Source organism: Acetobacter pomorum (genome assembly GCF_002738225.1).
Taxonomy (GTDB): domain Bacteria; phylum Pseudomonadota; class Alphaproteobacteria; order Acetobacterales; family Acetobacteraceae; genus Acetobacter; species Acetobacter pomorum.
The window spans coordinates 1-57,671 of record NZ_PEBQ01000030.1; the positions used below are offsets into that span (position 1 = coordinate 1).

At 53.3% G+C, this 57,671-nt stretch carries 52 protein-coding genes, 1 other RNA gene and 1 pseudogene (1 of these 54 running past the window's edge); 33 read left to right on the plus strand and 21 right to left on the minus strand.

Translation table 11 applies throughout. From position 1 onward, the window contains the following. Positions 1–69 precede the first annotated feature (69 nt). A pseudogene (locus tag CSR02_RS02115) lies at positions 70–942 on the plus strand (MFS transporter); the annotation flags it as partial. A gap of 98 nt (positions 943–1,040) precedes the next feature. Here CSR02_RS02115 and accC read toward each other — a convergent pair. The 3 genes from accC to aroQ are packed head-to-tail and all read right to left on the minus strand — an operon-like array spanning position 1,041 to position 3,309. Beyond that, entirely contained in the window at positions 1,041–2,384 is a 1,344-nt protein-coding gene (gene accC / locus CSR02_RS02120) for an acetyl-CoA carboxylase biotin carboxylase subunit (RefSeq protein ID WP_042787920.1), read from the minus strand. Continuing rightward, the gene (locus CSR02_RS02125) at positions 2,384–2,857 is read right to left on the minus strand and encodes an acetyl-CoA carboxylase biotin carboxyl carrier protein (protein ID WP_099540401.1); all 474 of its coding nucleotides are present in this window, start codon (positions 2,855–2,857) and stop codon (positions 2,384–2,386) included. The genes accC and CSR02_RS02125 overlap by 1 nt, the downstream gene beginning before the upstream one ends. Continuing rightward, positions 2,857–3,309: a type II 3-dehydroquinate dehydratase gene (gene aroQ / locus CSR02_RS02130; RefSeq protein ID WP_003626846.1), complete on the minus strand. Its 453-nt coding sequence runs from the start codon at positions 3,307–3,309 to the stop codon at positions 2,857–2,859. Before aroQ ends, CSR02_RS02125 begins: the two co-directional genes overlap by 1 nt. Before the next feature lie 260 nt (positions 3,310–3,569). On the opposite strand from aroQ, the gene CSR02_RS02135 reads away from it, so the two are divergent. Next, positions 3,570–4,163, plus strand: a complete 594-nt coding sequence (locus CSR02_RS02135) for a septal ring lytic transglycosylase RlpA family protein (RefSeq protein ID WP_099540402.1) — start codon at positions 3,570–3,572, stop codon at positions 4,161–4,163. Between the two features lie 93 nt (positions 4,164–4,256). Here CSR02_RS02135 and CSR02_RS02140 read toward each other — a convergent pair whose 3' ends face one another. Then, entirely contained in the window at positions 4,257–5,237 is a 981-nt protein-coding gene (locus CSR02_RS02140; RefSeq protein WP_244176720.1) for a YihY/virulence factor BrkB family protein, read from the minus strand. Positions 5,238–5,504: 267 nt separating this feature from the next. Between CSR02_RS02140 and CSR02_RS02145 the strand changes: the two genes are divergently transcribed. Both CSR02_RS02145 and CSR02_RS02150 read left to right on the plus strand, forming a co-directional pair. Beyond that, a complete protein-coding gene (locus CSR02_RS02145; protein ID WP_183172654.1) occupies positions 5,505–6,818 on the plus strand; it encodes a type III PLP-dependent enzyme in 1,314 nt (437 codons plus the stop codon). A 116-nt stretch (positions 6,819–6,934) separates the two neighbouring features. Next, positions 6,935–7,654: a YfdX family protein gene (locus CSR02_RS02150; protein WP_244176721.1), complete on the plus strand. Its 720-nt coding sequence runs from the start codon at positions 6,935–6,937 to the stop codon at positions 7,652–7,654. A gap of 72 nt (positions 7,655–7,726) precedes the next feature. Here CSR02_RS02150 and ccmB read toward each other — a convergent pair whose 3' ends face one another. After that, positions 7,727–8,395 carry a heme exporter protein CcmB gene (gene ccmB, locus CSR02_RS02155; protein WP_042787927.1) on the minus strand — a complete coding sequence of 223 codons (669 nt, stop codon included), beginning with the start codon at positions 8,393–8,395 and terminating at the stop codon, positions 7,727–7,729. After that, positions 8,392–9,135 (minus strand): heme ABC exporter ATP-binding protein CcmA, encoded by a 744-nt coding sequence (ccmA, locus tag CSR02_RS02160; protein ID WP_099540406.1) that lies wholly within the window; start codon positions 9,133–9,135, stop codon positions 8,392–8,394. The genes ccmB and ccmA overlap by 4 nt, the downstream gene beginning before the upstream one ends. Before the next feature lie 190 nt (positions 9,136–9,325). Between ccmA and acnA the strand changes: the two genes are divergently transcribed. The 4 genes from acnA (at position 9,326) to CSR02_RS02180 (ending at position 15,527) form a co-directional block, all read left to right on the plus strand. Further along, positions 9,326–12,019: an aconitate hydratase AcnA gene (gene acnA, locus CSR02_RS02165; RefSeq protein WP_042787929.1), complete on the plus strand. Its 2,694-nt coding sequence runs from the start codon at positions 9,326–9,328 to the stop codon at positions 12,017–12,019. A 64-nt stretch (positions 12,020–12,083) separates the two neighbouring features. After that, positions 12,084–12,845 (plus strand): amino acid ABC transporter ATP-binding protein, encoded by a 762-nt coding sequence (locus tag CSR02_RS02170; RefSeq protein ID WP_099540407.1) that lies wholly within the window; start codon positions 12,084–12,086, stop codon positions 12,843–12,845. Beyond that, positions 12,842–14,401 carry an ABC transporter substrate-binding protein/permease gene (locus CSR02_RS02175; RefSeq protein WP_099540408.1) on the plus strand — a complete coding sequence of 520 codons (1,560 nt, stop codon included), beginning with the start codon at positions 12,842–12,844 and terminating at the stop codon, positions 14,399–14,401. The genes CSR02_RS02170 and CSR02_RS02175 overlap by 4 nt, the downstream gene beginning before the upstream one ends. Before the next feature lie 211 nt (positions 14,402–14,612). Then, the gene (locus CSR02_RS02180) at positions 14,613–15,527 is read left to right on the plus strand and encodes a LysR family transcriptional regulator (protein WP_042787933.1); all 915 of its coding nucleotides are present in this window, start codon (positions 14,613–14,615) and stop codon (positions 15,525–15,527) included. 39 nt (positions 15,528–15,566) lie between these two features. On the opposite strand, the gene CSR02_RS02185 is transcribed toward CSR02_RS02180, so the two are convergent. Genes CSR02_RS02185 through CSR02_RS02195 form a run of 3 tightly spaced genes read right to left on the minus strand, consistent with a single transcriptional unit; the run spans position 15,567 to position 18,448 of the window. Continuing rightward, positions 15,567–16,535, minus strand: coding sequence for a hypothetical protein (locus tag CSR02_RS02185; RefSeq protein WP_099540409.1), 969 nt, complete (start codon positions 16,533–16,535; stop codon positions 15,567–15,569). A 42-nt stretch (positions 16,536–16,577) separates the two neighbouring features. Further along, positions 16,578–17,861 (minus strand): AAA family ATPase, encoded by a 1,284-nt coding sequence (locus CSR02_RS02190; RefSeq protein ID WP_099540410.1) that lies wholly within the window; start codon positions 17,859–17,861, stop codon positions 16,578–16,580. Further along, entirely contained in the window at positions 17,858–18,448 is a 591-nt protein-coding gene (locus CSR02_RS02195; RefSeq protein ID WP_099540411.1) for a hypothetical protein, read from the minus strand. The genes CSR02_RS02190 and CSR02_RS02195 overlap by 4 nt, the downstream gene beginning before the upstream one ends. A gap of 233 nt (positions 18,449–18,681) precedes the next feature. Between CSR02_RS02195 and rimP the strand changes: the two genes are divergently transcribed. From rimP to rbfA, 5 genes are read left to right on the plus strand one after another with little or no spacing between them, the layout of a single operon-like run. Next, the gene (rimP, locus tag CSR02_RS02200) at positions 18,682–19,287 is read left to right on the plus strand and encodes a ribosome maturation factor RimP (protein WP_042787937.1); all 606 of its coding nucleotides are present in this window, start codon (positions 18,682–18,684) and stop codon (positions 19,285–19,287) included. 30 nt (positions 19,288–19,317) lie between these two features. Continuing rightward, complete coding sequence (nusA, locus tag CSR02_RS02205) at positions 19,318–20,862, plus strand: transcription termination factor NusA (RefSeq protein WP_099540412.1); 1,545 nt, start codon at positions 19,318–19,320, stop codon at positions 20,860–20,862. A 14-nt stretch (positions 20,863–20,876) separates the two neighbouring features. After that, a complete protein-coding gene (locus CSR02_RS02210; protein WP_099540413.1) occupies positions 20,877–21,527 on the plus strand; it encodes an RNA-binding protein in 651 nt (216 codons plus the stop codon). After that, positions 21,524–24,193, plus strand: a complete 2,670-nt coding sequence (infB, locus tag CSR02_RS02215; RefSeq protein WP_099540414.1) for a translation initiation factor IF-2 — start codon at positions 21,524–21,526, stop codon at positions 24,191–24,193. The genes CSR02_RS02210 and infB overlap by 4 nt, the downstream gene beginning before the upstream one ends. Continuing rightward, on the plus strand, positions 24,190–24,654 hold the full coding sequence (gene rbfA, locus CSR02_RS02220; RefSeq protein ID WP_099540415.1) for a 30S ribosome-binding factor RbfA: 465 nt from the start codon (positions 24,190–24,192) through the stop codon (positions 24,652–24,654). Before infB ends, rbfA begins: the two co-directional genes overlap by 4 nt. Before the next feature lie 4 nt (positions 24,655–24,658). Here rbfA and CSR02_RS02225 read toward each other — a convergent pair whose 3' ends face one another. Then, positions 24,659–25,111 (minus strand): Lrp/AsnC family transcriptional regulator, encoded by a 453-nt coding sequence (locus CSR02_RS02225; protein ID WP_099540416.1) that lies wholly within the window; start codon positions 25,109–25,111, stop codon positions 24,659–24,661. Between the two features lie 128 nt (positions 25,112–25,239). Between CSR02_RS02225 and alr the strand changes: the two genes are divergently transcribed. From alr to CSR02_RS02245, 3 genes are all read left to right on the plus strand, one after another. Then, on the plus strand, positions 25,240–26,385 hold the full coding sequence (gene alr / locus CSR02_RS02230) for an alanine racemase (protein ID WP_099540417.1): 1,146 nt from the start codon (positions 25,240–25,242) through the stop codon (positions 26,383–26,385). A 29-nt stretch (positions 26,386–26,414) separates the two neighbouring features. After that, on the plus strand, positions 26,415–27,674 hold the full coding sequence (locus tag CSR02_RS02235; protein WP_099540418.1) for a D-amino acid dehydrogenase: 1,260 nt from the start codon (positions 26,415–26,417) through the stop codon (positions 27,672–27,674). Positions 27,675–27,900: 226 nt separating this feature from the next. After that, positions 27,901–29,433: a glucoamylase family protein gene (locus tag CSR02_RS02245; RefSeq protein ID WP_099540420.1), complete on the plus strand. Its 1,533-nt coding sequence runs from the start codon at positions 27,901–27,903 to the stop codon at positions 29,431–29,433. Positions 29,434–29,488: 55 nt separating this feature from the next. Here the strand turns inward: CSR02_RS02245 and CSR02_RS02250 are convergent, their stop codons facing one another. The 4 genes from CSR02_RS02250 to ssrA all read right to left on the minus strand — a co-directional run bounded on the left by CSR02_RS02250 (position 29,489) and on the right by ssrA (position 32,677). Beyond that, entirely contained in the window at positions 29,489–29,881 is a 393-nt protein-coding gene (locus CSR02_RS02250) for a VOC family protein (RefSeq protein WP_042787951.1), read from the minus strand. A 60-nt stretch (positions 29,882–29,941) separates the two neighbouring features. Further along, a complete protein-coding gene (locus tag CSR02_RS02255; RefSeq protein ID WP_099540421.1) occupies positions 29,942–31,594 on the minus strand; it encodes a fumarate hydratase in 1,653 nt (550 codons plus the stop codon). Positions 31,595–31,640: 46 nt separating this feature from the next. Then, entirely contained in the window at positions 31,641–32,180 is a 540-nt protein-coding gene (locus CSR02_RS02260; RefSeq protein ID WP_042787954.1) for an SspB family protein, read from the minus strand. A 170-nt stretch (positions 32,181–32,350) separates the two neighbouring features. Next, positions 32,351–32,677: a transfer-messenger RNA gene (ssrA, locus tag CSR02_RS02265) on the minus strand. A 111-nt stretch (positions 32,678–32,788) separates the two neighbouring features. Here ssrA and thyX point away from each other — a divergent pair. From thyX to CSR02_RS02280, 3 genes are all read left to right on the plus strand, one after another. Then, the gene (gene thyX / locus CSR02_RS02270; RefSeq protein WP_042787955.1) at positions 32,789–33,697 is read left to right on the plus strand and encodes an FAD-dependent thymidylate synthase; all 909 of its coding nucleotides are present in this window, start codon (positions 32,789–32,791) and stop codon (positions 33,695–33,697) included. A gap of 19 nt (positions 33,698–33,716) precedes the next feature. Then, positions 33,717–33,995, plus strand: a complete 279-nt coding sequence (locus tag CSR02_RS02275) for a hypothetical protein (RefSeq protein WP_042787957.1) — start codon at positions 33,717–33,719, stop codon at positions 33,993–33,995. Positions 33,996–34,125: 130 nt separating this feature from the next. Continuing rightward, on the plus strand, positions 34,126–34,407 hold the full coding sequence (locus CSR02_RS02280) for a hypothetical protein (protein WP_042787959.1): 282 nt from the start codon (positions 34,126–34,128) through the stop codon (positions 34,405–34,407). 80 nt (positions 34,408–34,487) lie between these two features. Here CSR02_RS02280 and CSR02_RS02285 read toward each other — a convergent pair whose 3' ends face one another. After that, a complete protein-coding gene (locus CSR02_RS02285; RefSeq protein WP_099540502.1) occupies positions 34,488–35,591 on the minus strand; it encodes an Mrp/NBP35 family ATP-binding protein in 1,104 nt (367 codons plus the stop codon). Between the two features lie 207 nt (positions 35,592–35,798). Between CSR02_RS02285 and CSR02_RS02290 the strand changes: the two genes are divergently transcribed. From CSR02_RS02290 to CSR02_RS02310, 5 genes are all read left to right on the plus strand, one after another. After that, positions 35,799–36,965 carry an OpgC family protein gene (locus CSR02_RS02290; protein WP_099540503.1) on the plus strand — a complete coding sequence of 389 codons (1,167 nt, stop codon included), beginning with the start codon at positions 35,799–35,801 and terminating at the stop codon, positions 36,963–36,965. Positions 36,966–37,005: 40 nt separating this feature from the next. Further along, entirely contained in the window at positions 37,006–37,641 is a 636-nt protein-coding gene (locus tag CSR02_RS02295; RefSeq protein ID WP_099540422.1) for an SGNH/GDSL hydrolase family protein, read from the plus strand. Between the two features lie 131 nt (positions 37,642–37,772). Continuing rightward, positions 37,773–39,305, plus strand: coding sequence for a DegQ family serine endoprotease (locus CSR02_RS02300; protein WP_099540423.1), 1,533 nt, complete (start codon positions 37,773–37,775; stop codon positions 39,303–39,305). After that, the gene (locus tag CSR02_RS02305; protein WP_099540424.1) at positions 39,306–40,334 is read left to right on the plus strand and encodes an FUSC family protein; all 1,029 of its coding nucleotides are present in this window, start codon (positions 39,306–39,308) and stop codon (positions 40,332–40,334) included. It begins immediately after the preceding gene. A gap of 582 nt (positions 40,335–40,916) precedes the next feature. Next, the gene (locus tag CSR02_RS02310; protein WP_099540425.1) at positions 40,917–41,615 is read left to right on the plus strand and encodes a hypothetical protein; all 699 of its coding nucleotides are present in this window, start codon (positions 40,917–40,919) and stop codon (positions 41,613–41,615) included. A gap of 125 nt (positions 41,616–41,740) precedes the next feature. Here the strand turns inward: CSR02_RS02310 and ilvD are convergent, their stop codons facing one another. Further along, the gene (ilvD, locus tag CSR02_RS02315) at positions 41,741–43,609 is read right to left on the minus strand and encodes a dihydroxy-acid dehydratase (RefSeq protein WP_099540426.1); all 1,869 of its coding nucleotides are present in this window, start codon (positions 43,607–43,609) and stop codon (positions 41,741–41,743) included. Positions 43,610–43,873: 264 nt separating this feature from the next. Here ilvD and pstC point away from each other — a divergent pair, with 264 nt between their 5' ends. The 4 genes from pstC to phoU are packed head-to-tail and all read left to right on the plus strand — an operon-like array spanning position 43,874 to position 47,242. Continuing rightward, complete coding sequence (pstC, locus tag CSR02_RS02320) at positions 43,874–44,803, plus strand: phosphate ABC transporter permease subunit PstC (RefSeq protein WP_099540427.1); 930 nt, start codon at positions 43,874–43,876, stop codon at positions 44,801–44,803. A gap of 2 nt (positions 44,804–44,805) precedes the next feature. Continuing rightward, positions 44,806–45,681, plus strand: coding sequence for a phosphate ABC transporter permease PstA (pstA, locus tag CSR02_RS02325; RefSeq protein ID WP_099540428.1), 876 nt, complete (start codon positions 44,806–44,808; stop codon positions 45,679–45,681). After that, positions 45,678–46,508, plus strand: coding sequence for a phosphate ABC transporter ATP-binding protein PstB (gene pstB, locus CSR02_RS02330; RefSeq protein WP_099540429.1), 831 nt, complete (start codon positions 45,678–45,680; stop codon positions 46,506–46,508). The genes pstA and pstB overlap by 4 nt, the downstream gene beginning before the upstream one ends. Before the next feature lie 17 nt (positions 46,509–46,525). Then, a complete protein-coding gene (gene phoU / locus CSR02_RS02335) occupies positions 46,526–47,242 on the plus strand; it encodes a phosphate signaling complex protein PhoU (RefSeq protein WP_042787968.1) in 717 nt (238 codons plus the stop codon). Positions 47,243–47,269: 27 nt separating this feature from the next. On the opposite strand, the gene CSR02_RS02340 is transcribed toward phoU, so the two are convergent. Both CSR02_RS02340 and CSR02_RS02345 read right to left on the minus strand, forming a co-directional pair. Beyond that, complete coding sequence (locus CSR02_RS02340) at positions 47,270–48,142, minus strand: SDR family oxidoreductase (protein WP_099540430.1); 873 nt, start codon at positions 48,140–48,142, stop codon at positions 47,270–47,272. After that, a complete protein-coding gene (locus CSR02_RS02345; protein WP_042787970.1) occupies positions 48,142–49,473 on the minus strand; it encodes a hypothetical protein in 1,332 nt (443 codons plus the stop codon). The genes CSR02_RS02340 and CSR02_RS02345 overlap by 1 nt, the downstream gene beginning before the upstream one ends. A gap of 207 nt (positions 49,474–49,680) precedes the next feature. Between CSR02_RS02345 and rplM the strand changes: the two genes are divergently transcribed. Together rplM and rpsI are read left to right on the plus strand one after the other, a co-directional pair. After that, complete coding sequence (gene rplM, locus CSR02_RS02350) at positions 49,681–50,157, plus strand: 50S ribosomal protein L13 (RefSeq protein ID WP_006115057.1); 477 nt, start codon at positions 49,681–49,683, stop codon at positions 50,155–50,157. 5 nt (positions 50,158–50,162) lie between these two features. Beyond that, positions 50,163–50,651, plus strand: coding sequence for a 30S ribosomal protein S9 (rpsI, locus tag CSR02_RS02355; RefSeq protein WP_042787971.1), 489 nt, complete (start codon positions 50,163–50,165; stop codon positions 50,649–50,651). Positions 50,652–50,717: 66 nt separating this feature from the next. Here rpsI and CSR02_RS02360 read toward each other — a convergent pair whose 3' ends face one another. Next, positions 50,718–52,310 (minus strand): S10 family peptidase, encoded by a 1,593-nt coding sequence (locus CSR02_RS02360; RefSeq protein WP_099540504.1) that lies wholly within the window; start codon positions 52,308–52,310, stop codon positions 50,718–50,720. A gap of 156 nt (positions 52,311–52,466) precedes the next feature. Between CSR02_RS02360 and CSR02_RS02365 the strand changes: the two genes are divergently transcribed. Then, positions 52,467–53,054, plus strand: coding sequence for a hypothetical protein (locus CSR02_RS02365; protein WP_099540431.1), 588 nt, complete (start codon positions 52,467–52,469; stop codon positions 53,052–53,054). Between the two features lie 58 nt (positions 53,055–53,112). Here CSR02_RS02365 and CSR02_RS02370 read toward each other — a convergent pair whose 3' ends face one another. Further along, positions 53,113–54,864, minus strand: coding sequence for a DEAD/DEAH box helicase (locus CSR02_RS02370; protein WP_099540432.1), 1,752 nt, complete (start codon positions 54,862–54,864; stop codon positions 53,113–53,115). A 121-nt stretch (positions 54,865–54,985) separates the two neighbouring features. After that, positions 54,986–57,046, minus strand: a complete 2,061-nt coding sequence (locus CSR02_RS02375) for a hypothetical protein (protein ID WP_099540433.1) — start codon at positions 57,044–57,046, stop codon at positions 54,986–54,988. Between the two features lie 46 nt (positions 57,047–57,092). Here CSR02_RS02375 and CSR02_RS02380 point away from each other — a divergent pair, with 46 nt between their 5' ends. Together CSR02_RS02380 and dapF are read left to right on the plus strand one after the other, a co-directional pair. After that, positions 57,093–57,494 (plus strand): VOC family protein, encoded by a 402-nt coding sequence (locus tag CSR02_RS02380; protein ID WP_099540434.1) that lies wholly within the window; start codon positions 57,093–57,095, stop codon positions 57,492–57,494. Positions 57,495–57,599: 105 nt separating this feature from the next. Continuing rightward, on the plus strand, positions 57,600–57,671 hold the beginning of the coding sequence (gene dapF, locus CSR02_RS02385; protein WP_042787976.1) for a diaminopimelate epimerase. 741 nt of this gene lie beyond the right edge of the window; 72 of the gene's 813 nt are visible here — the first part of the coding sequence; the start codon lies at positions 57,600–57,602; the stop codon falls past the right edge of the window.

Below are 57,671 nucleotides of genomic sequence, written 5' to 3' on the forward strand. Positions count from 1 at the left end.
TTCTTTTGTGCAAAACAGACTTTTTCATAATCTAACCCGATGTACAACCCTTCTGTGAGATTTCCGCGTCGTTGGGCCGCAGAAAATGAGGGCCTGGAATCGGCGGTGGAACAGCTTGGGCGTGTGCGTTCTTCCCGTAAGGTTATTCAGCGCGAGATTAACGAAATCCATGCCAATGTTGTGAATCTGGATGAGGATGAACGCGGTTGGAAAGGCTTGATGTTGCCTTGGGTGCGCCCGGCGCTGATAGCTGCATTGGGGATTGCGTTTTTCACCCAGGCGGGCGGGCTGGAAATGATGATCTACTATACCCCTACCTTTTTGTCTGGCGCTGGGTTTGGCAGTTCATCAGCTTTGCTGACCAGTCTGGGTATTGCGCTTGTTTACCTCATTATGACACTGCTTGGCTGCCTGTTTGTAGATAAAATTGGCCGCCGTCGTCTGGTGCTCATTATGGGGCCGGGGTCTGTTGTCAGTCTTGTAGGGCTGGGCATTGTTTTTGCCATGCATCCGGCACAGGGAAGTGTGGGAAGCTGGCTGATTGTGGTCTTCCTGCTGCTGTTTATGCTGTTTAACTCTGGCGGTATTCAGGTTGTGGGTTGGTTGCTGGGGGCAGAGCTGTTTCCGCTGCCTATGCGTGCTGCGGCAACCAGTGTGCATGCTGCCATGTTGTGGGGAGCTGATCTGCTGGTTACATCCACGGCCCTTACATTGGTGCAGACTGTTTCTTTAGGTGGCACCATGTGGATTTACGCAGGCGTTAACCTTGCTTCTGTTCTGTTTGTTTATTTCTGCGTGCCAGAAACGGCTGGGGCCACATTGGAAGATATTGAAACAGCTTTGCGCCGTGGCGAATTTCGCCCACGCGTGGGGCAAGACCCGCGTATTCGGTCTTATGATGAGGAAGAAGAGGAAGCTGTTGGGGTTATGCCAAGCGCCTGATTGGCAAGCATAACCTTTCAAGCATAAAAAACCCGGTGCATCCTGTTGAGATGCGACCGGGTTTTTTGTGAGGAATCAGAAACCTGCTAAACCGCAGTTTAATGCGGCTTTGCGGTAAACTGTTCTAACCAATGAATGGTATAATCACCCTTCTGGAATTCAGGATCTTCCAGAATGCGGCGATGAAGCGGAATAACGGTTTTAATGCCTTCCACCACAAATTCATCCAACGCGCGCTGCATGCGGGCAATGGCCTGCTCACGCGTGGGGGCGTGCACAATCAGCTTGGCAATCATGCTGTCGTAAAAAGGTGGCACGCGGTAACCGGTGTAAAGAGCGCTATCCACGCGCACACCCAAACCACCGGGTGGGTGGTAAACGGCAACCGTGCCGGGGCAGGGGGTGAAGCTGTCCGGGTCTTCTGCATTGATACGGCATTCAATGGCATGGCCAGAAAATGAAATATCTTTTTGCGTATAACCAAGCTGCTCACCAGCCGCCAGACGGATCTGCTCACGCACCAGGTCCACATCACAAACCATCTCGGTCACCGGATGTTCCACCTGAAGGCGCGTGTTCATTTCAATAAAGCAGAACTGTCCATCCTGGTACAAAAATTCCAGCGTGCCCGCGTTACGATACCCCATTTTAGAGAGCGCCTGCGTGGCTGTCTGGCCAATGGCATCGCGCTGCTCTGGCGTAAGGGCTGGGGAACCGGCTTCTTCCAGAAGTTTTTGGTGGCGGCGCTGGAGGGAACAGTCACGTTCCCCAAAGTGAACCACGTTGCCATAATTGTCCCCCAGAATCTGGAGTTCAATATGGCGGGGCCGGTCCATGTATTTTTCCAGATAAACGGCATCGTTGCCAAAAGCAGCGCGTGCTTCGGCGCGGGCCATTTTCCAAGCGTCTTCCAGATCATCAGCCGTTTGGGCCACCTTCATGCCGCGGCCCCCACCACCTGCGGCGGCTTTGATCAACACCGGATACCCCACTTTGTCTGCAACTTCGCGGGCTTCTTCCAGGCTGGTCAGTTCACCATCAGAGCCAGGCACCAATGGCACACCCAGCATCTGCATGGTGGTTTTGGCGGTAATCTTGTCACCCATCATGCGGATATGCTCCGCCGTGGGGCCAATAAAGGTCAGGCCATGTGCTTCCACCGTTTCGGCAAAATCAGCATTTTCTGAAAGAAAACCATAGCCGGGGTGAATGGCTTCCGCCCCTGTAATGGTGGCAGCAGAAAGAATGGCTGCCACATTCAGGTAGGAATCGCGCGAAGCTGGCGGCCCGATACATACGGCTTCATCTGCCAGCCGCACATGCATGGCGTCTTCATCCGCAGTGGAGTGTACCGCTACGGTCTTGATCCCTAGCTCCCGGCAGGCGCGCAGGATACGAAGGGCAATTTCGCCTCGGTTGGCGATAAGGATCTTGGAAAACATTACTCAATAATAGCAAGCGGCTGGCCGTATTCCACCGGATCACCCGAAGCCACCAGCAGGGCCTTGAGCGTACCACCTTTGGGAGCCTTGATCTGGTTGAAGGTTTTCATGGCTTCAATCAGCATCAGTGTTTGGCCGGCGGTTACAATCTGGCCTTCACTTGCAAAAGGAGGAGAGGACGGATCAGGTGTCAGGTAAGCCACACCCACCATCGGGCTGTTTACAGCGCCCGGATGGCGGGAGAGATCTGCCGGAGCAGCAGGTGCTGCGGCTTCCGCCGAGGCAGCTGCAGGTGCCGGAGCCGGAGCGGCAACGGCCTGAGGTGCCGGGGCCACAGCCTGCACAGGGGCGGGCATGCGGGCAACACGAATACGGCTGTCCTTTTCCGATACTTCAATTTCAGTCAGGCCGGTTTCGGCCAGAATGTCAGCCAGAGCCCGAATGGCCTCCGCATCCACGAGCAATCCGCTCATCAGTCATCCTCATTCAGAATAAGATCGGTCATTGCCTGCAATGCCAGAGAATACCCCGCCACGCCTAGCCCACAGATAACGCCTGTAGCAGCGCGAGAGACATAGGAATGATGGCGGAATGGCTCGCGGCGGTGAATATTGGAGATATGAACCTCTATAACAGGCAGGTCTGTTGTCAGCAGGGCGTCCAGCAGTGCGATAGACGTATGTGTATAGCCTGCCGGGTTGATGATGATGCCCTGTGCCCGTTTGCGGCAATCCTGCACCCAGGAGATCAGCTCGCCTTCAATGTTGGTCTGGCGGAAGTCTATGGCCAGTCCAAGTTTTTCGGCTGTTTGCAGGCAAAGCTGTTCCACATCGTCCAGCGTGGCCCGCCCGTATATTTCGGGTTGCCGCTGGCCGAGCATATTTAGGTTGGGGCCGTTTAACACAGCAATAAGAGGTCTTTCCATAACAGGAAGGGGCCGTAGCACGATGCCGCTTTGTATCCAAGAGAAGAGGCGGAATGGGATGCAGGAAAATGCAGTCTAGCAAAGATGGGGCCGGTGCAGTTAAGCGCTTTAAGGCCATATTTTTGTCACGATAAGCGTGTTGAACATAAGTGACTATAAAACTGTATTTGCACCCGTAATACGGAAAAAGATTGCTTTTACAGTATGAACACGGTCTTTTGGCAGACAGAATGATGTCAGAAAATGGAGTAAAAAGGCGGATGTCAGCCCTGCGCCGGGCACTTCTTGGAAGTGTGTTTGTTATGTCTTCTCTTTTGTCGGCTTCTGCTGCTCAGGCTGCAGAAGCAGGGCAGGGTGGCACGGCATGGGCGGATTCTGTCCGTCGGGCCTTGGCTGGGCGTAGCGCACAGACAGTTGCCACAGCGGATTCTGACCCAAAACAGGCACACCGCATTTTTCAGAAGGGCGTGGCCAGTTGGTATGGAGGGCGTTTTCATAGTCGGCGCACCTCTTCTGGCGCACGGTTTGATGTTGCCAGACTGACAGCAGCACACCCTACAGCACCGCTTGGCAGCAAGCTGCGTGTTGTATCTGAGGATACAGGGCGTTCAGTGGTGGTAACGGTGAATGATCGTGGGCCATATAGCCGTGGCCGCATTATTGATGTTTCCAAGGCAGCTGCGGCGGAATTGGGAATGTTAAACAGTGGCATTGCCCATGTGCGTGTAGAGCCAGCTCCGGTTGAGGTGGCATCTGCCCCAGATGATGGCGGTCTGGCAGACAGCACACTTTCCATGCAAAATACGGCCCCGCATACAGGCCATGCTCTGCATAAAGCCCGCCATCGGCGTTAAAAGCGTATCAATCTGTTTTTACAGAAATTGGAAGCGGAATTAAAAAGGGGCCTTCCCATTGGAAAGCCCCTTATTTTGTAAGGTCTGTGGCGATCAGACTTCTAAAGGTTGCCGGGTAATGCCGCGGGCGTAACTTTCCATTTCGGCATTCAGTTCGGCACCCATCAGCACAACCCATGCCGTTACAAAAAACCACATCATGATGGCAATAAAAGCCCCCAGTGGCCCATAGGTGGCGCTGTAGCTGGCAATATGCGCGACGTAATAAGAAAACCCTAAAGAGGCTGCAATCCACGTGAGGGTAGAGCATATGGCGCCAGGCAGAACCCAGCGCCATTGGGTGGAGATGTGCCGGTTGGGGCCAAACCTGTACAGCGCAGAAAGTGCCAGCGTTTCAAAAGTAAACATCACGACAGGACCACTCCACCGTGCCATGAACTCAATGGAGCCGGGAGGGGTGGGAATGTGTAGCCATGCAGGCAGGTTGAGCAGCAATGGCATCGCAACCATAAGGGCCAAAGTGAGCACTGCGCCCAGAATGCCGCAAAGAGTCAGCGCGAAGGCTGTAATCTGAAAGACAAAGAAATTACGGTTTTCACGCGTATTATAGGCGATGTTCAAGGCTGAAATAATGGATCGCGTTGCTGCAGAGGCCGACCACAGGGCCACGCTGACCGAAATAATCAGGTTGAATGTGAGAGAGGACGGCGGCTCTGCCACAAGTGTTTGCACCCGATCATAAATCAGGTTGAAAGCGTTGGGGGGCAGCAGGCTGCGCAAGGCTTCCATCTGGGGTGCTACGGTCTGCACATCAAAAGCCAACCCGTAGATGGAGATCAGGGAGCTGATAGCCGGAAAAAGGGAAAGCGTGGTATAAAATGCGCAGCCGGCGGCAACCAGCGTGGTGGGGCCGGAAATAAGGCTTTTAACCGTACGCTGTAAAATAATCTTCCAGTCTTTCCGTCCCAGAGCAGAAGGCCAGGAAAAATTGGGCTGCACATTTTCATGAAGCGTGTGGGAGTGGGAATCCGGGTGCACAGATGGGCGCGTATCGGGCTGACAGATAACCTGCATCGGGATTGGAGCGTCCTTCGTTAAGGTAAACGGCACCTTCTGCGGCACCAGCGATAAATTAAGACACACCATAAATCAGGTATGGTGCGCGGTAAAAAGCATGCATTCCTGTAGGAACAAGGGTTTAGCTTTGCGTGCTTTTACCAGAAACAAGCATAAAATGCTGTGTATTAAGCTTGCCTTGTCTTATCGGGCCTAGGGGGCAAGTGCCATATTTTTTTATTTTTTGTGTGGTTTTGACTTGCACTTGTTGCGCTTTGGCCTCATATGCACGCCCCTACGCAGCAACGCACGTGCCACTGGCCCTCTGAGGTTACGCAACGACGTCAAGCGTTCTGGCAATCGGGATGTTTTGTGCATCTGCCTTTGGTCGCTGGTCCGTTAGACCGTTTCGCAACGTCCTTCTCCGCACAATTCAGGCGGAGGAGCCTGATCTGGGGGAGTGGGGATATGAATCCCAAAATCACCCGTTTTTTCGCCGAGCAAAAGCCGGCAACGCCTTGTCTTGTTCTTGATGTGGATGCTGTAGCAGACCGCTACTGCGCATTAGGCAAGGCTTTGCCGCAGGCTCGAATCTATTATGCCGTCAAGGCAAACCCGGCGCAGCCTATTCTGCGGCGTCTGGTTGAGCTTGGCTCCTGTTTTGATGCCGCCTCGTGGGAGGAGGTCTCTCTCTGCCTGCAGGCAGGTGCCAACCCGGATTCCATCTCTTTTGGCAATACGGTCAAAAAGGTTTCTGCCATCCGTGCCGCATATGCGGCTGGTGTGCGCATGTTTGTTTTTGATTGCCGGGAAGAACTGGAAAAGCTGGCCGAACATGCACCGGGCAGCCGGGTTTACTGCCGCCTTCTGGTAGATAACTACGGCGCGGAATGGCCGCTGTCCCGCAAATTTGGCACCACGGTGGAATCCGCCAAGGAACTGATGCTGGCTGCCAGAGAAATGGGGCTGGACCCGTATGGTCTTTCCTTCCATGTGGGTAGCCAGCAGCTTTCTGCAGAAGCTTATGAGGTTGCCATTGCCCGTGCGGCTGCGCTGTTTACAGATTTAAGCGCAGCCGGGCTGGATTTGCGCATGGTGAATCTGGGAGGCGGTTTTCCGATCCGTTACCGTGATGATGTGCCAGAGATTGATCACTTCACCACAGCCATTTTCCGGGCCATGACTGAGTATTTTGGCAACGCGTTGCCAGAAATGCTGGTGGAACCCGGACGCTTTATTGTGGGTGAAGCCGGTGTTGTACGCTCAGAAGTGGTGCTGGTTAGCGCACGTGGGCGCAAGGATGGTTTGCGCTGGGTCTATCTGGATATAGGGCGGTTTGGCGGCTTGGCGGAAACAGAAAATGAATCTATCCGCTACGCGATTCGTACCAGTCGGGATGGGTCTCCTACAGGGCGTGTGGCGTTGGCCGGGCCAACCTGTGATGGTGCGGATATCATGTATGAGAAAACGCACTATGAGCTGCCGCTGGACTTGGCAGCAGGGGAGCAGGTTGATCTGCTGGGAGCGGGTGCCTATGTCTCTACTTATTGTGCCACAGGGTTTAATGGCTTTGCGCCGTTAACCGAGCATTATATCTGATCCGATGTGAGGGCAGGCCTGCCTTGTGTTTGTCTGCCTTTGCTTTCGTGCTTTCTCGCTCAACAATCAGAACGCAAACAAGGCCATGATGGATGGCGTTCAGAAAGGGAGAGATCATGAAAAAAACGGGTATGCTGTTGGGCGCTCTACTGGCAGCAACAACGGCTGTTGCGCCAGCATGGGCACAGCAGCAGGCGGCCGCTACAGCCGCTGTGCCAGCAACAAATGCAGCAACGGCTGCGGCAACGCAGGACTTTGGCCGCCTTTCTGATGATGGGAACACGGCGTTTGAAGAACTGATGCTGGCACGTCGCGCCATTTTTGATGGTGACCTGAAAGGGGCTAAAACCCTGATTACAAGTGCACAGCAGGCGCTGGACCGGGCGCGGGCTGACAACACAGCTTTCCAGAAGGCCGAAGCTGAACTGATGCCAGCCAAAACAAAGCAGGCCCAGACAGCACAGAAAGGCGCAGGCAGCACCACACCTGTTGCTTGGCTGCCTATTGATGGCGAACTGGTACTGGATGAAACGGTTGAACCTACAACAGAAAAAAGTGCAGCTGTTGCAGCAGCAAATCGTCACCTGCGCGCGGGTGACCCGGATCGTGCTTCTGAAGTGCTGAAGGTTTCTGGCGTGGATGCAGATTACGTGATTGCTGCCGTGCCGCTGGAACAGACACGGCAGGACGTAAACCGTGCTGCCCAGTTTATTAAAAATGATCCGTACAAAGCCAGCGAAGCCCTGCGTGATGCGGAAAATTCCGTACGTTATGCTTCGGTTGATATTCAGGCTGTCAGCCATCAGCAGGCAGGATCAGGCAATACGTCTAAATAATTTTGCCTGAGGAATCTGCTGTTATGATGCCCTGAAGGAATCATAACAGCAGATTATAAAAACAATCTCCCCTTATTCAGCGGCGGCTCTCAGACCAGCACCTGCTGCCAATGGGCAAAGAGGAAGAGCTCCAGCCACAAAAGCCGCCAGAAGTTCCAGATCTGGTTGCCAAGGCAAGCCGGTGGAAGCAGCATCAATGGCTGCAGCCCCAAAAATCAGCGCGGGTGTGGCAAGTGGGAGCGTAAGAAGCGGAAGCAATACCCCGCCGCGTCGCGCACCCAGCACAATGGATGCACCCATCCCCCCAATAAGAGACAGCACAACAGACCCAAGGAAAAGCCCAGCTAAAAGCACAGGCAGGGCAGATGCTGGCAAACCCAGCATGGTTGCTAAGGGCACAGCCGCTAAAAGCAAGGGAATACCAGTGGTTAACCAATGTGCGGTTATTTTGGCCAGAGCCACAAGAGCGGCCGGGACACCCAGAAGCAACAGTTGATCAAGCGATCCATCTTCTAGTTCTGCACCAAATAACCGATCTAGTGGCAAAAGAGCAGCCAACAGGGCACATACCCAGATAATACCCGGTGCCATATGGCGCAGCAGTTCTGGAGAAGGGCCAAGTGCCAGCGGAAACAAGGTAGCCGTTACAATAAAAAAGAGGATGGCTCCCATTGTATCTGCCCCATGACGGAGGGCGAGGCGGAGGTCACGCCCAACAATGGCCCAGAACAATCCGATCATGCGTCTTCTTCCTGCTGGTAGAAGGTATCGGCAGCCGAATCGCCCGCACCCGGCAATGCAAGGGGCTGCACGTTTGTGAGAGGCAAGGGCACATGTGTGGTGGCAATAACAAGCCCACCCTGTTGACGATGTGCAGCAAGGGCATGCCCTAAAAGGGTAATGGCGTTGGCATCCAACCCAAGGCTGGGCTCATCCAGTAACCATAAAGGTGCATTGGCCAATAAAACGCGCGCAAGGGCTGTACGGCGTTTCTGCCCGGCAGAAAGTAGGCGGGCGGGTAAATTGGCAAGGGGCAGCAGGTCCATGGCTTCAAGAGCTGCCTGCATATCGCCTTGCCCGGCCCGTGCAAAAAGAGCGAGGTTTTCTGTTACGGTCAGGCCCGGCTTGAGTGCATCCTGATGCCCCAGATAAGCCACTTGGCTGGCATGAAGAGCACGATCGGCAAAAACCGATTCGCCATGCCAGAGCAACTGGCCAGAATCGGGTTTGCGCAAGCCGGCCAGAACACGCAGCAAAGTGGACTTTCCTGCACCGTTGGGGCCAGTCAGCAGCATGGCATCTCCAGCTTTCATCTGAAAGCTGATACCGTCCAGAACCAGCCTTTCTCCACGGAAGACACAGAGATCCTCGGCATAAAGTGCTGGAAATGCACCAGCTTCTGGCCCAAGGGCGGCTTGCCCAGCAGGGAAAGGACTGTCAGCGATAACACTTCTCCTTATTGTTACCGTGCAAGGCCGCAAAAGCCGGGGTGCTCGCGTTCTCGTGGTCGCTCCCCGCCTTGTGCCTTTTCCAACTGCCGGTATGTTCTAGGCCCAACGGGATATCAAGCCGGTTGCCCGGCAGATCTGGCAGGCACTCGGCGCCGAATGGTATTTTACGGTGTCCTGAACGCATCACCAGCCATCGGCTGTGATCGGGGAGAGAGCGATTATGAAAACGGTTGGGCACGATAAGCTAAAAACAGGCCGCACCCTTGAGGTGGATGGCAAGACCTACCACTATTTTTCCATTCCCGAAGCGGCAAAGACCATTGGCGACGTAAGCCGCCTTCCGGTTTCGCTGAAGGTTCTTTTGGAAAACATTCTGCGGTTTGAAGACGGGCGCTCCTACAATGTGGATGACGCCAAGGCCATTGCAGGCTGGTTGCCAAAGGGCAGCAGCAGCAAGGAAGTGCCTTTTAAACCTTCACGTATTCTAATGCAGGACTTCACCGGTGTTCCGGGTGTGGTGGATCTTGCAGCCATGCGTGACGGGATTGTGAGCCTGAAGGGTGACCCCCAGAAGGTGAACCCAATGGTTCCGGTCAATCTGGTGATCGACCATTCCGTGATGGTGGACTATGCAGGCACAAAAGATGCGCTGCAGGAAAACATTACGCTGGAATTTGAACGCAACGCAGAACGTTATGCCTTCCTGCGCTGGGGCCAGGTGGCGTTTGAAAACTTCTCCGTTGTGCCGCCAGATACAGGCATCTGCCATCAGGTGAACCTGGAATACATTGCCCAGGTGGCATGGACCGCCAATGTGGGCGGCAAGGAATACGTTTACCCGGATTCCCTGTATGGCACAGACAGCCACACCACCATGATCAACGGTCTGGGCGTGTTGGGCTGGGGTGTGGGTGGTATTGAGGCTGAGGCCGCAATGCTGGGCCAGCCCATTGCCATGCTTATTCCCGATGTGATCGGCTTTAAGCTGACAGGCAAGCTGCCAGAAGGCGCAACAGCCACCGATCTGGTGCTGACAGTGACCCAGATGCTGCGCAAAAAAGGCGTGGTGGGCAAGTTTGTTGAATTCTTTGGCCCGGCACTTGATCATCTGCCCGTGGCTGACCGTGCAACCATTGCCAACATGGCTCCGGAATATGGTGCAACTTGCGGGTTCTTCCCGGTTGATGCGCTTACGCTGGACTTCCTGCGTCAGACCGGCCGTGATGAACATCGCATCAAGCTGGTTGAAGAATATCTGCGCGCGCAGGGCATGTTCCGCACGCACGAAACGCCAGAACCTGTCTTTACGGATGTTCTGGAACTGGATCTCAGCACGGTTGTACCTTCTCTGGCAGGGCCCAAGCGTCCGCAGGATCGCGTGGAGCTGAAAAGCGCCAAAACCGCGTTTGAAAAAGAACTCACCAGCTCTCTGGGTGTGGCCGCTAACGATGCCGATAAAAAGGTGCCGGTTGCCGGAACCAACTATGATCTGGGGCAGGGCGATATTGTTATTGCCGCTATTACCTCCTGCACCAACACATCCAACCCGGCTGTGCTGATTGCGGCTGGTCTGGTGGCACGCAAGGCGCGCGCTCTGGGCCTTACGCCTAAGCCATGGGTGAAAACCTCTCTGGCTCCGGGGTCTCAGGTTGTTACGGATTACCTGAACCGCTCTGGCCTGACGACGGATCTGGATGCCATGGGCTTCAATACCGTTGGGTATGGTTGCACCACCTGTATCGGTAACTCCGGTCCGCTGCCTTCTCACATTGTAGACGCGATTGAAAACAACGACCTGGTTGCTGTTTCTGTCCTGTCTGGCAACCGTAACTTTGAAGGCCGTATTTCCCCCAACGTTCGGGCCAACTATCTGGCAAGCCCGCCGCTGGTGGTGGCATATTCCCTTCTTGGCACCATGCGTAAGGATATTACGACGGAACCGCTGGGCACATCCAAGGATGGCAAGCCGGTTTACCTGAAGGATATCTGGCCGACCAACAAGGAAATTGCTGACCTTATTGCTTCCGCCATCAGCCGTGACGAGTTTATCAACCGTTACAAGAACGTGTCCAAAGGCACGAAGGAATGGCAGGGTCTGAAGGTTGCTACGGGTTCGGAAACCTATAAGTGGGATCCGAAATCCACCTACGTGCAGGATCCGCCGTACTTCAAGCATATGGATATTGAACCCAAAGCTCCGGGCAATATCGAAGGTGCGCGTATTCTGGCCCTGCTGGGTGACAACATCACGACCGACCATATCTCTCCGGCAGGTTCCATCAAGAAGGATTCCCCGGCTGGTCGTTACCTGATGGAACACGGGGTTGAACCCAAAGACTTCAACTCTTATGGCTCCCGCCGTGGGAATGACCGCGTGATGGTGCGTGGTACTTTTGCCAACATCCGTATCAAAAACGAAATGCTGCCTGGTACGGAAGGTGGGTATTCCAAGCACTTCCCGGATGGGAAGGAAGGCGCCATTTACGATGTGGCCATGGAATATAAAAAGGACCATGTGCCGCTGGTTGTGATTGGTGGCAAGGAATACGGCATGGGCTCTTCCCGTGACTGGGCTGCAAAAGGCACCCTGTTGCTGGGCGTAAAGGCCGTTATTGCTGAAAGCTTTGAGCGTATTCACCGTTCCAACCTTGTGGGCATGGGCGTTCTGCCGCTGGTGTTCAAGGATGGCACAACCCGCAAGACCCTTGGTCTGAAGGGTGATGAGGTGATCAGCATCAAAGGTGTTGATAAACTGACGCCGCGCATGGATGTAATTATGACAATTACAAGAAATGACGGCTCCACGCAGGAAGTACCACTGCTTTGCCGTGTCGATACTCTGGACGAAGTCGAGTATTATAGGCATGGTGGCATTCTTCAGTACGTCTTGCGAGGGATGACGAAAGCTGCCTGAGAACCAATTCGTTCAAGGTGAACGTCAAGATGCCGACCCGGTACGCACCGGGTCGGCGTTTTCTGTGGAAGACCCAGTCGTTTTGAGTGCGGAACATCTGCACAAAAATTTCGGCGAGGGGGATGTCCTGTGTGGTGTATCCATGCAGGTGCGAAAGGGTGAGCTGGTTTCTATTATCGGCCCATCCGGTTGCGGAAAATCCACTTTTTTACGGTGTTTGAATTTTCTGGAAATTCCCGATAGCGGTAAGGTTACCGCCATGGGGGTAACCATAGAGCGCAAAGATGCCGTCTGGCGTCGGGCGGATGAGCATATGGCTCATAAGCTGCGCACCCATGTGGGTATGGTGTTCCAGAGCTTTAATCTTTTTCCTCATCTTACAGTGTTGGACAACGTTCTGCTGGCTCCTCGCGTGGTGAAGGGTGAGGGCGGAGAAGTGGAGCGTGCCGAGGCTATGGCTCTGCTGGAAAAAGTAGGGTTGGCCCGTGTTGCACAGCGTTACCCTGTTTCGCTTTCTGGTGGGCAGCAGCAACGTGCCGCCATTGCGCGCGCCTTGGCCATGCGGCCAGAAATTATGCTGTATGACGAACCCACATCAGCGCTTGATCCGATAGTTGCGGAAGAAGTGCTGGGGGTTATGCGCACCCTTGATGATGAGGGCATGACGCAGATTATCGTCACGCATGACATGCGCTTTGCCCAAGTGGCATCGGATACCATTGTCTACATGGATGGCGGCCATATTGTTGAATCCGGCCCGCCGGAGGTTCTGTGTGTGAACCCGGCCCATGAACAGACACGCCGCTTTTTGAGGACACTTCTGTGAAACAGAACGCACAGTATTGCCCGCCACGTTTGTGGGGTTTGTTTCTGCGCTGTGTCTGTATGCTGCTGGCTGTAAGCTGGTTGGGCGCTGGCGCGCACGTGGCACACGCACAGGAAGAAAAGCCGATCCGCTGGGCTGCGGATGCATCATCGGATGTGCCCTATACGTTTCATGATCTGAAAGATCAGGACAAGCTGACCGGGTTTGAATATGACCTGATGCAGGAACTGGGCAAGCACATGGGTGTGCCGCTGCAGTTCGTGCAGAATGACTGGGATGGTCTTATCCCCGGCTTGCAGCGTGGCCTGTATGAGATGGTCATCTGTGGCATTGAAATGACAGATGAGCACGCTGAAGGTATTGATTTTTCAGATCCATATTACATCACATCCGAACGTATTGTGGTGCGGCGCAATGGCCCGCAACTCAAAACGCTTGCAGATCTGAATGGCCACGCCATTGGCACAATCAAGGATACGCAGGCTGAACGTATTCTGACCGAGAATGCCAAGGTTCAACTTCGGACGTATGATGAAGAAACTGATGCGTTCATGGATCTGGCCAATGGTCGCACAGATGCCATTCTGATTGATGGTCCAATTGCCAAATATTACGGTGATACCAACCCAGCCCTACAGGTGGTGGGTGAACCCATTGGCCGTGTGGAATATGGCATTGCCTTTGCCAAAGGGCAGAATGCAGCCCTACGCACCAAGGTGAACGCTGCATTGGCAACCATGCAGCATGATGGCACGCTGCATCGTGTTTTGCTGCGGTGGGACTTGTGGACGCCAGAAATGGCCCAGCTGACCAATGACCATACGACGCTTAATGTCACACCTGCGGCATGGAATGCGTATGTGGCAGAATTGGAAGGCAAAGGTGGCTGGCGCGTTAAGCTGGAACGCTACATGGGTTTTCTGCCACAATTGGCAAAGGCTGCATGGTTAACCTTGCTGGTTTCCCTGTGTGCGATGGTGTTGGCTGTTGGTGCAGGTTTGGCTTTGGCATTGCTGCGCTTGTATGGCCCCAAACCACTACAATGGTTGGCGACAACCTATGTGGAAGTGGTGCGTGGCACGCCATTGCTGATTCAGGTTCTGTTCATTTTCTATGGCCTGCCTGAATTTGGCATCAGCCTGACGCCTTTTCTGGCTGGTGTTGTCAGTTTGGGCATGAACTATGCGGCATATGAGGCTGAAAACTATCGTGCGGGTTTGCAGTCGGTTGCGCATGGGCAAATGGAAGCCGCACTGGCATTGAACATGACGCACACACAGGCGCTGCGTTATGTTGTGGTGCCACAGGCCTTCCGGCTGGTTATGCCTGTTATGACCAATGACTTTATTTCGTTGTTGAAAGATTCTTCACTGGTCAGTGTCATCACGCTTACGGAATTGACCCAGACCTATATCCGTCTGTCCTCTTCCTATTTCGATTATTTCGGAACAGGGTTGATGGTTGGTGCAGCTTACTTGTTGCTGGGGCTGCCCTTTGTGCGTCTGGCACGCATGGCAGAAAAAAAACTGGCGCAACCCCATATGCGGCGCCGGTAATACCTGTTTGGGATATCTGTTCCGCCATGCAAGGCAAATGCAAGTGCATCTGTCACATGGCGGAATAGAGCCTGACGGATGTTGTGCCCTCTGCCAGCTTGTTCCAAAATTACTGATAAATCAGGAACACGCGCAACATTAGATACACCTCTTGCTGGTAAGAGGTTGTAATGTAATGTCCGTGTGTTCGCAGGAACAGTGCTGGACTTCAATGGATCTTCTTTCCGCGCTTCACAGCTTTGTTCGCGTTGCGGCTACAGGCTCTTTTTCTGCCGTCTCGCGTGAGACAGGTGTTAGTCAGCCCACAATTTCACGCCATATTGCGCTGCTGGAGGCGCATTACGGTACAACCCTTTTTGCGCGCACCACACGCAGCCTTACCATGACGGAAGATGGCAGAAGCCTGCTTCCGCATGCCTATGAAGTACTGGAAATTCTGGAAACAGCAGAAACAGTGCTGGGGCGTCGCCGTGCGTCTGTTTCTGGGTTGGTGCGTTTAGGTGTGACCACTGCTTTTGGATTGTGTCTGACCCGGCGGATAGGGGAGCTACTGGATAGGCATCCTGATCTGGCCATTGAGGTGGTTATGCGCGATGCGTTTGGGGATCTGGTAGAAGAGGGGCTGGATCTGGCCGTACGCGTAGGAGATATTGCTGAAGGATCTCTTATCGCCCGTAAATTGGGCATTGTGCGTAAATGGCTGGTGGCAGCCCCTACCTGCTTGGCCCGATGTGGCACGCCTGCACACCCGCGTGACCTGCCAGAATATCCCGGAGTTGTATATAATTACGGTTCCAGCAGGTTGGACTGGAATTTTGAACGCGATGGTGAGGAAAGTGTGATTGCACCCTCTGCCGTGTTCCGTGCCAACAGTAGTGAAGCCGTGCTGTATGCCGTGGAATCCGGGTTGGGGATCGGTCTGCTACCAGAATTTCAGGTGCGCGATGCTGTTGCCAGTGGTCGGCTTACCCGGTTGTTTGCTGACTGGAAAATACCTTCTCTGCCATTTTATGCCGTACATACTGGCCCGCGTACGTTACCTTTGCGCACCCGAACAGTGCTGGATTTTCTGATAGAGGTTTCTGCAGACCTGCTGCGTGAAGGCAAACTTCATCAGGCTGTATAATGAGATGCGTGATGAAGCGGAAAATGGCCTGATAGCTTTTCAGCCGTGAAATGCAGGATCTGCCGAGACATTTGCGGGAAGTGGGGTATCCGGTAGTTTGCTGTCAAACCCCTTGCGTAAATAAGGTGCCCAACCCCGTAGCCATGCGTTAGTGTGGCGCACAAAGTCAGACACGGCTGCCGAATCGGACATCCCTGCGCGAGACCAGTTTTCTGGTGCACCAGGCACGGTTTTGCTGCCGGGTTCTGCCGGGCTGGTGAGCAGGTGAATGCTCATGAAATCCACACCGGGACCGGATTTGCTTTTTTCAATCCGGTTCCACCCTGCATCCACCAGAACAGGCGGTAAATCAAACCCCATGCCTGTCAGACGTTGCACTGCGGGAGGAATAAACATGGGGCTGCCAAGCAGGGCTTGCAGCGCTGGGTTGGATGTCAGGAAAACATTGTTCACCACCCGTATGGGAGATGTCATCCAGCATTCTGTATGCGTGCCATCCTGCGGCAGGGCTTCTGACATAAAGTTAAAGTTGCTGTGGCATTCATCCTGCACAAGCTGGGTGTCTGTAATTGGCAGAGATTGTGTTGTGGCCTGTGCAACCAACAGCCCGGTGACAATGCCTTGCTCAGAGCGCACATAAAGGGATGTTAGAATTTCCCCGTGCGCAACATCATCCTGATAATTGAGCAAAGGATGCCACTTGCCAGCAGGCAAGGGAAGTTGGCGGCCAGCAAAGGAAAGTGTGCCTTCAAATTGTGCATCCATAGGTGGCGCAGAAACAGTGCGCCGGTCTTCATCAGGATGAAGTGCATCTTCAGACGAATCCGCAGAAGATGCACCTGTCGGCAACATATGGCTGATTTTGGATGTAAGCTTTGCATAGGCCGGAAGGCGTGATGTGAGCCACGGCGCGGGAAACATCACGGAAAACACACTGCATGCGCCAGCGGTAAAGAGCGCAACACGCCAAACGGGAGCGCGTTGCCACAATCGGGTAAAAGCAGACATGCAGAACAGCCTTGTGCCGGAATAATAAACAGAAAGGGCCGTTTATGGAATCAGACGCGCATGAATGCTAACGCCTTCATCCGTGCGGTTATCCGCTACTTTTGCAACCACTGCGCCATCGTCTTCCTTCACCAACCGCACCATATTGGCACCTTGTTGGCGGGCCACAATAAGAGATTCACTGATCATATCTTCAATCGAGCGTACCAGATCGCGGGCAGATGCAGCATCGCCCATCCGGCTCTGGCGGCGCATCACATCCATCAGCAAGGTGGCGTCAATACCGCCTGTCTCCACTTTCAGCCCATAGCTTTCAATCATGGTTTCAATTTCCAGCGCGGCCACACGGGCAATATCCAGCCCCTGAAGCGGACGGAAGATGAAAATGCGATCCAACCGGTTCAGAACTTCCGGGGCAAATCCGGCCTGCCGCAACGCTTCTACCGATTCGGCACGCATACGGTCTGGATCATCATGCAGGCGGTCGGCAATTTCTGTCAGCGCATCTGTGGCGATATTGGATGTCAGCACAAAAATGGCACGCACGGTAGAAATCTGCTGCCCGGTAGAGGCTTCGGTAATGTGCCCGTCATTCCATGCGGTCAGAAATTTCTTGAAGACATCTGGATGTGCTTTTTCAATTTCATCCAGCAGTACAACGGCATCCGGCTTTTCTTTCAGGCCGCCGGTGAGTTTCCCGTAAGTGTCTGAGCCGACATACCCTTTGGGGGAGCCAAAAAGCTGGGTTGCAGCGTGGGGGCTGCTCATCTGCGTCATATCAAAATGCAGCAGGGGCCGTTCAAGCTGACGGGCAAGCTGCTTGGCCAGATAGGTTTTGCCTGTGCCCGGAGGGCCCGCCAGCAGAAAAATACCTACCGGTTTGCCGCGGACCTGCAGGGCAAGGCGGCGGCGGAGCTGCACAGCCACATCTTCACATACCTGGTCCTGCCCAATCACGCGGGCGCGCAGGTTAGCTGCCAGTTCTTCCGCATCAATGGTGGTTTCACGCTGCTCGCGCGCCATCATTTCTTCCAATGCGGCGCGATTGGTCAGTCTGGCAAGTACGTCCATGATGAATCCCCGTCGGCGTAAAAGCCCTTTGCGCGCCAGTTTTTCGGCGCGTGTTTCAAACAGCAGTCCAGCCACTGTAAGTATAATGCCACTTGCAGCCAAAATCGGCCATGCTGGCGCGCACCACTGCAAAACATGCGTGATGGAATGTAGGGAAAGATGCAGGCTGAGGGCGATCTGGATACTGGCAAGCACCAGAAAGATCACCATCATCAACGGCATCAGCCGGTTTAGGGCGGGCAGCAGTCCCTTCATTGTGCAATCACCGTTAGTGGCAGAATATCCCCTTTATACATAATCGGCAGTGTTTGTGGGCCAAATACAGTTATGGCACCGCTGCCAATGCCAGATGGTCCAGGGTCTGATGCCGGTATAATATCAACATTCCCGCTAATGGTAATAGGTAGAATAACTGTTTGCGGGGTGGGGGATAGATGTACTGTATGGTGCCATGGCCCGCAGATAAGCGTAATGGTGCCGCCGGCGCCTGTGGCATCGTACACGGGCATGGCCACCAAGCGTATATCCCGCCGTTTCACACCGGCCAGAATATCTGCCTGCTCTTGTTCCGTATAATCAGATTTGGCGAGGGTCTGGGCTGCTTTTTGTGAGGCAATTAACGTAAGGGGAATCGCCATACGGTTGGCGCTGTTATTGTGGTCTTCTGTATTGTTTTCTGCTGCGGGCGTGTTTGAATTTTCATGCCCGCCTCCCATAAAATGGGCACCGGCTCCGGCCATGATAACGCATGTGGCCAGCCCGATCAGAGCCATACGCACGCCAGAAGGTTTTTCTGCGGCTTGCGGTTGGGGCTTCCATGCGGGTTCTGGCTCTTTGTGCATCGTGAAAGGTCAGCCCTTGCAGTGTGTGGAATGGCAAATATGTCGCAATACCGTTAATAAAAGCACGTCCGGCGCGCCCTGCAATGCGCAATTTGCATCCAGCCCATAAAATTGTTTTTTATAAAGGGTAAAGATATGCATGGCGGGCAGCAGTTTTATTCTGCCCTTGCGGTTTTGTGTGGTATCCCTTACATATCATACCATCCTTCTCAATTTGTTTTACGTTTCGGGGGGTGGCCTTGACGGCCGCCTTTTTTGCATTGGATACAGATCTTTCTGCCCACTCTGGCTTAGAAGCCCGCGTTGCTGCGCTGATAGCCCCTGCCGTTGAGGATATGGGTTATGAGATTGTGCGTGTTGCTGTGCTGGGGCGTGAGCGCCCTACCGTGCAGATCATGGCAGATCGCAAGGATGGTTCCCTGATCAATGTAGAAGATTGTGAACGGATCAGCCATGCGGTTGGTGCCGTTTTGGATGTTGAAGATCCCATTCCGGGGGCATGGACGCTGGAAGTTTCCTCTGCCGGAATAGATCGGCCTCTAACCCGTGCGAAGGACTGGAACCGCTTTGCCGGGCACCAGGCCAAGGCAGAAGTTCTGCTGCCGGTAAATGGGCGCCGCCGTTTTTCCGGTACGGTTCTGGGGTCTGATGGAACTGTTGCGCGGATGCGTCTGGATGATGGCACGGAAGTTGCCTTGCCGCTGGAAGAACTCCGGCGTGCACGGTTGGTGCTGACAGATGCTCTGATTGAAGCTAGTGCCCGTATGGTGCAATCTGCGCCCGGCACTGATCCCGCCCAGAAGAATGACAACGATTCTTCCGGGCCCAAGGTGCATTGATAAAGCTGCCTGTTTTGGAGAGCTGAGAGTATGGATACCTCTGTTTCCCGTCCTGAACTTTTACTGGTTGCAGACGCTGTCTCGCGCGAGAAAGGTATTGAGCGTGAAGAAGTGCTGGAAGCCATGGAACAGGCGATCCAGAAAGCCGGACGCGACAAATATGGGCACGAAAAGGACATTCGTGCCACCATCGACCGCAAGACAGGTGATGTGCGTCTGTCACGCTGGACGGAAGTGGTGGACGAAGTGGAAAATGAAGATACGCAGATTGCGCTCTCCATTGCCCGCAAGTTCCGCCCTGAAATTCAGGCAGGCGAATATCTGATTGATCCGCTGCCCCCGATTGATTTTGGCCGTATTGCCGCGCAAACCGCCAAACAGGTGATTGTGCAGCGTGTGCGTGAATATGAACGCAAGCGCCAGTATAACGAATTCAAGGACCGCGTCGGCGAAATCGTAAATGGTACCGTCAAGCGGACCGAATACGGCAACCTGCTGGTGGAAATTGGTTCGGCGGAAGCGTTGTTGCGGCGTGATGAGTTGATCCCGCGTGAAACGTTCCGTAACTCAGACCGTGTGCGCGCCTACATCTATGATGTGCGTGATGAGCCCCGCGGCCCGCAGATTTTTCTTTCTCGTACGCATCCGGCCTTTTTGGCCAAGTTGTTTGCGCAGGAAGTGCCAGAAATTTATGATGGCATTATCGAAATTAAAGCCGTTGCGCGTGACCCAGGTTCCCGTGCAAAAATGGCCGTCATTTCCCGTGATGCGTCTATTGATCCGGTTGGGGCCTGCGTAGGTATGCGCGGCTCTCGCGTGCAGGCGGTTGTGGCTGAATTGCAGGGCGAAAAAATTGATATCATCCCATGGAGCCCGCAGGCCGCTACTTTTGTGGTGAATGCACTGGCTCCGGCTGAAGTCAGCAAAGTGGTGATGGATGAAGAAGCCGGCCGCGTAGAAGTGGTTGTGCCAGATGAACAGCTTTCTCTGGCTATTGGCCGTCGTGGGCAGAATGTCCGCTTGGCTAGCCAGTTGACCCGTTGGGATATTGATATTCTGACAGAAGCAGAAGAATCCGAACGTAGGCAGGAAGAGTTCCGTCGTCGCACAGCGCTGTTTGTTGAGGCGCTGGATGTGGATGACGTGATTGCCGGTTTGTTGGTGACAGAAGGTTTCCATTCCGTCGAAGAACTGGCTTTTGCAGATCCGGATGAGCTGATCGGTATTGAAGGGTTTGACGAGTCGGTTGTTCAGGAACTGGTTCAGCGGGCCGAAGCCTACCTTGTTCAGCAGGAAGAAAAGCTGGATGATCGGCGGAAAGAGCTGGGTGTTGTGGACGAGATTGCCGATATGGGCGTGTTTACAAACCAGATGCTTGTGACATTGGGTGAAAAAGGTGTAAAAACCTTAGACGACCTTGCTGATCTGGCCGGTGATGAACTGGTTGAGATCTTGGGTGCTGAAGCCATTGAGGAAGAAGCCGCCAATGAAATCATCATGGCAGCACGTGCTCATTGGTTTGAGGATGAAAATCAGCAGTCTTCTGATACCAAGGAAGGTGAGGCCAGCGCCTGAGGCCTGATATAATAATGGGTGGTGATTTCTTGCCAGAGACAGAAGAGAAAGGCAGCCTTCGGAGGTGCGCGGTAACGCGTGAGGAAGGCGAACCTTCTTTGATGGTTCGGTTTGTGATTTCACCATCTGGTGAGGTGGTGCCTGATCTGGATGCACGTCTGCCGGGGCGGGGAATATGGTTGAGCCCCCGCCGGGATGTGATAGAACAGGCACGTGTGCGGGGCGTTTTTTCACGTGCTGCACGCCAGCAGGTGAAAGTGCCGGAAGATTTGGTGGCCCGTGTTGAAGCAGGGCTGCTCCGGCGGATGAGCGAACTTGTGGGGCTGGCTCGTAGGGCTGGTCAGGCTACAAGTGGATTTATGAAGGTGCGGGAATGGCTGGTGCAGCGTAAGGCGGCCATTGTTGTTCATGCGCTGGATGGAAGCAGGGAAGAACGTGAACGGCTGGTTTCCGGCCAACGTGATATTCCTGTTGTTGAGGCGTTGTCATCCGAAGATCTGGCAAAGATTTTTGGGCGGGAACGAGTGGTGAACGTAGCGCTTTCAGCCGGTGGGCTGGCACAGCGCTTACGTTGTGAGAATAAGCGTTTTACGGGGGTTGCTGAAGGCGGCCCTCGCATGCCCCGGACCTTTCCGGCGCATGGGTGTGAACAGGCGGGTCAATGAGCGAAGGCAAGGATCAGGATCAGGGTAAGGGGCGTTTGTCCCTTCGGCCGGCAGGGCGTTCGGAGGTCGGACGGACGGTTGATGCCGGGTCCGTGCGGCAAAGTTTCAGTCATGGCCGCTCCAAGGTTGTGCAGGTTGAAGTGCGCAAAAAACGTGGTGCCGGGCCGGGTGGTTCTGGTGGACGTGCCGGTGGAGCGCGCGGTGGCGGTCGTACGCTAACAGCCGCTGAACTGGCCATGCGTCAGCGTGTGCTGGCGGAACAGAAGAAAGCTGCGCAGGAAGCTGCGCGGCGTGAAGCCGAACAGCGTGAAGCTGAAAAAATCCGTATTCTTTCGGCTGCTGAAGAAGCACGCCGTAAGGAAGAGGAAGACAAGCGCGCGGCTGAAGAGGCTGAAGCTGCAAAAGCAGCGGCTGAAGAGAACGAGCGCAAGTCGCGCATTGAGTCCATTCAGCCTATTGCTGTGAAGGAACCAGTGGTTTCGGCTGTGCCCATTCCCGGTGAAGTCACACTGGCACCGCCTGTTGGACGCCTGCGCCCATTGGCTGAGCGTGCCATTATGCCAGCCAAACCGCTCAAGCCAGCGCCCACACGCTCTCAGCCTGCTGAGGCTAAGGAAAAAGAGCCAGCAGCCGCACAAACACTGCGTTTGCGTGGTGGCCGCGGGATGGAAAGCGATGATGAGCCACGCCGTGGTGCTTCTCGCAAGACACCGGCTGGCAACCATCGTAAAAGTGGTGGCGGGCGCAAGTCCGATGTTGGCGGTGGCCGTCGCGCTGGACGGATTGACGTGCAAGCCGCGATTGAAGGTGATGATGACAAGACGCGTTCACTGGCGTCTGTCCGCCGTCAGCGTGAACGTGAGCGCCGTCAGGCTGAGCTGGAACGCTTGCGTTCCGATCAGGTGAAAGTGGTGCGTGATGTGGTTCTGCCGGAAAACATTACCGTGCAGGAACTGGCAAACCGTATGGCCGCCCGTCAGGGTGAAGTTATCAAAGCGCTGATGAAAATGGGCGTGATGGCAACGGTGACCCAGACGATTGATGCAGATACGGCTGAACTGATTGTTGAAGAATTCGGCCACCGCGTGCGCCGTGTTTCTGAAGCAGACGTTGAATTGGGTATTGAAGGTGTGGAAGACGCACCGGAAGATCTGCGTCCGCGTCCGCCAGTTGTTACCATCATGGGCCATGTTGACCATGGTAAGACATCCTTGCTGGATGCTTTGCGCACAACAGATGTTGCAGGTGGGGAAGCCGGCGGTATTACCCAGCATATTGGGGCGTATCAGGTTACTCTGCCTTCCGGTTCCAAGATTACATTCCTGGATACTCCGGGCCATGAAGCCTTTACGGCTATGCGTGCTCGTGGTGCTTCCATTACGGATGTGGTGGTGCTGGTTGTGGCGGCTGATGATGGTGTGATGCCGCAGACGGTTGAAGCCATTAAACACGCCAAGGCTGCAAACGTGCCGATGATTGTTGCTATCAACAAGATCGACAAGCCGGGTGCCAAGCCGGATCGGGTGCGGCAGGAACTTCTGAGCCACGAAATTGTGGTGGAATCCATGGGCGGTGACGTTCAGGATATTGAAGTGTCTGCATTGAAGCGCACCGGACTGGATAAGCTGGAAGAAGCCATTCTTCTGCAGGCAGAAATTCTGGAACTGAAGGCTAACCCGGATCGGGCTGCTGAAGGTGCCGTTATTGAAAGCCGTCTGGACCGTGGCCGCGGTTCTGTTGCTTCTGTGCTCGTGCAAAAAGGCACGCTGCATAAAGGTGATATTGTAGTTGCTGGCACCGAATGGGGCCGGGTGCGTGCTCTGCTGGATGATCGTGGCCGTCAGGTTACGGATGCAGGGCCTTCCATGCCGGTTGAAGTGCTGGGTCTCTCTGGTGTGCCATCTGCGGGTGCGCCGTTCGTGGTGGTTGAAAATGAAAACCGCGCACGTGAGATTTCCGAGTTCCGTCAGCGTAAGCTGAAAGAGCATCAGGTTGCTGGTCAGGTGGCTGCTCGTGGCACGCTGGATCAGATGCTGGCCCGTATTCAGGCGGGTGATCAGAAAGAAGTTTCTGTTCTGATCAAGGCAGATGTTCAGGGTTCTGCGGAAGCGATCCAGACAACCGTTCTCAAGCTGGCAAATGAGGAAGTGGGCGTTCGCGTTCTCAATGCTTCTGTGGGTCAGATTACGGAAAGTGACGTGCAGCTTGGCAAGGCATCAGATGCAATTATTATTGCATTTAATGTGCGTGCCACAGCACAGGCCCGCCAGTTGGCACAGCGCGAAGGTGTTGATATCCGCTACTATTCCATCATCTATCAGGTTGCTGATGATGTGGAACAGCTTGTGCGCGGTAAGCAGGCACCCAAGCATCGTGAAAAGTTCCTTGGTTATGCCGAAATCCGCCGTGTGTTCGAAATCAGCAAGGTGGGCAAGGTAGCCGGTTGTTACGTTACGGAAGGCGTTGTGAAACGCGGTTGTGGCGTGCGTCTGCTGCGTGATGGTGTGGTGGTTCATGAAGGTGAACTTAGCCAGCTGAAGCGCTTTAAGGACGATGTGAAGGAAGTCAGCAAGGGTTACGAATGTGGCCTTTCCTTTGCAGGTTATAATGATCTGCGCGAAGGCGACGTGGTGGAATGCTTTGAAAGTGAGCTGGTTCCAGCATGAGCCGCAAGAACGGATCAGGCAGTAAGGTAGCAGGACCGGCGGGGTATCTCGCCGGTCTTGCTCCATCTGGCCCTTCCCAGCGTCAGTTGCGGGTGGGGGAAGAAGTGCGGCGCGTACTGGCCGAGCTGTTTGCCCGCACCACATTTCGCGATCCAGATCTGGTGGATGTTTCCCTTACGGTTACGGAAGTCCGTCTTTCTCCAGATTTTCGGCATGCAACGGTTTTTATTACCCGTTTGGGTCGGAGCGATGTTTCCGAGCTTTTGCCGGCCTTAAAGCGGGTGGCGCCGTGGTTAAGAACTCAGCTTGCACATAAAATACGTGCACGTACTGTGCCTGAACTGCATTTTCAGCCAGATACAGCACTAGATACCGCTATGCATATGGATACCTTGCTGCGCTCTCCAGAAGTGCAGCGTGATCTGAATGCATCTTCCAAAGATGAAGAGTCGGAAGACTAGCTTTTCAGCTACATTTGCCCTGTTGCACAACTGGGCGAATGGCAAAATTGCTTTGAATACGCACAACACCCGGCATGCGGGATAATTCCTCTTTATGGATACGTTCGTAATCCTGCATGTCCCGTGCTTCTACACGTAAAAGATAATCAGCATCACCTGTCATCAGGTAACATTCCTTAACATCCGCACATTCTTTAATACGGCTTTCAAAACGGCGCAGGCATTCTTCTGTCTGCTTTTCCAGGGTAATCTGCACAATAATCGTCGCGACAACTGTGCTTTTCTGCCGGGCAATAACGGCCCGATACCCCTGTATGGTGCCCTGTTGTTCAAGCATGCGCACACGCCGCAGGCAGGCAGATGGGGAAAGTCCCACTTTTTCAGCCAGTTCAGCATTGCTGAGGCGGCCATTATGTTCAAGGTGCCGTAAAATAGCTTCGGTGACGCGGTCTGGCATAATCTGTCTTTTGTGGGCTGATATTGAAATTTTATTCTAAAATACAGGAAAAATGATATGTTCTGCAACACACTGGCAGGATATCTTACTGAATCTCTGCTAAAATTTTGGAATCGAAACAAATAAGGGTGGCGGTTGTGAATACTGTTTCGTCCTCAGCGAGAACAATGTGGCCAGCATCGCGCGCAGGGGCTGTGTTGACGATAAATCTTTCCGCTATTGCCGAAAATTACCGCTATCTTGTGAACAAACTGGGCAAAACAGTTTGCGCCGCAGTAGTTAAGGCCGATGCTTATGGGCTTGGGATTGCACAGGTGGCGCCCGTTTTGGAACAGGTTGGCGCAAAACATTTTTTTGTCGCACATGTGGATGAAGGGCTAGCCCTTAGGCCATATCTTTCACCCCACACATCAGTAACTGTGTTGCATGGTCCGCGGCCGGATGCTGCTGAGGTTTGCGTACGCAATAATTTGCGGCCAGTTTTAAACAGCCTGAAACAGGTGGCTGTTTTGCGGGATCTGGCAGCCAAAATGGATAAGCCGCTGGATGTGGCCATTCAACTGGATACGGGTATGTCTCGTTTTGGCCTTTCAGAGGCTGATATCCATAAACTGATGGCCACTCCTGAACTTTTGGAGGGGTTATCTGTCAGTCTGGTTATGAGTCATCTGGCCTGTGCAGATACGCCAGAAAATGCAGCCAATGCCATGCAGCGTGAACGGTTTGAGAACTATGCACGCATGTTGCCAAAGGCAGCTTTAAGTCTTTCTGCATCTTCTGGAATTTTTCTGGGGCAACCATTTCATTTTGATCTCGTGCGCCCTGGTGCTGCTTTGTATGGTGTGGCGCCGCAGAATGATGGTGTTAATCCACTTAAGCCTGTTGTGGGGTTGCAAACGCATATTCTGCAAATTCGCACTTTATCCAAAGGGGATCGGGTGGGGTATGGGCTTACGTGGCAAGCGACTGGCCCATGCCGTGTTGCGACCATTGCGGTTGGATATGCTGATGGATTTGCCCGTGCGGGCGCTGCTGCGGGATGCGCTTGGTATAAAGGATATCGGCTACCAATTCTGGGCCGAATCTCTATGGATTCCATGACAGTTGATCTTTCCGCAGTGCCCGAAGGGCTGCTGGAAGAAGATAGCATGGTGGAACTTTTGAATGAGTCTTACGGCGTAGATGATGTGGCCAAAGCAGAAGGCACAATAGGCTACGAAGTACTGACATCTCTGGGGCGGCGTTATCATCGCGTTTATGCAACGGCTGCCTGAAGGTTTACCCAACAGAAAGAAAAGCAGAAATGAAAATTCTGGTTCTGGGAAGTGGTGTTGTAGGGGTTACATCTGCCTGGTATCTGGCTAAGGCAGGGCATGAAGTAACAGTGGTGGACCGTCAGCCCGAAGCTGGCATGGAAACCAGCTTTGCCAATGCGGGACAGGTTTCACCGGGTTATTCTGCACCGTGGGCCGGGCCGGGTGTGCCGCTAAAATCTATTGGCTGGTTGCTTATGAAGTATCGGCCATTTGTGTTTTGGCCAATGCCAGACCCACGTTTGTGGACATGGCTTTTTCAGATGCTGGAAAACTGCACGGCTGCTGCGTATGACCGTAACAAAGGGCGTATGGTGCGGTTGGCCGAATATAGCCGCGATGTTCTGCAGGATTTACGTGCCACAACCGGCATTACGTATGATGACCGCCAGCAAGGTACGCTACAGGTTTTTAGAACCCAGAAACAGCTTGATGCAACAGCCAAGGACATTGCTGTTCTTAAACAGTATAATGTGCCCTACGAACTTTTGGACGTAGAAGGCTGCGTGGCTGCTGAACCCGGTCTTGCCGTATCTCGCCACAAGATTGTTGGTGGCCTGCGTCTGCCGGGTGATGAAACAGGGGATGCCTTTAAGTTCACGCAACGTCTGGCCGCTATGGCGCAGGAAGCTGGCGTGAAGTTTCTGTATGATACGGTGGTGCGCCGTATTCGTTCAGAAAGTGGGCGCGTAACGGGTGTAGAAACATCTCGCGGTGTACTGACAGCAGATTCCTATGTGCTGTCATTGGGCAGTTTTTCTCCTGCGTTGCTGCGACCGTTAGGGATTGATCTTCCTGTTTATCCTGTAAAAGGGTATTCCTTAACGGCATCTATTCAAAATGCAGATGTTGCGCCAGTGTCCACCATTATGGATGAAACCTTTAAAATTGGTATCACGCGGTTAGGAGACCGGGTGCGTATTGGTGGTACTGCGGAATTGGCAGGTTTCAGCCGTCGCTTACGCAAACCCCGCCGAGAAACACTGGAACATTCCGTAACAGATTTATTTCCCGGATGCTGCGATGTAGAGCAGGCTCTTTTCTGGACAGGGCTGCGCCCCATGACTCCAGATGGCACGCCGGTTATTGGCCGCACAGGTTTGGATAATCTGTTCTTAAATACAGGGCATGGCACGTTAGGGTGGACCATGGCCTGTGGCTCCGGCAAAGTTTTGGCGGATCTTATGTCTAACAAAAAGCCTGATATTGATACGGCAGATCTGAACATCTTCCGTTATCGTCAGTCATAATTTCATAATCAAACAAGAGTGCTTGGTGCAGGCGGAAAAAGCTGTATGCATTTTTCGCTTGTGCGCACCGCAAAAAATCTACCTTGGAAAGCATTGTTTTTGCATGATCGGTGTTTCATGCTCGTGTTTGTGGGAACCTTACACTTGCGTACAAGCCGTTCGGCAGAACAGTGTTGTAGCGTAATGGTCAGGGCGGTCTGGGGTAACAAGCGGATTTTTGGCGGTGATGAAAACAAAGTGCCTACGTGATGTATGGAAATGTAAAAAGCCGGATCTTTCAGAAAAAAGAAAATCCTTTCTAAAATCAGGGGCTTTGCTTCTTGCTGGAAGCCTCTTTCTAGGTGTTGCCAGTATTGGCGGGCAAGCCTATGCGCTTGCACCTTCTGCGCAGGCACCACAGGCTTATGTTCCTGCCCCGGCTGATATGGCTATGCTATCAGATCTGGAGCAACGGACGTTCCAGTGGTTTTGGGATTCAGCAGATCCAGCTACGGGGCTTGTTCCCGACCGTTATCCTTCCGATCAGAAGCAGGATAGTGTGGCTTCTGTTGGGTTTGGTCTTACCGCCTATGGCATTGGTGTTAAGCGCCATTACATTACGCGGCAGCAGGCTGTGGCGCGTACACTCACAACGCTACGCTATATGTGGAAACTGCCGCAAAATGCGAGCGCAGATAAAGCCTCTGGCTATCACGGGTTTTTCTATCATTTTCTGGATAACCGCACAGGCTTGCGTCTGAACCCGGATATTGAACTTTCCAGTATTGATACAGCATTGTTAATGCAGGGTGTTTTGTTCTGCCGTAATTTTTATACGCAGGATACAGCCCAGGAAAAAGAAATTCGCCAGCTTTCTGACCAGCTTTTCAACAGAGTGGACTGGAAGTGGATGGAACGGCCAGATCATCGGTTAAGTATGGGGTGGTCACCCGAACATGGATTTCTTTCCAATTATTGGGAAGGATACAGCGAGGGTATGATGCTGTACATTCTTGCTTTGGGCGCGCCTGAACATGGGTTGCAGCCTGTTTCCTGGCAAGCATGGCTTGAAACAAATGATAAGCGCTGGGGTGAGGAATACGGGCAAACATTTCTAAACTTCGCCCCACTCTTTGGGCATCAATATTCTCATGCCTGGATAGATTTCCGCGGTATTCAGGATAACTGGATCAGCGGAAAAGGGATTGATTATTTTGAAAATAGTCGGCGCGCTGTGTATGCACAGCGGAATTATGCCATATCCAACCCCGGTAAATGGCAAGGTTACGATGCCAACACATGGGGCCTGACAGCCAGCGATGGACCAGGGGACGTGACCAAAACAGAAAATGGGCAGACACGCCACTTTCTGTCTTACAGTGCGCGTGGTGTGGGGCGTGACTATACGCAGGATGATGGCACCATTGCCCCAACGGCGGCGGGTGGTTCTGTTGCATTTGCGCCGGAAATTGCCATTCCCACGCTCCGCACCATGAAAGAGAAATACGGAAACCATATTTACGGCAAATATGGTTTTGCAGATTCATTTAACCCTAGTTTTCATGATGAAAAGCAGGATTACTGGGCAGATAACACCTATTTGGGGATCGATCAGGGCCCCATTCTGCTGATGGTAGAAAATTGGCGGAGTGGCCTAGTGTGGGATACAATGCGGCAAAGCACCGTTATCCGCCGTGGGCTACTTCAGGCTGGTTTTCATGGAGGATGGTTGCAGCAGGTTGCGCAACAGCCTGCATCGGTAGTGCGGCGTAAAGGTTGATAATGAAAAAAGTGCCTCTCTCTTTTCCAATATTTTAAAAGAGAGAGGCCTATTTTTAACCTTGATAAGATGCAATTTCGATCAGATTTTCATCCGGATCGTGGCAGTAAACAGAGGTAATTGGCCCCAATGCGCCCAAGCGTGCTACGGGGCCTTCTACAATGGTCACACCACAGGTTTTAAGATGTTCGCACACATCTTCACTGGTAATGGCAGTTACAAAACATAAATCGTTTCCGCCAGGCAGGGCATGAGTGGCTGTTTCCCACCCGGTGGCATTGTAGGGCCGCAAGTTAAGTTTTTGGCCCCCAAAGCGTAGTGCCGTGCGATTATTACGGCCATATTCTTCCCGATCCATGCCCAGCACGCGCTGGAACCAGGAAGCAGAAATTTCTACATCTCTTACGGTCAGGACCACATGGTCTAGCCGATCTACTGTAAAGCGCATGAAACCGCATCGCTCCCTTGCTGTTGGCCCCTTTATTGCAAAGGGGCCAAGGCTGTTGCCTTACAGCTCAGCGTAGAAGTCGTTGCCTTTATCATCAATAACAATAAATGCCGGAAAATCTTCTACTTCAATTTTCCATACGGCTTCCATGCCCAGTTCAGGGTATTCAAGCACTTCCACCTTGCGGATGCAGTCTTTGGCAAGGCGGGCCGCCGGACCACCAACAGACCCCAGATAGAAGCCACCATATTTCTGGCAGGCATCCTTCACGGCCTTGGAGCGGTTGCCCTTGGCTAGCATGACATAAGATCCGCCATTGGCCTGTAGCTCCGCTACGTAGGAATCCATGCGGCCAGCCGTTGTGGGGCCAAAGGAACCTGTGGGCATGCCAGCAGGCGTTTTGGCTGGCCCAGCGTAATAGACGGGATGATCTTTTAGATACTGCGGCAGCCCTTCACCTTTTTGTAGGCGTTCGCGGAATTTGGCGTGGGCAATATCACGCGCAACAACCATGGTCCCTGTAAGTGCCAGACGGGTTTTGACAGGATATTTGGAAAGCTCCTTACGGATTTCATCCATCGGCCGGTTCAGGTCGATCTTGATGGCTTCACCTTCCAGATGTTCATCCGTGGTTTCTGGCAGGAAGCGTGCGGGGTCATGCTCCAACTGTTCCAGAAAGAAACCTTCCGCTGTCACGCGGGCCTTGATCTGCCGATCTGCCGAGCAGGAAACGCCAATGCCAACAGGCAGTGATGCACCATGGCGGGGCAGGCGGATAACGCGCACATCATGGCAGAAATATTTGCCGCCAAACTGAGCGCCAATTCCCAGCTTGCGGGTAAGTTCCAGCACCTTCTGTTCCATATCGACATCACGGAAGGCGTGACCGGTCATATCCCCTTTGGTTGGCAGGGAATCATACCAGTGGGTAGATGCCAGCTTAACTGTTTTCAGTGTTTGTTCGGCAGACATGCCACCAATAACAATAGCCAGATGGTATGGCGGGCAGGCGGAAGTGCCAAGTGTTTTGATCTTGGTATCCAGCCAGTCCAGCAATTGCTGTTCAGACCCCAGCAGAGCGCGTGTTTCCTGGAACAGGAAGGTTTTGTTGGCAGACCCACCGCCCTTGGCCACAAACATCAGATCCATCTGCTCATCATGCTCACCAGCGGGGCTGGCGAAAAGATCGCACTGAACGGGCAGATTGGTGCCGGTATTTTTTTCATCAAACATGGTGAGCGGCGCCATCTGGGAATAGCGCAGATTGGTGCGTGTATATGTTTCGTACACACCCTTGGAGAAGGCAACTTCCTCGTTCCCTTCCACCCAGACACGCTGGCCTTTTTTGCCAAACACAATGGCGGTGCCGGTATCCTGACACATGGGCAACACACCGCCAGCGGCAATACAGGCGTTTTTCAGCAGATCAAGCGCCACAAAGCGATCATTGTCTGAAGCTTCTGGGTCTTTCAGAATAGAAGCAAGCTGCGCTAGGTGGGCGGGGCGCAAAAAATGCGCCACTTCATGAAACGCCTGTGCTGTCAGCTCTGTAAGGGATTCGGGCGTAACATGCAGCACGGTTTTGCCACCGCACTGTGATGTGCTTACACCGGCAAGATCCAGCTTGCGATAGGTGGTTTTATCCTCCCCCATCGGAAACAGGGGAGAATAGGCAAATTCCGGCACCGGGGGGCGAGGGGGCTGGCTGGTCATTTCTTCGTGTCTTCTCCGTCAACCTGGCCCCGTTTGCGCCGGGGCTTCAGGCGGGTGATGGTCCTTTCTTACGGAAAGCGTCAAGACTCACGACCTGTGAGGACGAGTCGCTTTCCTCTGGCTCGCTCTGTTCGGGCTGGCCAGTGGTGGGTTCTTCCGGTGTGGTGGCTTCCTCCATGGGCTCCGTGGCTGCAAAATGCAGGCTGAACCTTATTGCAGGATCAGCAAACCCAGTAATGGCCTGCACGGGAATAACCAATATGGAGCCAACACCCCCAAAGGACAGGCCGACAGAAACAGTGTTTGCTGCACGGTCCACCTTCAGATCCCAGAACTGGTGCTGGAGCACGATGGTCATTTCATGCGGATACTGGGCGCGAAGTCGGGCAGGAATATCCACGCCGGGAAAATCCGTAAGGAAAGTCAGATAGAAATGATGCTCTCCTGCAAGCCCTTCGCGGCTCACATGTTCGAGCGCATTAAGCATGACACCGCGTGATGCATCATTTAGCCAGCGTTCATACGGCAGCAGGCTAGGGGCTGGAAAAAGGGATTCGTCCTGTGTGGGGTCGTGGTCATCAGCCATATTATTTGCTCCTTGCCGCCACCGGGAAAATCCCGGCTTCTTGATCAGTATTTTATATAACGCAGGGATGCGCGAAAGATCACACCAGCGCAAGCACGCCGGACATGTTTGTTGCAACATCTGCCATGCAGACCACAAGATTTGAAGCAAAACTGAATTTGAAAATGAGGTGGGAGGGCTTCTGTTGCCCGGTGCCCTCCCGAACCGCGCTTATCGCTTATGCAGCAACAGCGAGCACCTCAGAGTTATCATTGGCACTTGTAAAAATAGCCCGATAACGGTGGTACAATACCGGGCAAAAAGAATATCTTTACTGCGCGTGTCGAGCCTGTTTCGTCCCCAGTTGTCCAAACCCTTGTAAGGCTGGATATTTGGTGGAGACGCCGGGTACCGCCCCCGGGTCCACTACGCCTATTCCATATTCCGTTTATTGCCATAGTCAGAAGCGAACTCCTAACACTCCAAACATAGGCAGGAGTGCAAGGGTGCGCAAGGTGTTTACGGTAAGAAAATTACAACGTGTGGCACTGGTATCTGCGGGCTGGTATCTGGGGGGTGCTATGGAGTATGGAGGTCTGAATTCAGACCACGGTTAGGAACAAAGCGGCATGGCACTGACGGAAGAACAGCGGGCAGAAATTGCAGCCCACGGGCAGGAAACCTTTGCGACACGCAGGCCCACCGTGCCAGCGCTGGAAGCCATGCTGTATGAACCGCAGGAAGTGCTGGATCATGGATTCCTGCGTGTTATTGATTATATGGGAGACGATGCTGCCATTGTGCAGGCGGCACGTGTTTCATACGGTCGGGGTACTCGCAAGGTTTCAGAAGATGCGGGGTTGATCCGGTATCTGATGCGGCATCGCCATTCCTCGCCGTTTGAAATGTGTGAAATGAAGTTTCACGTCAAACTGCCAATTTTTGTGGCACGGCAGTGGATTCGGCATCGCATGGCCAGCGTGAACGAATATTCTGCACGCTATTCCATTCTAGACAGTGAATTTTACCTGCCAGCACCAGAGCATATGGCCGCGCAGAGCGAGGTAAATCGTCAGGGGCGTGGGCAGATTCTGGCTCCACAGCAGGCTGCTGAAGTTCTGGATATCCTGCGTGATGATGCCATGCGGACGTATCGTGACTATGAAAAAATGCTGGATGCAGAAAATGGGTACGGTTTGGCGCGTGAACTTGGGCGCATTAACCTGACGTTGAATACCTATACCCAGTGGTATTGGAAAATAGACCTCCATAACCTCATGCATTTTCTGGCTTTGCGGATAGACCCGCACGCACAGTATGAAATCCGTGTTTATGCTGAAATCATGCTGAAAATTTTGCATGCATGGGTGCCGGTAACGGCCAGTGCTTTTGAAGAATATCGCCGTGGCGCGGTCACATTTTCTGCTACCATGATGCAGGTTCTGCGCCGCATGCTGGCAGGGGAAACCGTGGAGCAAAAAGGTTCTGGCCTGAGCCGCCGTGAATGGGATGAAATGATGCTTAGCCTGAAAGGCTGATAGACAGTATTTTTCAACCATGATGAATGAGCCAGATAAACCAGACACCCCGAAGGAAGAGCTGTCTTTCTTTGAACAGCAGGCACAGGAAAATCAGGACAATAAAGCGCCGTGGTATCTTTTGGGTAATGGGCGCTTACCTCCACTGTGGCCTTTTGTTTTAATAGCGGTGGCGTTGTTTGCCATATGGGGTTTTCTGGTTTTGCTTGCTCCGCCGACTAAAGACAATTGGCATTTTCATTTTTGCGATGATGCGCATGGCGGCGTTAAAAATATCTGTTTAAGGCAGAATTCATAAATATCATCGTGTGAAAAATGTCTTATCTTAAAATAAGTATCGCAACTTATTCTGGTGTGATGGTTTTTATTAAAGGAACCTGTTGATTGTGCTGATATGTTCATAAATCTTTTGGAAGCCATGAAATTTAATGGAGTATAGAATGGTCAATTATATCTGGCGTACCTGTGTCATGCTTTCTGGTGTGGTTGTTATTGGAGTGGCATCTCCTGCGCATGCAGACACCTTGCGGGAAAAACAGACTGAAGCCTGTAAAGGGGATGCTCTGCGCCTTTGTACTTTGGCCATTCCGAATGAAAAGAAAATTACACAGTGCATGGAACGCAAGCAGGATAAACTTAGCCCCAAGTGTCGGGCCTTTTTTAAAAAAGATCCTAAAACTTCCCCTGCACGTAAGACAAAAACCAAATAATTTTTTGTTGGGATGATTATAAAAAAGCGGCTTTCCCTATCAAGAAAAAGCCGCTTTTTTATATAGAAAACTGGCTGCTTTTATAATTTTGGTTGCAGCATTTTTGCGACATTATGGGCAATATGGCGCCATGCCTTGGCGCCCTCGCTGTCTGGGGCATCAATAATGCCGGGCACACCTTTATCACCACTGGCGCGAATATCTGCCAGCAAAGGGACTTCCCCCAGGAAGGGAACCCCCATGGCCTCGGCTTCCTTTCTGGCGCCACCGTGGCCAAAAAGTTCTGTATTATGCCCGCAATTTGGGCAACAGAAATAAGACATATTTTCAATCAGACCCAGCACAGGCACACGTACTTTTTCAAACATGGTCACACCACGGCGTGCGTCAATCAGTGCAATATCCTGCGGGGTAGATACAATAACAGCCCCGGTTAAAGGCACTTTCTGGGTCAGGGAAAGTTGCGCATCCCCCGTACCGGGGGGCAGATCCACAACCATAACATCCAGATTTCCCCATGCCACATCTGTCAGAAGCTGGTTGATGGCCCCCATCACCATTGGGCCGCGCCAGATCATGGCGGCTTTTTCGTCTACCAACATGCCAAGGGAAACCGCCTTGATGCCCCATGCTTCAACCGGTTGCAGCTTGCCATCCACTACTTCTGGCTTGCCGGTTGCACCCAACATACGGTGCAGGGAAGGGCCATGAATATCTGCATCCAACAACCCAACTTTTAAGCCTTCCAACCCCAGCCCGACAGCCAGATTGGTGGCCGTGGTGGATTTGCCAACGCCGCCCTTGCCAGAAGCCACAGCAATAATGGTTTTTACGCCGGGAAGAAGAGGAGCATTGCCATCTGCGGGCGTAGTGCCACCCAATGGGCGATGCCCTGCGGTTTTGGGTTGTGTGGCAGCTCCGGCAGAACGATGTGACGTAAGAATAATACTGGCGCTTTGCACACCAGGCAGTTTTTCCAACTGGCGGGTAGCTGTATCGCATATGGCAGAAAGTGTTTTGGCATGTTCTCGCGGCACGGCGAATGCTACGGAAAGCTTGCCATCCGTGAGCGAACAACCTTCCAGATGCCCATGGTCCAAAAGGCTTTTACCAGTGTGTGGATCTTTTACACTTTCCAGAACATGCGCAACGTCCTGAGAGGAAATGGAGGAAGGTTGGGCCACAATTTTGCTCCTGTTAAAGGTGATGAGGGCTGTTGTGTTGGCAACAGCAAGCATGGCTTGCCGTCAAGGGGAAGGCCCATGTGGGAGGCTATGCCGATTTAGCGCATTTTCTGCGTGTGGCAGATTTTTTCTGGCACAGAACAGATGGGGCCGGTAGATGACGCACATGGTAAACGCAGTGGCGGATGGGATGGTCGGGTGGATAAAATGACCTCACAGGCTGAAAATACATCTGGGTCTGGGGTTGTGTCTGCACAGCCGTCTAAGCCGGTTGCGGGGCGAGGCCGGGACCATCGGATTGATGCCATGCGGGGTGTGGCGTTGCTGATGATGTTTATAGACCACATTCCCCAAAATCTGCTCAACCGTTTTACCATGCGCAATATTGGGTTTGCAGATGCCGCAGAGGTTTTTGTGCTTCTTGCTGGCTATGCATCATGGTTGGCATATGGGCGCGGTTTTAAAAAATACGGCGTGCCAACAATTTTAAAGCGTATTTTCCGCCGTTGTGTGCAGCTCTACATTGGGCAGACCATTATGGTGGCTGCCTATGTTTTTACTGTGCGGGCATGGCGCCATTTTACCCCGGTTTCTGTTGATTATCTGGAGCCAGAACTGGCACACGGTATGGGCTGGGTGTGGCGTGTGATGATGTTTGATGCCTTGCCCAGCAATCTTAATATTTTGCCTCTGTATATCGTGCTGCTCGGAGGGTTTCCGCTTTTTTATGTGCTGATGCGCGTGCACCGTTCTCTTGCGCTTGTGTTGTCTGGTGCCATTTGGCTGTTTGTGAATTTTGATCCTGAAATCAATTTTCCCAATTGGCTGGATCCGGACGGCTGGTATTTCAACCCGTTTGCCTGGCAGTTTCTGTTTGCATTGGGGCTTACAGCTTCCGCCGAGACTCAAAGGCGCGGAGGTGACCTGCCACGTAAGGGGTTACTGGTGGCAGCCAGTGTTCTGTACCTTGTGTTTTCCGCCATTCAGGCTTTTCCGTGGACATTATGGGGGCTGCCTGATTTCCGGCCATTTGGAGATTCTATAGCGCCAGCCAAAACATGGTTGTCTCCTTTTCGGCTGCTGGATGTTGTGGCCATTTTTTATCTGGTTCAGTCTTCAGATGCAGCGCGCAAATGGGCGGCAGAAAGTAAATGGGGGCAGATTCTGGCCCGTGTGGGTCGCCATTCTTTGGAAATATTTGTGGTTGGCACGGTGCTGGATTTGTACGCACGGCTTATTTTCAGCACGTTTGGTGAAGGGTGGGCCCTGCAGGTGGCGGTGAATATTGTGGGGCTGGCTGTGTTGTTCTGGCTGGCGGCATGGCTGGATACACGCCGTAACCGACAGCGTGCGGCATTGGCTGCCAGAACATAGGCGCCCTCTGATCTGACGTTAAAAAGAGTAAGGAAAAATCATGTCCTTGGCCAAAGCCTGTTTCTTGCCCCATCTGGCACAGCTTTTGCGGCATAAAAAGCCAGTCAAAATCACGCTGTTTGGCTCGTCTTCTACAGAAGGTGTTGGGGCTTCATCAGTTGCCGCCAGCTATGCAGGTATTTTTGAGCAGAAGTTACGGGCTGTGGTGCCTGACAAGCTGGAAGTTATCAACCGCGGTATTGGTGGACAGGGGGCTGTGCAGATGCATGCGCGGCTGGCGCAGGTTCTGGCAGACAAGGCAGATTTGGTGATCTGGCAAGGCGGAGTGAATGATCCGCTGACAGGGGTGAGTCTGGCGGATTTTGAGCAGATAACACGTGAAGATCTGCGTGCTTTACGTCAGAACGGGGCAGATGTTGCGCTGATGGATTTGCAGTGGTGCCGTTTGCTGGATGAATGCCCCAAGGCGCCTGCGTTTCAGGCTGCGGTGCATGCACTGGGGAAGGCGTTGAATATGCCGGTGTTCCCGCGTTTTGCCCTGATGAAAAAGTGGAGTGAAACATACGGGTTGGGCCGGGAAGAACTTTCTCCCGATGGCATTCATATGGGGGATACTGGGTATCGCCTTTTGGGGGAGGCGGTTGCTGCATGGGTTCTGGATTTGGCAAGGGAATAATGGCCGCACACATTTTGCTGGGGGCAAAACAAAAACCTACATGTGTAAAGCGGGCTGACCTTTTGGCATGTTCATGCCATAAACTCTCAATATATTTTCCTGCTGCTGTCTGACAGAAAGACTGTTTTTTCATGCATATATCTGTCCGTTTTGCCCGTATTTTTTCTCTGTCCAGTCTTTTGCTGGCAGGTGCAAGTTTTATGCAGCCTGCACAGGCAGATCAGGTTGCGCCGGCAACACCTCCTGTTGTGGTGGCCCAGCGTGTGCCTGAAAGCTTTGCAGATCTGGCAGCAAAGCTTCTGCCTGCTGTGGTGAATGTTTCCACCACCCAGACAGTGCGGGCAGATTCGGACGATGATGATGAAGATGACCAATTGCCGCAGATGCCCAATTTTCCTCAGGGCTCTCCGTTCGAAAAGTTTTTTCATGATTTCATGAACAGGCAGACAGAACCAGATGCGCCACCTCGGCGTATGCAGGCATTGGGGTCTGGTTTTATTATTGATCCTACCGGCTATATTGTGACCAACAACCACGTTATCCGTAAGGCAGACCGTATTACAGTTACCTTACAGGATAATACAGTTCTGATAGCCAAGGCTGTTGGGCATGATGATAGAACCGATCTTGCGCTCTTGAAGGTGGAAAGCAAAAAGCCACTGCCTTTTGTGCCGTTTGGCAATAGTGACACCCACCGGGTGGGGGATTGGGTGCTGGCCATTGGCAACCCGTTTGGCTTGTCCGGCACCGTTACAGCCGGGATCATTTCCTCCCGCGGGCGCAATATTGACCAAGGCCCGTATGATGATTTCATTCAGACCGATGCGCCCATTAACAAGGGCAATTCCGGTGGGCCCTTGTTTGATATGAACGGGCAGGTCATTGGCGTAAATACGGCCATTTATTCTCCTTCTGGCGGATCTGTGGGTATCGGGTTTGCCATTCCATCCAATGAAGCGCGCAATGTGGTGGAGCAACTGCGTAAAACCGGCAAGGTGTCACGCGGGTGGCTGGGTGTAAGAATTCAGAATGTTACACAGGATATTGCCGATGGCCTGGGGCTTACGCCAGCACGTGGCGCCTTGGTGGCTGGAGTGGAAAAAAATGGCCCGGCTGCCAAGGCCGGTTTGCAGACAGGGGATGTGATTCAGACGCTGAATGCGCAACCTATTGAGGGTAAGGCATTGCCGCGCCTTTCTGCCCAGCTTCCAGTTGGGAGTGTGGCGCATCTTGGGGTGTGGCGGCATGGTAAAACCTTGGATCTGCCCGTAACCATTGCCGCGTTGCCAGAACCTGCGGATGAAACGCCGCAAAAACCAGCGCCTACATCCAAAACCAAGGAAACTGTCAGTTTTGCAGATTTTGGTTTTTCTGTTGGCGTTATTGATACAGCAGCCCGGCAGAAATACGGCCTTTCGGCAAATCAGAAGGGCGTGCTGGTGACATCGGTACAGGAAGATGGCCTTGCGGCAGACCGAGGGTTAAAGCCCGGAGATGTGATTACCGAAGTGCAACAAGCCGAGGTGAATACACCAGCAGACCTGAAAAAGCGGATTGAAGCCGCCAAAAAGGACAAGAAGCGTTCTGTGTTGCTGCTTGTGCATGATTCAGATGGTTTGCGTTGGATTCCGTTTTCTCTAACGGGTGAAGATACGTCCCAATAAATGGTTCCATTTTCTATTCAGGCGCCATGGCTGAATAATGCCGTGGCGCGGCAGACCGTGCGGCTGTTAAGTGCTGTTGGTCTTTCTGGTTTTATGGTGTGGCTAACCAACCTGCAGGAGCCGGGCTGGGCTATTATTACATCCGTTATTGTTACGCAAAACAGTATTACGGATACCATCTCCAAAGGGCGGGATCAGATTGTTGGTACCCTTATTGGCGCGGTTGCCAGTATTGTGCCCATTACGCTGATGATGTTTTTGCACTGGCCCTTGTGGGAGGCCTTTGCAATTGCCTTTATTCCATTGGCTGTGTTGGTCAGTTGGAAGCCCGCAGCACGTATGGGTGTGGTAACACTCATGATCGCCACCTTGTTTCCCACAGAAGGGGATCCGTATCTTCGCCCTATTGAGCGTGTTCTGGCTATTCTGATCGGGGTGGGGGTTTCCACTTTGGTGACATACGTTGTGCTGCATGAGCAGGCACGGCGAGATGCCTTTCGGAATGCAGCGGAAACAGTCACGCAGATTGTGGCGATGTTGCAAAAAGCTCGTTCTGGTCACACAGATTGGGTGACCATTCAAGACATGAATGATGAGTGTGCTGCCTCGTTGCGCAAGGTGCAGGCGGCATTGGAGGAAGCACGGCGCGAACACTGGAAGCCGCTGGAACAGCGAGACCCCATGCTGGCGCAATTGCCCAAGGAAGTGCGGCAATTGCAGATGGATGCTTTGGTGGTTGCACGTGCCATGCTGCGTTTTCCGCATACGGGGGCCAGTATTCCGCCGCAACAGGTGGCAACTATTAGTGCGGGTCTTTTACGTGGGTTCCAATGGGTGATCCAGCGCTGTAATGATGAAGCAACGGCCCGATCCGGAGATGATAGCCGCGTGGCGGCAGAAGTTATTTCAGCCCTTCCGGCAGAAGATGAAACGGCAGACCCGATTATACGTTTTGTTGTGGGAATTCTGCTGACTGACTTGAAGCATATTATCAGTTTTCTGGGGGAGGATGATGCAGACCGACCGTGATGGTCTGTAAAATAGAAGATATTGAGGCCCGCAACGTGCTTTTATTTCTGATTTGTTTGTAAGCTGTGCAGATATGCAGGGCGCTAAAATCGTGCCGTATCGATTCTGACGGTCTAGATTTTTGCGCAGCTGTCATGAACATGCGCCTACAGCGGTTTCAATGGCATGACGTGCGGGCACGTATAGGCTAGAATACCATATCTGCCTGACTGTAACGGGCGGAATAGATCAAGGATAACAAAACATGTCCAAGTGTGCGGTTAAGTGCCCGAAATCTCCGTGTGTGCGTGGTCTTCTGGTTGCCGGACTGATTGCAACAGTGGTGTATTTCCTGCGTAAAAAGAAGTCCTGCGCATAATATTTGTTTCTTGCAGATTTCGCGCAGCAAAGCCCGTCTGGTATGCCAGGCGGGTTTTCTGTTTTCTGATCGCGTCGTTGTCAGACCCTATAACGTGGCGTCATGGCTTGTGTTATGGTGAAACCATTGTATCACGAGCGTTAAAATAACCCAGTGTCTGGCGCATGGCTGCATCAGACGGATGTTGGAAAGGATTAAGAGCGTTGCATCCTCTCGTTTCCCGTATGTCTTCTTTGGTCACAGGTTCTGTGGCTGTGTGCACGCTCGCTGTAGCTGGCCTGGCTGCTGCTCCTTCCGCAGCTCATGCCCAGGCTTCCGTGCTTTTGAAAAACCAGACCGCAACCGCTGTTGTTGAAACAGTGGACCGTGATGCGCGTGAAGTGCTGCTGCGTGAAGGCAATGGGCATTTAATTACTATTGAATATGGTAGTGCCGTGCGTGATCTGCCCCACCTGCATGAAGGTGATCACCTCAAGATTCGCTTTGTGGAAACTCTGGGTGCCCAGATGGCGCCTCCGGGTAGCCCTCTGCCCGAATCCACGCTTACCACTGCGCGCGGCTATGCGCATGGTCATCCGCGTGGGGTTATTGCTGCTTTCAACCGTGAGCGTGGCACCATCAAGGCGATTGATCTGAAAACCCATACGGTTTCTTTTGTAACGGATGATGGCGCATTGCATGTGGCTGTTTTGCGTACACAGGCCATGCAGGATTTTCTGGCCACTCTGAAAATTGGTGACGTTGTGGATATTACCCGTGCGGAATCCATTTCCTACGTTATCACCAATGAAAACGTGCAGCAGCCACAAGCCAATGGGCAGCAGCTTGCTGTTCCGGCGGGTGATAGTGTCGCAGCGGCACCCGCAACGCAGGCCGCTCCTCCGCCTGCACCTCTTGAAGCTCCGGCAGCGGCTGGCCAGTAAGATTTCCTCTGCTTGGGTATTCTCCTTTTTTGGGAATGCTCGAGAAGAATGGCCTGAATAAACAAGCCCCGGTGGATATTTTTCCACCGGGGCTTTTTGTAACAGAGGCGCTCAATACGTGCGTATTAGCGGGGCGTGCGCCGCGTAAGCTGGCTAACATCTCTTACCGCGCCGCGGGCTGCGCTGGTTGTAAGGGCTGCATAGGCCTTTAGCGCGTTGGAAACCACACGGTCGCGCTTGGGTTGCCATGCCTGATCGCCCAGATCATCCATACGTGCCCGACGGTCAGACAACTCGCTTTCCGGCACGGCAACGGCCAATTTACGGTTGGGGATATCAATTTCAATAATATCACCTTCCTCTACCAGGCCGATCACGCCACCTTCGGCAGCTTCAGGGGAGATATGGCCAATAGAAAGGCCAGAACTGCCGCCTGAAAAACGACCATCCGTAATCAGAGCGCATTTTTCAGCCAGCCCTTTGGATTTCAGATAGCTGGTGGGGTAGAGCATTTCCTGCATGCCAGGGCCGCCTTTGGGGCCTTCATAGCGGATCAGCACAACATCACCGGGTTTGATCTTGTCACCCAGAATGGCGGAAACAGCGGCATCCTGGCTTTCAAAAATGCGGGCCGGGCCAGAAAATGTTTCCAACCCTGCGGCAACGCCTGCTGTTTTAACAATGGCGCCATCTTCAGCCAGATTGCCGTACAGAACAGCCAAACCGCCATCCTGATTATAGGCATGTGCCCCGTTACGGATGGCGCCGTTTTCCGTATCCATATCCAGTTCATGATACTGGCTGGACTGAGAGAACGCTTCCGTAGTGCGCACACCGCCCGGAGAAGCCCGGAAGAAGTCTCGCGCTGTGGTGTTGGTTTCAGCACCCGGAGCACGAATATCCCATTTTTTCAGGGCTTCTGGCAGGTTGGCAGAATGCACCATAGGCACATCGCGGTGTAACAGGCCAAGCCGATCCAACTCACCCATAATGGCTGGAATGCCACCCGCACGGTGCACGTCTTCCATATGCACATCCGGGCGGGAAGGGGAAACCTTACACAGATGCGGCACCTTGCGGGAAAGGCGATCAATGTCCTTCATGGTAAAGGGCACGTTGCCTTCGTGCGCAGAAGCCAGCAGATGCAACACAGTGTTGGTAGAACCACCCATTGCAATATCAACTGACATCGCATTTTCAAACGCATCCATGGTGGCAATGCTGCGTGGCAGCACAGAGGCATCGTCCTGCTCATAATAACGGCGGGCCATATCCACAATGCGCTGCCCGGCTTCTACAAACAGGCCACGGCGTGCGGAGTGAGTAGCCACAAGGCTGCCATTGCCGGGTAGGGAAAGGCCCAAAGCTTCTGTCAGACAGTTCATGGAATTGGCCGTGAACATACCAGAGCAGGAGCCGCAGGTAGGACAAGCCGAACGTTCAATGGCGAGCGAATCGGCATCGCTCACATTCGGGTTGGCAGCAGAAACCATGGAGGTCACAAGGTCTGCCCGCTGTTCAATATCTGCCAGTGTGACGCGTCCGGCTTCCATCGGGCCGCCAGAAACAAAAATGGTGGGGATATTCAGCCGCATGGCGGCCATAAGCATGCCCGGTGTAATTTTATCGCAGTTGCTGATGCAAACCAGCGCATCGGCACAATGTGCGTTCACCATATATTCCACGGCATCGGCGATCAGTTCGCGCGAGGGCAGGCTGTACAACATGCCGCCATGGCCCATGGCAATGCCATCATCTACCGCAATAGTATTGAATTCACGGCCAATTCCGCCGGCATCGGCAATGGATTGGCACACAAGCTGGCCCATATCCTTAAGATGCACATGGCCAGGCACAAACTGAGTAAAGGAATTGGCAACCGCAATAATGGGCTTGCCAAAATCGGAGTCTTTCATCCCGGTGGCACGCCACAGGCTGCGAGCGCCTGCCATGTTGCGCCCGTGTGTTGTAGTGCGGGATCTGTAACCGGCCATGGTGGGGTCTTCTCTCTGGTTTCTGTCTGCTGTGTGGTTCCGGAGCTATCTGGCTTGCGCCAGATACATGGGGGCTGCACATTAGACTACAAAGAAACTTCTGTCAGGCCGGGATTGCAGACGAGGCCCGGATCGTGATTTTTCCTGCTACAGTTTTGTTACAAATCCGCTTTTGCCCAGCTTTCTTGAGGGGATTATGTTGCAGGAGGCGGACGCCTTCAGTATTCCTCCTCGCATCCGGCGGACGTTCGGAACGGAGAGCAGATGGAAATTTCCGCAAGGCAGCCCCTGCCCGCAACAAAAAAGAACCACCCAGCCGGAGGTGTTCTGGTGGTGCTGGGGGCCATTATTGGTGTGATGGCAGTAGGAGGCTGGAAAGCCTTTGCTGCTTTTGGGCCTGAGTTCCTTATATCTGCGGTGTGGAACCCTGTTACACAGCACTTTGGGGCAGCGGCACCCGTTTTTGGCACCATTGTCAGTAGTGCGTTGGCGCTTGTTGTGGCTGTGCCGCTAGCTTTTGGCACAGCATTTTGGCTGGCGGCTCTGGCCCCTCCGGCAGCGGCGGCGTTTATTGGTATGGCTGTGCAACTGCTGGCTGCTGTCCCTTCCATTATCTTTGGGATGTGGGGCTTTTTTGTGGTGGTGCCGCTAATTGCCCATTACGTGCAGCCTACTGCGCGGCATCTGTTTGGGCATGTGCCGGGGCTCTCCGCATTGGTGGCAGGGGCACCATTTGGCACGGGCTTGTTCACCGCCAGCCTTATTCTGGCTATTATGATTACGCCTTCCATTACCGCCGTTATGCGGGACGTGTTTGTTTCCATGCCAACGGTGCTGCGTGAAAGTGCCTATGGGTTGGGTGCTACACGGTGGGAAGTAATGCGCAATGTGGTGCTTCCGTGGTCTCGGCAGGGCGTTATTGGTGCTGTGGTGTTGGGTATGGGCCGCGCCATGGGTGAAACAATGGCCGTGACCTTTGTGATTGGTGATAGCAACCATATTGGCTGGTCGCTTTTTGCACCGGCCAATACCATTGCATCTCTTATTGCCCTGGAATTTCCAGAAAGCCCAGCAGGCAGCCTGAAGCTGGCATCACTTATGGCGCTGGGCGCTATTCTGATGGCGATTTCGTTCCTGACACTCTGGTTCTCCCGCTGGCTTCTGGCTCGTGGGCAGAAAGCTGCGGGAGGTTAAGGATAGCCATGTCTCGTTCCCTGCTTCGGTCCGATCGTTCTGCCTCGCTACTATGGCGCAGAAAGCTGGCTGACAGAATGGCAACCGGCCTCAGCTGGTTGGCCATGCTGATTGTTGTGTGTGTTCTGGGGTCCATTTTGTGGACTCTGTTCAAAAACGGCTTGGCTGGTCTGAGCGTAAACCTGTTTACGCATTCCATGGCCGCGCCGGGCCAGAATGGTGGGCTGGCAAATGCCATTATGGGCAGCATTCTGCAAACGGGGCTGGCTATTCTGCTGGGCACTCCGGCCGGGCTGCTAACAGGTATTTATCTGGCAGAATATGGGGCCAACAGTGTGTTGGCGCGCACGGTACGCTTTGTTTCAGACATGCTGCTTTCTGCCCCATCTATTCTGATTGGTCTGTTTATCTATATGGTGCTGGTTGCACCTTTGGGGCATTTTTCAGGGTATGCCGGTTCTTTGGCGCTTGCCATTCTGGCTATGCCGATTGTGGTGCGCACAACCGAGGATATGCTGTATCTGGTGCCTGTGGCCATGCGTGAGGCCGGTATTGCATTGGGTGCCCCGAAATGGCGGGTAATTCTGTTTATCTGCCTGCGTGCGGCACGCGGAGGTATTCTTACAGGCGTTCTGCTGGCTGTGGCGCGTGTGGCGGGTGAAACCGCGCCGCTGCTGTTTACATCATTGGGTAATTCCGAATGGTCTGTTGATATGGACCGACCGATGGCCAGCCTGCCTGTGGCTATCTACCAGTATGCCGGTTCGGCCTATCAGGATTGGATGCAGCAGGCATGGACGGGCGCATTGCTGGTGACCCTTGGTGTGTTGGTTGTTAATATTGTGGTGCGGGTAGGAACCCGAGGAGGACGGACATGAACGTAGAGGTCCAGACGGAAACCGTTGCCGCAGAGCAGACAGTCACTGTTGCTGAAGCAGAAAAAGATATCCGCCCGATTGCCTTGCAGGTGCGGGATCTGGATTTCTATTATGGCAAGTCACACGCGCTGCACGATATTTCCCTTAATTTTCCGGAACGTAGTGTAACGAGCATGATCGGCCCTTCAGGGTGCGGTAAATCGACATTGCTGCGTGTGCTCAACCGGATGTATGATCTGTATCCGGGCCAGAAAGCCACGGGTGAAGTGATCTTTGATGGCCAGAATATTCTGGCTTCCGGGGTGGATCTGAACGTGCTGCGTTCTCGCATTGGCATGGTGTTTCAAAAACCCACGCCATTCCCCATGTCCATTTATGATAATATTGCCTTTGGCATTCGGCTGCATGAGCGTGTTTCCCGCTCAGAAATGGATGGACGGGTAGAAGATGCCTTGCGGCGTGTGGCACTTTGGTCCGAGGTGCAGGACAGGCTCAGCAGTTCTGCTACGGCCATGTCTGGCGGCCAGCAGCAGCGTTTGTGCATTGCCCGCACGATTGCCGTGCGGCCCGAAGTCATTCTGCTGGATGAGCCCACAAGTGCGCTGGATCCGGTTTCCACAGCCCGTATTGAAGAACTTCTGGATGAGCTGAAAACAGAGTTCACCATTGCTATTGTGACACACAACATGCAGCAGGCTGCGCGTTGTGCGGACCAGGTGGCGTTTTTCTATATGGGCAAGCTGATTGAAGTAGACAGCACAGCGCGCATGTTCACAAACCCGCGTGAACAGCAGACGCAGGATTATATTACCGGCCGCTTTGGGTGAGCAGAAAGGAACACGTTATGGGAAACGAACCAGCACATACCGTTACCCGATACGATCAGGAGCTTGATCGACTGCGTGGAATTGTTGCCCGTATGGGTGGTCTGGTAGAACGCCAGACAGCGCAGGCAATTGCCGCAGTGGTGGATCAGGATGAAGAAGCCGCTATTGAACCTCCTGAACTGGATACGGAGGTGGACGCGCTGGAGCGTGAAGCAGAAATGCTGGCAATTCGCATTTTGGCCCTGCGCGCACCCATGGCAGTGGATTTGCGCATGATTGTTGCCGTTCTGAAAATGAGCGGTGATCTGGAACGTATTGGGGATTATGCCTCCAGCATTGCGCGCCGTGCCATGAAGGTGGAACCATTGGATGGTGCTTTTTCCTTCAGCCCCTTACGGGCCATGGCACGCCTTGTGCAGGAAAATCTGCACAAGGCCATTGAAGCCATGGTGGAAAATGACAGCACCCGCGCTATGGAAGTATGGAAAGCTGATACAGCTGTGGATGAGCTATATACAGCCATGTTCCGTGAACTGGTGACGTATATGATGGAAGATCCGCGCAAGATCGGCCCATGTATCCATCTTTTGTTCGTTGCAAAAAATCTGGAACGTATTGGTGACCACGCAACCAATATTGCGGAGCGGGTTTATTACGCCGTAACGGGTGAAATGCTTCCCGCAGTGCGGCCAAGAGGCGGCGCTGCTAGAAAAGATGGGCATAAACACACCTGATCTACCATAAGCAGAAGCTGGCGCGTATCAGCCTGTAAAGGTACGCGCCAGCCCTTCTTGCAAGTCTATAGGCTGCACACCCAGAAAATTTTGCATTGGTGAAATATCGAAGTTCTTGTTTTCAAGCAGACGACGAATTTCATCTGGCCCGATTTCCGGCAACCCTGGAATCCGGGAGGTTATGCGTGCGCAGGCCATAAGAAATTTGGCTGGTAATGAAATAAAAGGGCGTGGGCGCAGGCCACTGGCCTGTTCTACCAAAGAGACAAACTGTTTATAGGTTACGGCATTTTTTCCGGCAATAACCAAGCTGCGCGGGCCCTGCCATGTGCGCTCCAATGCTGCCAGAACACTGGCAGTTACATCCCCCTGCCATATGGGTTGCACCAAAGCTGTTCCACCATTGGGGAGGGGAATAACAGGCAAAAAGCGCAAAAGCGCAGCCAGACGCTGCACATTATTTTCGCCTTGTGCACCATAAATCATGGTGGGGTGTAAAATAATACCATCCCGTCCGGATGCCATCAGGGCTTTTTCACCGAGCAAAACGCCATTGCCGTGTGCATCAGGCCAATGTGTGAATTTACGGGTGCTGCCTAAGCAGACCAATTTGGCAGCGGGAGGGGCCGCGGCCAACAGGGCTGGAATATTGCGTGCATGTGCCGTGCAGACAATGCGTGTGGCATCTTCCAATATAGGTTTTAAACGCGCGGTTGGGGCTGTTAGATCAGCAATGCGGATATTCTTTAGCCCTATTGCCTTGCTGGCATTCCGTACAACCGGAATGACGGGAACACCTTTTGCCAACAAAGCCTGACACACAGCGCGCCCGGAGCGGCCAGATGCCCCGATAACATGAACAGGGCTTGCTTGAGGGAACACTGTGTCAGGCCGTTGCATTACGGTGTGTGCAGGGAAAGGCCAACCTGCTGCGCAATTTGTGGGGCAACCCCCACAGCCCCCAAGGATGCCAGAACTGTCATGAGCGGAAGAGGGCGTTGTGGCTTAATATAAATATCCAATGGCCCTTTTTGCGGCTGCAATGCGTAGGCAAGGGCTTGTGCCAGAATCGGGTTATTGCCCTGTTTGGTTTGTTCCTGCCACGTGGCCAACATATCCTGTAGGCTCATGCTGCGTGCCTTGGCGGCCTGATCCAATATTTTAGGCACAAGCCCATGATCCATGTAGGTCATGTGCATGTTTAAAACCTGCATATCTGTATTTGCGGCAACCACTGTATGGGAACCAGCCTGACTGAAGTCTCCGTCCAGATGCAGGCGCCCCATCTGTGTGGCATCTATGCTCAATTCTTCAATATGGAGTTTGTCTGTTTTCAGATCATGTGTGTCATTCAATACCAAAGAGGCACGCAGGCGGTCATAACCCAGGGTGGGCAACCATTCCAGATTAGGCAGGCTGGGCCAAAGTTCTGCATCCTGCACGCTGGAAACTTCCTGTTCCGCTGTTTCGGACTTGCTGGAATGGGAAAGAATTTTCACAGCACGCAGGAGAGGGCTATCTCCATCAATGGCAAGATGATCAATTTGGATATCACGGGTGCCATTCCGGCCTGTATAAGCCGTACCCGTTGTGAGGCTACTGTACAATCCGGCCAGATCCAGCCCATCTATCCCCACATGTTCGGCAGAAACACGTCGCGCGGGTGGAACATCTGCGGAAAACTGTATTTGTGCGCCCTCCAGATGAGAGGCCATGCTTTCCCCAAAATCATCTACCGTTACAGTGGCGGCAGACACATCGGATTGTAGGCTGTCAATAAATCCGTGCAGTTTTGTGGCGGCCGCATGCTGGATGGAAAGCGCATGTGCAGGTGTATGCACATCTTCCTTTACCGGGAGTGTCACTCCCTCCAGCGCCAGTTTTTCCAGATGCAGGCTGCCTGCCGTATCTGCCATCTGAAAATTGCGGAAGGACAGATGTTCAATCAACGGGGTTTCAGAACCTTTGGTAACAGGTTTGGAAACCTCAGCCTCATCTGCTGTTATGGTTTCTGCCCCTTGGCGGAACACAAGGTCTGTAAACTTTACACTGCGCCCCAGCACGCCCGGAGTGGCTGTTTTATAGGTAAAAGACGCATCAGGCCCCAATGTCTGCCGAAAACGCTCTATGCTTTTATCCAGCATAAGGTGTTCGGCATGGCGTGCGCCAAGCCAGCCAATGCCACCTAAAACGGCAATGCCGGAAATCATGACCAGAACGTTCTTCTTCACCCGTTGAAAATCCTACTGTTTTCGGGACACAGAACCAGCTTTAGTGCATGGCGGATGGGGCTGCAAGCGCCGATACGGTAATATATTACCTATAGAAAACCCCCTGAAAATACAGCCATCAACGCAAACAGTGCTTGACGTTTTGTTTTTGGCACCGCATAAGGCGCCATCTTGGATACACAACTGTTCTAGTATGGAATCAGTGTCATGAAGACCACCCTCTCGCTGAAGCCCGCGGAGGTGACGAAGAACTGGATCCTGATCGATGCCGAAGGTCTCGCTCTAGGTCGTCTCGCCGTCATCATTGCCCAGCGCCTGCGCGGCAAGCATAAGCCTCAGTTTACTCCGCATGTTGATTGCGGTGACCACGTTGTTGTCATCAACGCGGAAAAAGTTGCCCTGACAGGCCGCAAGGCTGATCAGAAGCTCTTCCACTACCACACCGGTTATCCCGGCGGCATCAAGGAACGCACTGTAAAGCAGCGCCTTGAAGGCAAAAATCCGGGTCAGCTGGTTGAAAAAGCTGTGGAACGCATGATCACGCGCGGTCCGCTGCAGCGCCAGCAGATGCGCAGCCTGCATGTTTATGCCGGTGCAGAACACCCGCACGCTGGCCAGAACCCCCAGCAGCTTGATGTTGCGGCCATGAACCGCAAGAACGTTGTTAACGTGCAGAAGGGCTGAGCAGAATGTCTGAAACTCAGGAACGTACAGGCACGCTGGCCGATCTGAAGACCGTGGTTCCAGAAATTACTTCTGATGCCCCGGTTTATGAAGCCAAGCGTGACGCTCAGGGCCGCTCCTATGCAACTGGCCGCCGTAAGGACGCCGTTGCACGTGTGTGGATCAAGCCTGGCAAGGGTGAAATCACCGTTAACGGTCGCCCGGTTGGCACTTACTTTGCGCGCCCCGTGCTGCGCATGCTGCTGACCCAGCCTTTCCTTGTGTCTGACCGCTACAATCAGTTCGATGTGGTTTGCACCGTAACAGGTGGTGGTTTGTCTGGTCAGGCAGGTGCTGTTCGTCATGGTATCAGCCGTGCGCTGACACATTACGAACCAGAACTGCGCAGCATCCTTAAGGCTGCTGGCTTCCTTACGCGTGACTCCCGTAAGGTGGAACGTAAGAAATACGGTCGCGCCAAGGCTCGTCGTTCCTTCCAGTTCAGCAAGCGCTGATCTGTCGGGAAAAACGGTTTACCGTTTGGCAAAAACGGGTGGGGAAGAAATTCCCCACCCGTTTTTTTATGGCGTCATGAAAGTTTTGGCATCTTGCGCAAGGGCTGCGCGGCTATCCGCCCGAATGTAGAGCATATGCCCACCGGGGTAGGTGTGCAGGGCAATACGGTTTCTACCCACAGGAATATGCTCTGCCACCCAACGGGATGAGGCAAAGGGGCAGACCAGATCATAATATCCGTTGGCAATAAAAACCCGCAGGGTGGGGTTAAGTGCCAGAAGGCGGCGCAGCGTAGGAATAGGGCGCACAATAGGGCTGCCACCATCCCGATAATCCCATGCTTCATTCACCTTCATGTTCAGAAGTGTGTAGCTCAGTGGCGTGCGGAAGTTCAGATCCGTTGCGGCATAGTGTTCAAACGCACTGCCATAGGCGCGGGTAAAGCCATCCAGAATTGGGTCAGGGCTTGCACCATTTTCCACACCTTCGGGAAATGGGTCGGCAATAGAGAATGTGCCATCGTAAAGTGAGTAAAGCCGCCCGTTACGGCTACGTACATCGTGCGCTTCAGGCTGCAGCATACCGCGCTCTTTTGCCACGGTTTCAAGCGGAATGCCCGAATGTGCGGCAATATCTTCGTAAAAATCCTGTGCTGCGTTTCCGGCAAGGGGTGTGTTGGCCAGTGTGCTCAAATAAGGGCCAATAGCGTAGTGGTATGCACTATCCAGATGGCCTGCAGCGTTTTCTGGCGTCAGTTTATGTTGCAGCGCCAGTTGTGATGCTTCCAGAGAGGGCAGGACAAAACTGGTTGCCAGAATATCATTGGCCGTATCCAGCAATGTCATGTCCAATGCTGGAGAGATCATGATGATCCCGTTCACCAAAATGTTCTGATCCTGTGCAAGGGCATCGGCCACTTCAATGGCGCGCAAGCCGCCATAACTTTCACCAACAAGATAACGTGGAGACATCTGCCGGCTGTTGCTTTGTGCCCAAAGCTGAATGGCTTTGGCAAACGCATGGGCATCCTGTTTGACGCCGTAAAATTCCTTGGCAGCTTTTTTGGCATCTGTGGGGATAGACCAACCCGTACTTGGCGCATCTATAAACACTAAGTCAGCCGCCGCCAGCCAGCTTTCTGTGTTGGGTGTAAGCTGCGCATTGGCTCCATCAGCTGGGTTGCCGTTGGGAAAGGACAGAATGGAAGGCCCAGCTGCTCCCAAATGCAGATAAGCCGTTCCAGCGCCAGGGCCACCATTAAAAAAATAGGCAACAGGTCGATGTGCCGGATCTACGCCATCCTGCGTGTAGGCAACATAAAAAATACGTGCTGTGGGGGCACCGTCATCATCTCGCAGGGTCAAGGTGCCTGTATGGGCTGTATAGGCCAGCTTGCGTTTATCAAAAACGCCAGTGTGATGTGTAATGGCATCTTGAGGTAACAGGGCGGCTGCATTGTGAAATGTATCTGTTTGCGTTTGCGCTGGGGCAGGCCCTGTTACAGGGGATGTTGGCTTGGCTGGTTGTGGTGATGGTTCAGCTGCGACTATGGCTGCGGTAGATAGGCTTAGGGCAGCTGCCAGAGAGCCAGCAAATTTTAGTTTGTTCAGGCTTGGCCATTTTGCCGGGTGAAAAACAGGTTTCATCACGATACGCAGGGTCCTTGCTTGTGTCGAAAATCTTGTCGCTATGCTGCGGCTGCAATCGTGTTCTCGCAAGGGCTGGGGTGGACTATTTTTTGCCAGAATCACATGTCTAAAAATTCATGAATGCGCCACTTTATGTGGACAAAATTGAAGAAAGAGTAGGTTTTTATGCGATTTGTTCAGAAATTTGCGGTGATGAGTTTATCTGTGGCGGCTCTGGCTGGCTCGGCATCTTTAGCGCATGCTGATCCGTGTCTGTCTTTGACAGGCTGTCTGCAGCAGGATGCACAAGACCAACTGAATGCAACACGTGATAGCGTGCGCAATGATGCCAATAATCTGACATCTGGCTTCAGAAACAGTGGTCAGGCTGCGCGGGATCAGGTGCGCAACAGTTGGAATAACAGCACTGAAGCAACGCGTGAACAGCTGCAGGCACAGCGTGACCGCGTCACCAACGCGGAAAAGAATGTGCGGGACCGCTGGAATAATAGCGGTGAGGAAGCACGTGAGAAACTGCAGGCGCAGCGTGACCGTGTCACCAATGCGGAAAAGAGCGTTCGAGATCGTTGGAACAACAGCGGTGAGGAAGCACGCGAAAGACTACAGGCACAGCGTGACCGCGTAACCAACGCAGAAAAGAACGTTACAGACCGTTGGAATAATGCGGGCGAAGATACGCGCAAAGCGTGGAAAGCTCAGAAAGATCGGATTTCTTCAGACCTTCAGGATGCAACTACTTTGCCGCCTTTGTAAGTCTCCATCCGCATCAGGCCGTTGAAATGCGGCCTGATGGGCTGATTTTTAGGTGTATTTATTTTGCTTTCCGCTTGCGGGAAGAACCGTTTTTACCAGCACCTTCCCGACGCGGTGCAAAAGAGCGGCCACCTTTTGGCTTCCGGTCAGCATAAGCTGGGCGCGGGCCACCGCCACTCCCTTTACGGGGGGCTGCTGCGGGCTCCACTGTAATTTCATCCGGGTCCGTTGCAGAAGCGCAGGAAGCAAACTGCTCGGCTTTATCCGGTGAAATTTCGACCAGAGTATGATCCTGCGTGATGCGGATAGACCCAATATCCTGTTTTTTAATGTTTCCTAGCCGGCACAGCATAGGCACCAGCCATTTGGGGTCTGCCCGATCTTCCCGCCCGACAGAAAGGCGGAACCATTTGCCATCCATCGCCGGAGCGCGTTCTCTTTCGCGCACAGGGCGGTTTGGATCACGTTCCCGCGGGGCACGACGCGCATCTGGTGTAATGACGCGTACAGAAACAGGTGCCGGCAGGCTTTTATGCCACAGGCCAACAAGAGCTGCAGCCAGTTGTTCTGGTGTGTGTTCGGCAGCAAGGCGGCTAACCAGCGTTTGTGTTTCTGTATCTTCTGGTGCCGGAGCAGAAAGGAATGGCGCAGCCAGAAGACGCTCGGCATCTGCGGTAGCGATGGCAGCAGGGGTAGGGGCGCCACTCCATTCTGCCGTTACCTTGGCGGCCTGAAGCAGGCGTTCTGCCAACCTTCTACGGGCGGGTGGTACCAGCAGCACACAGGTGCCCTTTTTGCCTGCACGGCCTGTACGGCCCGAACGGTGCAGCAGGGTAGCCGGGTTGGAAGGCAGGCTGGCGTGGATCACCAAGCCCAGATCTGGAATATCAATGCCGCGGGCGGCCACATCTGTTGCCACGCACACACGGGCTTGGCCGTGACGCAGGCTTTCTATGGCGCGGCTTCGTTCGTTCTGCCCCAGATCACCTGAAATGGCGACGGAGGAAAAACCGCGTTCTGTCAAAATCGCCTGCAACTGACGCACAGCTTCACGCGTGTGGCAGAACACAATGGCGGCGGAGGATTCCATCAGTCGCAGCACGTTTACAACCGTGCCCGCCATATCACCTTGCTCTGTCAGAACAGCGCGATAGGTAATATCGGCATGGGGGGTATTGGTGCCTACTGTATCAATACGCAGGGCATCGTGCTGATAGCGGCGCGCAAGGGCCGCAATATCGCGTGCAATAGTTGCGGAAAACAGCAGGGTGCGCCGCTCTTTGGGCATGGCGTCCAGCAAGGTTTCCAACTCATCGCGAAAGCCCAGATCAAGCATTTCATCAGCTTCATCCAGCACAACGGCTTTCAGGTGTGAAAGATCAAGCGCACCGCGGCGCAGATGGTCACACAGGCGGCCAGGCGTGCCCACAACAATGTGGCAGCCAGAGGCAAGGGCGCGGGCTTCCTTGCGGGGTTCCATGCCACCAACGCAGGAAACAATGCGTGCACCGGTTTCGGCATATAGCCATTCCAGCTCGCTACGCACCTGCAGGGCAAGTTCACGCGTAGGGGCAATTACCAGAGCTATAGGGGCGCCAGATGGCACGCAACGGCCTGCATCATTCAGCAGCAGGTCTGCCAGCGTTAGGCCGAAAGCAACAGTTTTGCCAGATCCGGTGCGGGCTGAAACCAGCAGGTCGCGATTTTTGGCATCATCGGCCAGAACGGCGGCCTGAACAGCGGTAGGAGCAGTAAAGCCGCGTGCAGCAAGAGCACGAGCGAGAGGGGCAGGAGCATTCTGAAAAGGCATACAATCCGGATCCGGGCAACGGGAATAGAAATGCGAGATAAAGGTTCCTGCCCGGAAAAGCTAGTAGTTTGACGGCAGAACCCTGTACTGCATGATTTTATAGCACAGGAATTATGCGCTTTTACTGGAAAGGAAGATAGCGAAAATCCATAAAAACCTGGCTCATACCAGCACTGGGTGCGCCACCAAGCCCTTCCCACGCCTTGCGGCGGGAATAGGCAAGCTGCAAACCGGCTTCTACAGTGCCATAATGGCCCTTGAAGAAGCGATACCATGCGCCAACGGTTGCTTCCATAACACTGCGTGTATTGCCAGTGCAGCCAAGGGTTGAAAGCTCTGTGGCCATTTCAACATTACAGCCGCTGTTATCAAACGAGGGATTGCCATAGCCATAGGCTGAACCATTGGCATCAAAGTAACGTCTGCCAGCCTGCTGATACCCAAAATAACCATACACATCAATAAGTTGGTTGGGGTGGGCAATAACGCCAGCCGTGCCCTGTACGGAGGGAATAGGTGCAGGCTCGCCTCTGGAATTAAGGGTGGCATCAGGGAGTAGCACAGAGCCGTAACGGCCAATGCCCACCCCAGCCAAGCCTGCCAACCGGACTTCCACCTTATGCGGCAGAACCGGAAGCACAACAGAACCACCACCACCACCTGCAATGGCGGTGTGGTTGCGGCCACCTCCCAGTTCGGAAACGCGGGTATGCGGGAAGTGGAGAATCCCCTCAACTTCGTAGTGGCCCCAGTGCGGGTCCCAAGCCAGTTTTCCAATAATGTCTGGTGCAATTTCGTTGGGGAAGAGGGCATCATTTGTCAGGCCGGTGCCATCATACCCTACGGTTGCAATGCGTCCGTTTGGCAGGCGTACCTGCCCATCTGTTACGCTGGAGAAGCTATCAACATTATACAGAGTGGCTGAGTTTTCGATGGAAAGACCGGCCCACAATCTGTGTTGCAAAAAGTCTTTTACAAACCGGAACTGCAACTGCCGTGCCCATGTCTGGCCTGCCAGCATGGAGGATTCGATTGTAAGCGGCAGGTTTTCCTGACGGGGAATAATACCCACCCGGCCAGGTGTCAGCATGCTCCATGCCTGCCCGGCCAGAAAATGGATGTTATAATCACTGTTATCGTAGGCCATATAAAGTTGGCGCATACGAAATGTGTAGCTATTGCTTTCGTATGGATCGGTTGTGGAAGCGCCAGCCCCGAAATCCATTTCGTAAAAGCCGGAAATGGTGGAGTGCTTATCTATATTGCCGCGCGCCATAAGGGAAATACGGCTGTAACGTGCGCTGCCTTCAAAATTGTCGGTGTGGTAACGGGCATCTCCTTTGTAAGGCATGTCTGCCCAATAGTTGAAGGTGCCTGTTGATGTATGACGGTTGGATTCCACGGCTGCGGCATCCAGATAACCACCCAAAATAAGGGTGATCGGGCCCAGATGGAACACCCCATGATCACCCAGGGCACCTGCCGCCTGTGCCCCTGCTGTTTCACGCTGGTGCGGGCCCACCTGGTTTTCTGCAATGCGGGCAATCATGTCTTCTGCACGGTGCCCGACAACGGATTCCACGGCTGGCGTATCGTTTTTGCTTGAAAATATGGGTTGTGCATCCGGGCCAACAGCATGGTGCCCGGAACGGATAGAAGCCGGGGCGCTGATACCCGGATCGGTAGAGGCCGTGCTGGCAATTGTGCCATCCTGCATGGCAACCGTAACGCCAGAGTTTGCCCCAGCATTGGCAACAGCATGATGACTGCCAGAAACAGTTCTGCCAGTTGTTGAGCTGCCATTGCTTGCATGTGCAGTGCCGCGCCGTTGGGCAATCTGTTTTTGCACACTAACCAGTGCTTTTTGCAGTTCATGCTGCTCGGCCTGAATACGTGCGATCTGCTGTTCCAGCGCATCAAGAGATGCGGCATCATCAGCCGCAGCATAGGCCGGAAAGGCGTAGTTGCCAGCTATTCCGCCAGATGCCAGCACAGTACCCATGCACAGGCATGTTTTGATATGACGTGCCATGTGGCAGGAGAACTGGCGGAAGATGCGCATTCGCTTTTCAAATATTATTGAAGTGGTTCTTTTATGAATGTGAACCATTTTCCTTGGCTTGCCGTAAAGAGCTCTCTCCTTAAAAAATAATTTCAGGGAAAAAAGATGTGCGTTAAGCACAGGCTTTGGTTTTTATTATCTTTGTTTTTGGAGAGGGAAATAATTTATGGCCAAGATGATCCACACTATGCTGCGCGTGCTGGATGAAGCACGCTCCTTAAAGTTTTATGCGGAAACGCTGGGGCTTAAGCCTGTGGATCGGTTTGAATTTGAGAGTTTTACACTGGTTTATCTGGCAAATGATGAGCAGAGCTTTGAGCTTGAACTCACCATCAATCATGGGCGGACAGAACCTTATGCTCAGGGGGAAGGATACGGGCACCTTGCCGTATCTGTTGCAGATGTAAGTGCTGAACATGCCCGTATGGAAGCGGCTGGTCATCCGGTAACGCCAGTTAAAACCTTGGAAAACAAGGGGCGGATTGTTGGCCAGTTCTTTTTTCTGGCAGATCCGGATGGTTACAAAATTGAAGTGCTTCAGCGCGGTGCTCCAGGGCGCTTTTTGTAAGTAGGCATAATTTATGCCAGCAAGGTGCGGAAAAGACTGATTTCCGAGCCTGCTGGCTGCTTTCTCTCATGGCATCGGTACGGAAAGTGGCGTATAAGCCGCAGAATGCTGACATCTTTCCGTAAAATGCACGGTCTGGGGAATGATTTCGTCATTCTGGATGAGCGCGGTGGACAT

Excerpts from the sequence above, each read along its gene's own strand:
- CSR02_RS02250 (WP_042787951.1), bottom strand. The coding sequence starts at position 29,881 with ATGCGCTTTACAGTAGATCGGCTAGACCATGTGGTCCTGACCGTAAGA.
- aroQ (WP_003626846.1), bottom strand. The coding sequence starts at position 3,309 with ATGGAAAGACCTCTTATTGCTGTGTTAAACGGCCCCAACCTAAATATG.
- nusA (WP_099540412.1), top strand. The coding sequence starts at position 19,318 with ATGGATACCTCTGTTTCCCGTCCTGAACTTTTACTGGTTGCAGACGCT.
- ccmB (WP_042787927.1), bottom strand. The coding sequence starts at position 8,395 with ATGATCGGATTGTTCTGGGCCATTGTTGGGCGTGACCTCCGCCTCGCC.
- CSR02_RS02295 (WP_099540422.1), top strand. The coding sequence starts at position 37,006 with ATGTCCTTGGCCAAAGCCTGTTTCTTGCCCCATCTGGCACAGCTTTTG.
- CSR02_RS02280 (WP_042787959.1), top strand. The coding sequence starts at position 34,126 with ATGGAGTATAGAATGGTCAATTATATCTGGCGTACCTGTGTCATGCTT.
- CSR02_RS02310 (WP_099540425.1), top strand. The coding sequence starts at position 40,917 with ATGTCTTCTTTGGTCACAGGTTCTGTGGCTGTGTGCACGCTCGCTGTA.
- thyX (WP_042787955.1), top strand. The coding sequence starts at position 32,789 with ATGGCACTGACGGAAGAACAGCGGGCAGAAATTGCAGCCCACGGGCAG.
- CSR02_RS02305 (WP_099540424.1), top strand. The coding sequence starts at position 39,306 with ATGGTTCCATTTTCTATTCAGGCGCCATGGCTGAATAATGCCGTGGCG.
- CSR02_RS02235 (WP_099540418.1), top strand. The coding sequence starts at position 26,415 with ATGAAAATTCTGGTTCTGGGAAGTGGTGTTGTAGGGGTTACATCTGCC.
- CSR02_RS02180 (WP_042787933.1), top strand. The coding sequence starts at position 14,613 with ATGGATCTTCTTTCCGCGCTTCACAGCTTTGTTCGCGTTGCGGCTACA.
- CSR02_RS02135 (WP_099540402.1), top strand. The coding sequence starts at position 3,570 with ATGTCAGCCCTGCGCCGGGCACTTCTTGGAAGTGTGTTTGTTATGTCT.
- acnA (WP_042787929.1), top strand. The coding sequence starts at position 9,326 with ATGAAAACGGTTGGGCACGATAAGCTAAAAACAGGCCGCACCCTTGAG.
- CSR02_RS02140 (WP_244176720.1), bottom strand. The coding sequence starts at position 5,237 with ATGCAGGTTATCTGTCAGCCCGATACGCGCCCATCTGTGCACCCGGAT.
- CSR02_RS02150 (WP_244176721.1), top strand. The coding sequence starts at position 6,935 with ATGAAAAAAACGGGTATGCTGTTGGGCGCTCTACTGGCAGCAACAACG.
- accC (WP_042787920.1), bottom strand. The coding sequence starts at position 2,384 with ATGTTTTCCAAGATCCTTATCGCCAACCGAGGCGAAATTGCCCTTCGT.
- pstB (WP_099540429.1), top strand. The coding sequence starts at position 45,678 with ATGAACGTAGAGGTCCAGACGGAAACCGTTGCCGCAGAGCAGACAGTC.
- CSR02_RS02255 (WP_099540421.1), bottom strand. The coding sequence starts at position 31,594 with ATGACCAGCCAGCCCCCTCGCCCCCCGGTGCCGGAATTTGCCTATTCT.
- CSR02_RS02210 (WP_099540413.1), top strand. The coding sequence starts at position 20,877 with ATGGGTGGTGATTTCTTGCCAGAGACAGAAGAGAAAGGCAGCCTTCGG.
- CSR02_RS02185 (WP_099540409.1), bottom strand. The coding sequence starts at position 16,535 with ATGTCTGCTTTTACCCGATTGTGGCAACGCGCTCCCGTTTGGCGTGTT.
- CSR02_RS02340 (WP_099540430.1), bottom strand. The coding sequence starts at position 48,142 with ATGCAACGGCCTGACACAGTGTTCCCTCAAGCAAGCCCTGTTCATGTT.
- pstC (WP_099540427.1), top strand. The coding sequence starts at position 43,874 with ATGGAAATTTCCGCAAGGCAGCCCCTGCCCGCAACAAAAAAGAACCAC.
- CSR02_RS02145 (WP_183172654.1), top strand. The coding sequence starts at position 5,505 with ATGCACGCCCCTACGCAGCAACGCACGTGCCACTGGCCCTCTGAGGTT.
- CSR02_RS02245 (WP_099540420.1), top strand. The coding sequence starts at position 27,901 with ATGAAAACAAAGTGCCTACGTGATGTATGGAAATGTAAAAAGCCGGAT.
- CSR02_RS02365 (WP_099540431.1), top strand. The coding sequence starts at position 52,467 with ATGCGATTTGTTCAGAAATTTGCGGTGATGAGTTTATCTGTGGCGGCT.
- CSR02_RS02125 (WP_099540401.1), bottom strand. The coding sequence starts at position 2,857 with ATGAGCGGATTGCTCGTGGATGCGGAGGCCATTCGGGCTCTGGCTGAC.
- CSR02_RS02290 (WP_099540503.1), top strand. The coding sequence starts at position 35,799 with ATGACCTCACAGGCTGAAAATACATCTGGGTCTGGGGTTGTGTCTGCA.
- rplM (WP_006115057.1), top strand. The coding sequence starts at position 49,681 with ATGAAGACCACCCTCTCGCTGAAGCCCGCGGAGGTGACGAAGAACTGG.
- infB (WP_099540414.1), top strand. The coding sequence starts at position 21,524 with ATGAGCGAAGGCAAGGATCAGGATCAGGGTAAGGGGCGTTTGTCCCTT.
- rpsI (WP_042787971.1), top strand. The coding sequence starts at position 50,163 with ATGTCTGAAACTCAGGAACGTACAGGCACGCTGGCCGATCTGAAGACC.
- CSR02_RS02190 (WP_099540410.1), bottom strand. The coding sequence starts at position 17,861 with ATGAAGGGACTGCTGCCCGCCCTAAACCGGCTGATGCCGTTGATGATG.
- CSR02_RS02260 (WP_042787954.1), bottom strand. The coding sequence starts at position 32,180 with ATGGCTGATGACCACGACCCCACACAGGACGAATCCCTTTTTCCAGCC.
- CSR02_RS02380 (WP_099540434.1), top strand. The coding sequence starts at position 57,093 with ATGGCCAAGATGATCCACACTATGCTGCGCGTGCTGGATGAAGCACGC.
- rbfA (WP_099540415.1), top strand. The coding sequence starts at position 24,190 with ATGAGCCGCAAGAACGGATCAGGCAGTAAGGTAGCAGGACCGGCGGGG.
- CSR02_RS02370 (WP_099540432.1), bottom strand. The coding sequence starts at position 54,864 with ATGCCTTTTCAGAATGCTCCTGCCCCTCTCGCTCGTGCTCTTGCTGCA.
- phoU (WP_042787968.1), top strand. The coding sequence starts at position 46,526 with ATGGGAAACGAACCAGCACATACCGTTACCCGATACGATCAGGAGCTT.
- ilvD (WP_099540426.1), bottom strand. The coding sequence starts at position 43,609 with ATGGCCGGTTACAGATCCCGCACTACAACACACGGGCGCAACATGGCA.
- CSR02_RS02195 (WP_099540411.1), bottom strand. The coding sequence starts at position 18,448 with ATGCACAAAGAGCCAGAACCCGCATGGAAGCCCCAACCGCAAGCCGCA.
- CSR02_RS02275 (WP_042787957.1), top strand. The coding sequence starts at position 33,717 with ATGATGAATGAGCCAGATAAACCAGACACCCCGAAGGAAGAGCTGTCT.
- CSR02_RS02300 (WP_099540423.1), top strand. The coding sequence starts at position 37,773 with ATGCATATATCTGTCCGTTTTGCCCGTATTTTTTCTCTGTCCAGTCTT.
- CSR02_RS02225 (WP_099540416.1), bottom strand. The coding sequence starts at position 25,111 with ATGCCAGACCGCGTCACCGAAGCTATTTTACGGCACCTTGAACATAAT.